This window comes from Flavobacterium columnare (genome assembly GCF_014844295.1).
Taxonomy (GTDB): Bacteria; Bacteroidota; Bacteroidia; order Flavobacteriales; family Flavobacteriaceae; genus Flavobacterium; species Flavobacterium columnare.
In genome coordinates this window covers 3039727-3097397 of record NZ_CP054494.1, presented here as the reverse complement: position 1 = coordinate 3097397, position 57671 = coordinate 3039727, and the positions used below count along the sequence as shown (strand labels likewise).

The following is a 57671-nucleotide window of genomic DNA, read 5'->3' as shown; positions in this document are numbered from 1 at the left end:
AAGAGGTTAGAGGAGTAGAAATAGCCGCCAATCATTTAAAAAGTAAGAGAACAGGAATAGTAACAGCAACAGCCAAATTAGTTCATAAGGGAAGATCTTTGCATTTATGGGAAATAAGAATCGAGGATGAAAATAAAACATTAATTTCATTATGTAAATTAACAAATATGGTATTACCCAAAAGAGAACAATAGTTTGTTTTTAGTTTTCAGTGGTGTTTTAACTAAAATATAATAAAATGAAAAGCATATTTGAAAGGGTAAGAATTCAACAAAAGATGAATTTGCCATTTGTTCTTTATCGTAAACCTAATACAAAGACATTAGTAGGAATTTTTCAAGAAAATGACCATATTTATTTTACAGAAAACTTTACTGAAGAAGCCTTTGTTTTTGCTCCTTTTGATGGAGTACCCATCATTTTTCCATTAGAAAAAGCAGAAATAAAATACAACTCTGTTTATTTTGATCATCTAATGCAAGAATTAGAAACAAATATTTTAGAAGATCAGATAGAAAAACAAAGTTTTATTGAATTAGTTGAAAATGGAATAAAAACAATAAAAACAGGTGTTTTTGATAAGGTAGTACTTTCAAGAACCGAAATGATTCAAATAAATCATTTTGATTTATTTACAAGTTTTGAACAGATGCTTTTTAAGTACCCTTCTGCTTTATGTTATACTTGGTACCATCCAAAAATTGGATTATGGATGGGGGCTACTCCTGAAAAATTGTTTGCTATTAAAGAAAATAAATTTCAAACGATGGCTTTAGCAGGTACTCAGGTTGTTAAAAATGAAGAATGCGTTTTGTGGGGAGATAAGGAAAAAAAAGAGCAACAATTTGTAACAGACTTTATAAAACAAGAATTAGGGAGTGTGGTTACTGACCTTCAAGTTTCGGAAGCCTATACTAGTAAAGCAGGAAATTTATTCCATTTAAAAACAGATATAAAAGGCAGAATAAAAGAAGTTGCCAATTTAAAAAAAATTATTGATGTTTTGCATCCAACTCCAGCTGTATGTGGAGTTCCTAAAAATTTAACCAAAACATTTATAGAAAAATCAGAAGGATACGATCGAGAATTTTATACTGGATTTTTGGGTGAATTAAATATAGATTGTAGTACAAACGAAAAAGCAACTGATTTGTATGTTAATTTAAGATGTATGAAGGTTTCTGAAAATAAGATAAATTTATTTATGGGATGTGGAGTTACAGAAGGAAGTCATCCAGAATTAGAATGGTATGAAACCCTTAACAAAAGTAAAACCATGCGAATGATTATAAATAATTTAAAAGAAGAAGTAGTATAAAGAAGCAATTTTAAATAATGAAATTAGATATATTAGCATTTGGTGCGCATCCTGATGATGTAGAGTTAGGCTGTGCGGGTACTTTAGCAAAAGAAGCAAGTTTAGGTAAAAAAGTAGGAATAGTAGATTTGACAAGGGGGGAGTTAGGAACCCGTGGTACTGCTGAAATTAGAGATTTAGAAGCATTAAAAGCAGCTGAAATTTTGAAGGTTAAAATACGAGAAAATTTAAACTTTAAAGATGGATTTTTTAGCAATGATGAACAACATCAATTACAGGTTATCAAAATGATCCGTAAGTATAAACCCGAAATAGTATTGTGTAATGCCGTTCAAGATAGACACATAGATCATCCGAAAGGTAGTAGTTTAGTTTCTGACGCTTGTTTTTTATCAGGATTACCTAAAATAAAAACAGAACTGGAAGGACAATATCAAGAAGCTTGGCGACCTAAAAAAGTTTACCATTATATACAATGGATGAATATAAAACCTGATTTTGCGGTTGATATTTCAGGATTTATAGAGCTAAAGATGCAGTCTATTTTAGCGTATTCTTCTCAATTCTATGACCCTAACTCATCAGAACCAGAGACACCTATAACTTCAAAAAACTTTTTAGAGAGTGTTCAATACCGAGCACAAGATTTAGGAAGATTAATAGGGACGGATTTTGCTGAAGGATTTACTGTAGAAAGATGTTTGGCAGTCAGTAATTTAGGGGATTTGTTGTGATTTTTTTAAATAATTATTTGCAAGACTAAAATTTTGTAGTATATTTGCACTCGCAATACAGAAGTAATGAGTGTTGCTTAAAAATGGTGATTGTAGCTCAGTTGGTTAGAGCGTCGGATTGTGGTTCCGAAGGTCGTGGGTTCGAGACCCATCATTCACCCGAATTAATACTTTAGGTGTTTTTAAAATACATAATGGTGATTGTAGCTCAGTTGGTTAGAGCGTCGGATTGTGGTTCCGAAGGTCGTGGGTTCGAGACCCATCATTCACCCTAGAAAGAGATCCTGTTTGAAAAAGCAGGATTTTTTGTTTTTGATATTCATTTGTTAGGTGAAGGGTGGTGAATCGCTACAAAGCGATGTTAAACTACTTTGATAATAGAAGTACTAATGCAGCTGCTGAATCTTTTAATGCTAAAATAAAAGCCTTTAGAAGTTACTTTAGAGGGGTAAGAAAGATAGATTTCTTCTTATTCAGATTATCTAATCTTTTTGCATAATCCCCAACTTTTGTTCTTGATCCCTAATTTCAATAAACTTTCGTCAATATCATATTTTATAATGCTTTACAGTGTTTTTGCCGGCTCAAGTCAAAAAGTTGTGGAGAAATTTTAAAATAGTTTACTTTGTATTGATTAAATTATAGAAAAGGACTGTTCTTTTAATACGTTAATAACACTTTTATTACCTGAATATCTAACCCATTATTTTGAACTAACTTCAATTGATAAAGAAGAAGAAGTTTTACATTTATATTTAGAAGAATTAAATGAAATTCCTATAGAATATTCAAAAGATAAATTACAATCAAAAGGTTTTTTTGAATCTATTACCGTTCAAGATTTTCCAATAAGAGGTCACGTAGTTTATTTACATATAAAAAGAAGAAGATGGCTTAATTTGTCTACCGATAAAGTTGTTTTTAGAGATTGGAATATAGTAGCAAAAGGCACTCGCTTAACACAAGAGTTCGCCTCTTTTTTAAAAGAAGTCAATAGATACTAATGCTCATGATACTAAAAGTATTGCCAAATTTTATGGTGTTAAAGGCAAAATACTTCAAAATCAGTATAAAGATTTTTTAAGCGATTATTCTAACTGGAATCAAAAAGCTCATGCTAAAGAATGGTTATTATATCCTCAAAACATAGGGCAGAATTTATCTATTGATGAAACAGCTCTTTCTTATGATGAACTTTACACCATAATCACTAACAAGAAAGCTAAAGGCAAAGCTGGAAGCATTGTAGCTATCATCAAAGGGACTAAAGCAGATAATGTTATTGAAGTATTAAATAAAATACCCTTAAAAATAAGAAATAAAGTTAAAGAGATGACTTTGGATATGGCTCCCAATATGGAACTAATTGTGAAAAAATCTTTCCCTAACGCTACTCTGGTAACTGATAGATTCCACGTGCAAAAATTAGCCATTGAAGCCTTACAGGAAATTAGAATTAAACATCGATGGCAAGCAATAGATGATGAAAACGAAGCCATTGAAAAAGCCAAACGAAATAAGAAAAAATTCAACCCCATAATTCTTGAAAATGGTGAAACTAAAAAACAACTTCTAGCCAGAAGTAGATACTTGTTGTATAAAAGGGAAAATAAATGGACAGAAAATCAAAAAGAAAGAGCTAAAGTTTTATTTAAAAACTATCCGGATTTAAAAACAGCTTACCAACTATCAATGGAATTATCAGATATCTTTAAAGAAACAAAAGATAAAATTTATGGTTATACCAAATTGGCTAAATGGCATGAAAAAGTAAATCAATCTGGATTCAAAACATTTAATACAATATCAAGAACAATAACAAATCATTATAAAACAATACTAAATTACTTTGACAACAGAAGTACCAATGCTTCAGCCGAATCTTTTAATGCAAAAATAAAGGGCTCAGATTAATTTTTTGGGGATTAAGCAAAAAGTTTCTCCATTCTAAAGAGGAAGAATTTAGTATCCACCACACCTCTTTGATTAGCTCTAAAGAGTTTTATTTTTGAGTTAAAGGATTCAGCATTTGCGTTTGTATGTCTTTTTACGAAGAAGTTTGCAATTGTTTCCAAATGATAATTTAAACTATTGGCAACGGTATTAAAGACAGTCATTTTAAATTCTTTGGTTTTGGATATCCAATTCAATATTTTTTGTTTAGCCTCTTCTTTTGAGGTGTATTCATAAATATTTCTAAACTCTTGGGTGTGTTTATAAGCTTGATGTATTAGAGGATAATGTTGGAACAATATTTGGGCTCGTACTTTTTGGGTTTCTGTCCATTGGTTGGGTTTCTTGGCAATGATATAACGACATCGAGCCAATAGTTGTTTGGGAGTGTCTTCATTTTCAAAAGTTATTGGAATGTATTTTATTGCTTGCTCTTTTGCTTTTTTGATAGCCTGATTCTCTTTTTCAATCTCCTCCCAGCGATATTTTATCCTTAAATGCTGGAGAGCTTCCATTACCAACTTTACCACATGGAAACGGTCTGTGACAAGGTAACTTTCAGGAAAACACATTCTTGATGCTGATTGCATATTGTTTGCCATATCAAGTGTTATCGATTTTACTTGTTTTCTATGCGAAAGTGGAATTTTAGTAACCACATCAATAATGTCCTGACTTTTGGTGCCTTTTATAACCGCCACTAAGGATTTCTTTTTGCCTCTTCCTTGTTTATTGGTTACAAAAGTATAAAGTTCACCTTTTGACAAACTTACTTCATCAATACTTAAATTCTCCCCAATATTTTCGGGGTAAATCAGATGATTTTCGGCATGTTCTAACTGTTTCCAACTTGTAAAACCACTGATTCTTTTTTTGTAATGTCTTCGCAGTAAATCAGGGCTCAGATTAATTTTTTGGGGATTAAGCAAAAAGTTTCTCCATTCTAAAGAGGAAGAATTTAGTATCCACCACACCTCTTTGATTAGCTCTAAAGAGTTTTATTTTTGAGTTAAAGGATTCAGCATTTGCGTTTGTATGTCTTTTTACGAAGAAGTTTGCAATTGTTTCCAAATGATAATTTAAACTATTGGCAACGGTATTAAAGACAGTCATTTTTAATTCTTTGGTTTTGGATATCCAATTCAATATTTTTTGTTTAGCCTCTTCTTTTGAGGTGTATTCATAAATATTTCTAAACTCTTGGGTGTGTTTATATGCCTGATGTATTAGAGGATAATGTTGGAACAATATTTGGGCTCGCACTTTTTGGGTTTCTGTCCATTGGTTGGGTTTCTTGGCAATGATATAACGACATCGAGCCAATAGTTGTTTGGGTGTGTCTTGGTTTTCAAAAGTTATTGGAATGTATTTTATTGCTTGCTCCTTTGCTTTTTTGATAGCTTGATTCTCTTTTTCAATCTCCTCCCAGCGATATTTTATCCTTAAATGCTGGAGAGCTTCCATTACCAACTTTACCACATGGAAACGGTCTGTGACAAGGTAACTTTCAGGAAAACACATTCTTGATGCTGATTGCATATTGTTTGCCATATCAAGTGTTATCGATTTTACTTGTTTTCTATGCGAAAGTGGAATTTTAGTAACCACATCAATAATGTCCTGACTTTTGGTGCCTTTTATAACCGCCACTAAGGATTTCTTTTTGCCTCTTCCTTGTTTATTGGTTACAAAAGTATAAAGTTCACCTTTTGACAAACTTACTTCATCAATACTTAAATTCTCCCCAATATTTTCGGGGTAAATCAGATAATTTTCGGCATGTTCTAACTGTTTCCAACTTGTAAAACCACTGATTCTTTTTTTGTAATGTCTTCGCAGTAAATCAGCTTTAATGCCATAATAACTGGCAATGTTACTTATCGTATCTTCTCGGGTCTCTACCTGTACCTTTTAAAAAATCCGAAAGTTCAACAGTTAATTTGGAACCTTCTGCAATAAAAGAATAATCGCTTTTAATTTCTGACTTATCTACTGTATTTCGCCACCTACGTCTTCTGATACCTAAATAAACAGCCTTTCCTCGTATTGGAAAATCTTGTATCAAAGTACGCTCACAAAAGCCTTTTGACTCATATTCCTCTGAAATGAAACCTTCGGGAATAATGTTCTTTTCATCAAGATAGATATAAAAGCAATCCTTTTTTGTTTGAATATCTCCTAATTCTATAAAATCAACAATATCAAAATGACATAATAATTCTTCGGGTAGAAAAGCAGAAAGTATCGAAAAATCCATTTACTTTTTTTGTCGCAATTTACAATTACTCCCCATATTTTTTATGTGAGCCAAATAAAGGCTTTTAGAAGTAAATTTAGAGGCGTAAGAAACATAGAATTCTTCCTTTTTAGACTTACAAATTTATATGCCTAATTTATCAAATCCACAGGTTTTAGACTTGATCCGTTTTTGCCAACCATTTTTGACTATTGAATAAATAAAAAAAAACCGATAATAATTAAATTATCGGTTTTTATGGGTGGGGAGAGCAGGATTCGAACCTGCGAAGGTTTCCCAACGGATTTACAGTCCGTCCTCGTTGGCCGCTTGAGTATCTCCCCCTCGCTTGACCTTGTTTGCTTGATTGCGATGCAAAATTACGATTGTTTTTTATAAAAACAAGCTTTTTTTTACTTTTTTTACTTGTTTTTTCTAAGTTCTTGATTTTTAAATAGATATTTTTTTAAGTGAATTGTTTTTAATATGCTTTCTACTTTATTGTAAATAAATAGATTTTGAAAATCTTATTTATTTATTGACTTGTCTGTAAAAAAGTGATGTGAGTGTCCTGAAAAAAGGTATTTCTTTTCTATAAAAGGGATCTATGAAAATTATATTCAAGAGGGGGTTGTGTGTATTTTGTTAATAAGAGAGCATGTTCTAAAATAGGAATTGACTTTTGTAGAGTTGTGTATATGAAAATAATCTCTTTATAAGTATTTTGTTTTTGTAATAAGAAGGGTGTTCTAAAAGATTGTAATCTTGTTATTTTGGTCAAAGGGAGAAATCACATAGTATTGGTAATGTGACTTCTCCTGTTGTTGAGGTGATAAAGATGTAAAGCTACTTATCTTTAGACACCTTCTTTGATTTGTATGTTAAAATTAGATATGTAATGCTCTTTTACCAGTAGCGTCTAAAGCAGCTTCTTTGATTGCCTCTGCAAAAGTAGGATGAGCATGTGACATTCTTGAAATATCTTCTGCACTAGCTCGGAACTCCATAGCGGTAACAGCTTCTGCGATTAAATCAGCAGCACGAGCACCAATGATATGTATGCCTAATACTTCGTCAGTAGAGGAATCAGCTAATATTTTTATAAAGCCATCGGTATCGGCACTTGCGCGAGCACGTCCTAATGCTTTGAAAGGAAAGTTACCAACTTTATAGTTTTTGCCTTCGGCTTTTAATTGCTCTTCTGTTTTTCCTACAGCTGAAACTTCTGGCCAAGTATATACTACTCCAGGGATTAAGTTGTAATCAATATGAGGTTTTTGTCCAGCTAAATATTCGGCTACCATAACGCCTTCTTCTTCTGCTTTGTGTGCTAACATAGCTCCGCGGATTACATCGCCAATAGCATAAATATTGGGAGTAGACGTTTGTAAATGATTGTTTACTTCTACTTGGCCTCTTTCTGTAAGTTTTACACCTGCTTTATCAATATTTAAGCCATCTGTATAAGGCCTACGGCCTACGGCTACTAAGGCATAATCGCCCTCAAGAACGATTTCTTGTCCTTTTGTATTATCGGCTTTTACAACAACTTCATTTCCATTACGAGACACTTCTTTTACTTTGTGTGAAGTATAAAATTTCATGCCTTGTTTTTTTAATAATTTAGTCAATTCCTTGGATAAAGCGCTGTCCATGCCAGGGATAATTCTATCCATGAATTCAACCACTGATACTTGAGCTCCTAGGCGTAAGTACACTTGCCCTAATTCTAAACCAATTACCCCTCCACCAATGATGATTAAATGTTTAGGAACCTCGGGTAGTTTTAGAGCTTCAGTAGAAGTAATAATTCTTTCTTTGTCAATTTTGATGAAAGGTAAGCTAGATGGTTTTGAACCTGTAGCAATAATCGTATTTTTTGCTTCAATTTTTTCGATAGAGCCATCTTCTTTTGTTATGTTTAAAGTAGTTGCGTTTTCGAATGATCCAACACCTTGAAATACGGTAATATTGTTTTTATCCATTAAAAACTTAACTCCACCGCAAGTCTGATCTACTACAGATTGTTTGCGTTCGATCATTTTTTGAAGATTGATTTTTACATCACCTGAAACTTCAATTCCGTGATCTGCAAAGTGTTGCAATTCTTCATAATGATGAGAAGAAGCTAATAATGCTTTTGAAGGTATACATCCTACATTTAAACAAGTACCTCCAAGAGTGGCATATTTTTCAATAATAGCCGTTTTCATTCCTAGTTGTGCGCAACGAATTGCCGATACGTATCCGCCAGGACCTGAACCTATTACAACTACGTCAAATGTGCTCATAAATATTTATTTTATGTTGTTTTAAAAAATTGATCACAAAATTAACAATTTATAATATAAAAAATTGAGATAATTTGTGATATTTAATCCCAATCAGCGGCAACAAAACGCATTTTCTTTTTTTCATTTATAAAAAGTTCTAATTGATGTGCTTTTGTAGCGTTAAAACTATTAACTTTTGGTATTAATTTTGCAAAAATTTCTTCGATTTTTGCGGTTTCTTCACAAAACATTTTAGTTGAAATAATATTCGTAGCAGAAAAAGTATTAGAGTTTTTAAATTGATAACTAAAATTAAATTTATTACAACCTAAGTAGGCTGATGCTTCTCCATTTTTTATAGTCATATCAATATACGCATTATTTCTTATAAGTATTTCAGAAGGGATTGAATCCATTTCTACAAGCATCCATTTTCTGTTAAGGAGCCTTTCTTTTTCTTTAATTACTTTAGAGTGGCAAGAAAAAAAGAAAACAATAAAAGTTAAAACGATGCTTTTTTTTATTAGTTTTTTAAATATCATAAACGGTTGTGCTTTTTACTTCTCCAATCATAAATGAAGAATGGGTACTTCCAATGTGTTTAATAGATGTTAGTTTGGTAACCATGAACTCTCTATATTCTTCCATATCTGCCACACAAATTTTTAAGATGTAATCATAATCACCGCTTACATGAAAACATTCTAAAACTTCATCTAGTTTTAATATAGCATTTTCAAAATCAGCAATAAATTCATGATTATGTTGTATTAGTTTAATATGACAAAAAACGACATAACTTTTGTTTATTTTTTTTCGGTCTACTAATGCTACATATTTTTTTATGGTCCCGTCTTTTTCTAATTTTTTTATGCGTTCGTAAACTGCGGTAACGGATAAATTGAGTTTTCCTGAAAGTTCTTTTGTGGTTTGTTTACTATCTTCTTGAAGTAATTTCAATAATTTTTTATCTATGATGTCCATTTGTTTAAAAATTTTCGTTAAAAGTATTCTTTTATATTTATATTCAGAAAAAAAAACTAAAACTTTTGAATAATATTTTAACTTATTAAGTATTCTTATTTTTGGAAATAATTTACAAAAAAATTAATTAATGAAAAAATACACTTTTAGTTTGCTTTTGATTGGGGGTATGACATTTGCACAAAAGTTGACTATTGAGGAAACTGTTACAGGAGGAAGAAAGTTTGCTCCCAGTACACAATTAGCGCAGCAATGGCGTAAAAATTCAAAAGCAATTACTTATTTAAGTTCAGATTTTTCAAATTTATTAGAAAAAAGTGTTTCTAATGGTTGGAAAGAAACAATTTTGGCCACAAAGTATGATTTTGAAAAAGAGTTAAAGGATAAAATAAATTCAGATGATTTTTTGTTGAGAAGTTTTCCAATGTCTATCGAATGGAAATCTATTGATACATTTGAAACAGAAATAATAGGTAAAAAGAATAATTATAGGGTTACTTATGATGTTATTACTAAGAAGATTATAAATGTTGTTACTTATAGTAATGAAGTGAGTCAAGTAAAATTTGCATCGAATGGAAATGTAGCATGGCTAAAAGATAATAATATACAAGTTGCCTCTTTTTCTGGAAATGTTATAAATGTAACGAATGATACAGATAAAGGTATTGTAAATGGTTCTGATTACGTACACCGCCAAGAATTTGGTATTGACCGAGGGATGTGGTGGAATGAAGCAGGGACAAAATTAGCTTATTATCGTAAAGACGAAACCATGGTAGCTAATTATCCATTAATAAACTGGAATGAGCCAGAGGCGGTTAATAAAGATATTAAGTATCCAATGGTTGGAATGACTAATGAAAAAGTTACTTTAGTTGTTTTTGATTTGGCTTCTGGTAAAAAAGTAACAATGCAAACAGGGGAACCCAATGACCAATATTTAACAATGGTTTCTTGGGAACCTACTGGAAAGCATATTTTTATAGGAATCTTAAATAGAGAGCAAAATCATTTGAAATTTAATAAATACGATGTGCAAACAGGGGCTTTTGTAAAAACTTTGTTTGAGGAAAAGGCTTCTACTTGGGTTGAACCACAGCACCCATTGATCTTTGTTCCTACTAATCCTTCTCAATTTATTTACCAAACTGATTTTAACGGATTTAATCAAATGTATTTATATAATACGGATGGTAAATTATTAAAGAACTTAGGATATAAGGATGTCGTAGTGAAAGAATTTTTAGGGTTTGATGAAAAAGGACTAAAAGCGAACTATGTAGGAACCGCTAATAATGGGCTAGATCGTCAGTTATACCAAGTGGATTTAGAATCTGGGAAAACAACACAATTAACAATTGTTTCAGGAACTCATACAGCTTCCGTTTCTTCCGATGGAACGATGGTATTAGATCAATATAATAATATTACAACACCAAATGAAATTTCGGTTATTGATATTAAATTAAAAAAAACAACGCAATTGATAAAAGCTGACAATCCTTTTGTAGGAAAGATTGATATGCCCAAAATAGAATTGGTAACCATAACTTCTGCTGATGGAAAAACCCCTTTGAATGGAAGAATTATTTATCCCGCTAATTTTGATGTCACTAAAAAATATCCTGTCATGGTATATGTTTATGGAGGTTCTCATGCTCAATTAGTTAATAACCGTTGGTTAGGAGGAGCTAGTTATTTTGATTTATATATGGCTCAAAATGGGTATGTAGTATTTACTATGGATAATCGTGGTAGTGATTCGCGTGGTAAAAAATTCTGTGATGTAAATCATCGTCAGTTAGGAGTGAATGAGATGGCAGACCAAATGGAAGGTGTAAAATTCTTAAAATCAAAATCATTTGTAGACCAAGATAAAATTGGAGTTTTTGGATGGAGTTTTGGTGGATTTATGACTACTAGCTTAATGACAAGTCAAGTTGATACTTTTAAGGTAGGTGTTGCTGGTGGTCCAGTAATTGATTGGAAATACTATGAAATCATGTATGGAGAGCGTTATATGGATACACCACAGGAAAATCCAGAAGGGTATAGTAAAACCTCTTTATTAGATAAGGCTAAAAATTTAAAAGGACGTTTGTTAATCATTCATGGAGCTCAAGATCCTGTTGTGGTACAGCAAAACAGCATGAATTTTATTGAAGCCTGTATTAAAGCGGGTAAACAGGTAGATTATTTCTTATATCCTAATCACGAACATAATGTAGGAGGAAGGGATAGAATTCATTTATATGCTAAAATTGCTGATTATTTTGATACACATTTGAAGAAATAATAGACACATTTACTTTTGAGCAAAACTTTAGAATCCGTTTTATTTTTAAACGGATTTTTTTATGATGTACGGTTATTATGATATTAGATTGTGTTATGAGCAGTGAATTTTTTCTTAAATTCTCTAATAGTGTGTATCTGAGTTTAAAAATAAAATGATAAGATTGTAAGAATATAAGGGAAGGATAAATGAAAATGGGTCTGTAATTAAAAATCGTTTTTAGAGAATTAGTAGTATAGATAGAAATTCATCTAAGAAAATAAGGATTATAATATTTTAATAAAAGAGGGTGTCCTAAAAGTTTGCAATCTTGTTATTTAAAGGGAGAAATCATTATTTATAATGGGCTTCTCCTGTCCTTTAAATATTAAGTTACTACTTTTTTAGACACCCGCTTGTGTATGATGTGTATTTTATCTATTTATTAGGAGTAGCTTCTGGCATTTTGTCTAATAATTCAAGTTCGAAAACTAAGTTTGTGTTAGGAGGAATTACACCACCTGCTCCTTGTGCTCCATAACCTAAGTTAGCTGGAATGAATAAAATAGCTTTATCTCCGAGGTTCATTTTTTCTAGGCCTTCTAAAAAGCCTGGTATTAAGCCTTCTTTTTTACCAGCTTGAAAAGGGAACGGTTGATAAGCTTTAGCTGCTGCTCTACGTTCGTCTAGTTTACCGAAATCTTTTGCTACTTGTTCGTAACTAGTATCAAATAGAGTTCCGTCTTCAAAATAACCTGCATAATGAACGTATACAGTAGATCCTGTTTCTGGTTTTTTGCCTGTTCCTTTGGAAACTATTTGGTATAATAAGCCTGTATCTGATTTGGTAGCGGTTGTTTTTGTTTGAGTAAAATAAGCGATTTTAGTTGCTTTTACTTTTAGTAATTTAGATTCTATTTCTTTTTGTGCTTTTATTTCTTTGTCAACGCTTTCTTTGAAAATTTTTGCCGCATCAAATTTTTTAGCTTTAGCCCCTTTTCTAATGATAATTATTTTGTTAATTGTATCATCTTGAGCAATTTTATTTACTACTTCTTGTCCAGTTATAACATGACCAAATACCGTATGACGACCATCTAACCAAGGAGTTGCTTTGTGGGTAATAAAAAATTGACTTCCATTAGTACCTGGTCCAGCATTAGCCATAGAAAGGATTCCAGGACCTGTGTGTTTTAACTCTGGTACGATTTCATCTTTAAATTTATACCCAGGACCTCCGCTTCCGTTACCATCAGGGTCACCTCCTTGAATCATGAAGTCGGCAATTACACGATGAAATTTTAGGCCATCATAAAAAGGTTTTCCTGTATATTTTGTATTTACCATAGGATTTTTACCTTCTGCTAAAGAAACAAAGTTAGCTACCGTAATAGGTGTTTTTTCAAATTCTAGTTGTACTACAATTTTACCTTTGCTTGTTTCTATTTCTGCAAATAAACCTTCTCCTGTTTGATTTTCACCTTTTGAATTACAAGATGAAAAAGAAAATAAAAAAGTAAAAAAACTTAAAATTAAACTTATCATTTTTCTCATTTTAGTTAATAATTGATTTTTAGTTATTATTTTTTTCTATATCTGAAGGGACAATAGTTTTATTGTTTTTTTCCTTCTTAATATCGTTGAGTGTAATTGTGCAGATCAAAGGTTGGTTGATGCCAATTTTATTATTGTCTCCGTGGTATCCAAATGCTAAATGGGAGGGTAATAAGAAGGTTACTTTTTCACCTTTTTGCATTAACTTTATCCCATCTTGAAGGCCTTTTATAAAATCCTGTTGATCTACTTTATATATTTGGGGTTTTAGTTCGGCTTGGGTATAAATTATTTTTCCTTTTATATCTTTAATTTCATAATCAAAAAACGCAAGATCGCCTTTAATAGGTTTTGGTTGTTCGGTTGTATTTTTGATATTATAAAAATACCAATAACCTTTTGTAGAAGCAGTATACTGATGAGTAGTATCTTGTTTGATTATATTAATGATAATTTCCTCTTCATTTTTGTTTAATTTTTTATTACGATCAATGGACTGCTTCATGAATTCTCCTGTTTTATGTGATATAGGTTTTCTAGCTTCTTGTTTTTGCGTACAACAAGTAACTAAATTCATAGCAAGAGTTATAAAGGTAATGATTTTTAATGTTTTCATTTTCTTGTGTCTTTAACAATACTAATAAATTGATTTACGGTTTCTTCTAAATTTAAATTTGATTTTCCACCTGCTGCATTTAAATGCCCTCCACCATTGAAATGCTTTCGAGCAAACTGGTTAACGTCAAAATCGCCTTGGGAGCGGAATGAAATTTTGATGATTCCTTCTTCTTTATTTTCGATAAAAATAGCAGTAAAATCAATTCCTTTTATACTAAGGCCGTAATTTACAAATCCTTCGGTATCACCTTTTTGATGTGAAAAAAGGTTTAGTTCTTCTTGACTTAAAGTAATGTAAGAAGTTTTATAATCTTGCATTATTTGCATATTCTGCAGAGCTTTTCCTAATAATTGTAATCGGTTGTAGGAACTGGTATCGAAGAGATTGTTGTGTATTTCAGCATTTTTAATTCCTCTTTTTATTAAATCAGAAGCTACTTCATGTGTGGTATTTGTAGTAGATGAAAATCTAAAAGAACCAGTATCTGTTACTAATCCTGTATAAATGCAGGTGGCAATAGTACTATCTATTAGTTTTTCGTAGCCTATGTAATGTATAAAATGATACACCATTTCACAGGTAGAACTCATAGAAGTATCAGAATATTTATAAAGAGCATAAGAATCGGGTAATTGATGGTGATCAATCATGATAAATGTTTTATCAAGTGTAGATAAAAAACGTTCCATTAGATCACCTGTTCTATGTAAGGCATTAAAATCGAGTGTAAAAACTAAATCAGAAGAATTAAGTTGTTCTTGACAAAGTTGTGTTTCTTTTTCGTATATCAAAACATTTTCAGAGTTAGGCAACCAAGCCAAAAAACTGGGGAAATCATTAGGCGCTATTACTGTAGCTTTGTGTCCTAACTTTTTTAGGAAGTGATATAATCCTAAAGTAGACCCCATAGCATCACCATCTGGGTTGCGATGAGGGATAATTGTTATCTTTTTTGGGGTAGCTAATAATTTTTTTATAGCTATAATTTCATTTGCATTCATCATAATGCCAAAAATAGTATTTTTTTATTCAAATATATACTATGGATTTGTAAAGATTATAGAGTTTTATAATTTTATTTTGAAGTACAATCATAAAATCAATTTTTTTGATCTTATTTTTATTTTAGGTATTTTTTTAGATTGATTCGAGAGTATTTTATATATAGAAAAAGGGTGTCCTAAAGGTTGTAATTTTGCCATTTCTACTCAAGGGAGGCTTGAACGAAGTGAACAGGAGAAGAAAATTACATAGTGTTGATAATGTGACTTCTCCTGTTGTTAAAGCGACAAACTAGATGTTGAGTTATTACTTTTTAGAGACCCGCTTTTAATTAATACTAAAGAGTTTTTGTTTTTGAATTATTTTTGAAAATAATCAGTTTCTATTCCATTAGATTTTATTTTAATGAGGGCTGGATTTTTATTTCCTTCACATTGTATAGTATCGGTTCCATTTGTGTAGTTTGCACCTTTTGACCAAGCTTCAATTTGGTTATATATGGTTGTTTTTCCAGATTTGGTAATACGTAATAAATTTATTTTTTCTGTATTTATATAACTTAATTCAATTTGATCATTTTTGTCTTTTCCGTTAATTGCTACTGTGTTTATAGGACTTATTAAAACAAGTTTTTGATCTTTATTATCTATTTTTAAAATTGCGTTATCTCCATTGCATTCTAAGTTGTATTTGTTATCTTGGTAGATGGCTCCTTTGGCCCAAGCTTCTTTTTGTGGTAGGATAACTAATTCTTTTTCGTCTAATGATATAATAGCTACTCTTTTACCTTCTTTTTCAGTGTGATAGATGGAGTAGTTTTTGCCATCAAGAGCCTTGTAAATATAGGTATTGCTAGCCTTTTCAATTGCTTCATCGTTGAGTGCTGTTTTTTCAGCAGTTGTAGTGTCTACCTTTGAAAGTGTATCATTTTTACTCGTATTATCCGTTTGAGGGGTAACTTCTTTTTTACAGCTTAGAAGACATAATAAAAGACCTAAGCTTAATGTTAGTTTTTTCATATTTTTTTTATGTATAGTTGTTACAAATTTAAGCTTAATTTAAGTATTATGATTTCTAAAAATGAATAATTAAATGTAGAAAAAATTTAATACTGAAAAAGTTGTTTATTTAATTATATTAAATAGTCATAGAAAATAATTGGGTTTGAGGTGTTTTTCTTTTTAATCTTAAATCAAAAGCCATACAAATGTTACGTACAAAAGGTTTTCCTTTTTCTGTTACAGTTATGGCATTGGGCTGAAGAATAACTAGTCCGTCTAATTCCATTTCTTTTAATTGAGTAAGAATTTGAGGCATATCTTCTAGATATAAGTGATTAGTATCCCATGAGGTTGTAAATTGACACATTAGATTAAGTATATGTTTACGGATCACTAAATCTTCTTTTGATAAGATATGCCCTTTAGAGATAGGAAGTATATTATTTGCTAAAGCGGTATAGTAGTCTTCAACTGTTTTTTCGTTTTGAGCAAAACTATACCAACTATCACTAATAGAAGAAACTCCCAAACCTATCATCAATTGAGTTTTAGATGCTGTATATCCCATAAAATTGCGATGTAATTTTCCTTCTTGTGAGGCGATATAGAGTGAATCTTTTTTTCGTGCAAAATGATCCATTCCAATCTCATGGTATCCTTTTTTATATAAGAGTTGCTTACCTATTTCGTATAATTTTCTTTTTTCTTCGTCTTTAGGTACGTCTTGGTCATTAAAGCCTCTTTGTCCATTACCTTTTATCCAAGGAACGTGAGCATAGCTATAAAAGGCTAATCGTTCAGGTAAAAGAGATTTGGTTTTTTCAATAGTGTCTACTATATTTTCTATTCCTTGAAAGGGAAGACCAAAAACCAAATCGTGTGATATAGAGGTATATCCTATTTCTCTTGCCCATAAAGTTACTTTAGCTACATTTTGAAAAGGTTGAATTCTATTAATAGCTTTTTGAACTTTTTCACTATAATCCTGAACGCCAAAGCTTACTCTACGGAATCCTAGATCATAAAGAGTTTGTAAATGAGTTCGAGTTGTATTATTAGGGTGTCCTTCAAAACTAAATTCATGATCAGGAGCTATTTTAGCTTTTGATAAAATTCCGTTAATAAGGAGCGTAAGGTTTTCATTTGAGAAAAAAGTAGGTGTACCGCCCCCTAAGTGAATTTCTTTTATGATTGGGGGTTCATGAAAAAGGGCGCAGTATAAATTCCACTCTTTTAATACGGCATCTATATAGGGTTTTTCTACTTCGTGACGTTTGGTAATACGCTTGTGACAACCACAAAAGGTACAAAGACTTTCACAAAAGGGAAGATGAATATAAAGGCTAATACCTTCTTTCTTATTGCTTTCGTGAAATGATTTTAATACTGTTTTTGTCCATTCTTTAACAGTAAATTCCTGATTTTCCCAATAAGGAACGGTTGGATAGCTGGTGTATCGAGGACCAGGCACATTGTATTTCTGTATTAATGATGTTGACATACCTAATAATTTACACAATCAAAGGTAGTCTACAGTAAAGGTACGTAAAATGATATTTGTCAGTTTTGTTATTCTAATATAACTTCCATAATCCAATATTCATCAAAAAAGCGGTTGTTATAATTAGAAAAATAATCCGCTTTTATTTTTTCTAAATCAGTATAATATTCAAGATAAGTATAATAATAGTTGTTTATTGGGTTAATAAAAAAGGAAGCTGTAAATCCTTGTTTTTTTAAAAAGGTTACGTACTTTGTTGTATTTGTAGGAATCTCAAATACATTAGAAACTAAATAATATCCTTGTTTTAATGTGGTATTGGATTTATTAATTTTTATGGTTGAAATTTCTTTTTCAATTCTAGTTTTATTTTTGTAGGAAGTTTCTAAAGGTGTATTAGGGTGTTGGATTTTAGCAATCCAATATTCTTGAAAATATGTATTATTGATGTTGTTGTAATAGGCTTTTTCTGCTGCTGTTTGTGATTTGTAATGTTTTAAACTTAAGTAGTATAATTGATTGTCAGGGTTTTTAAAAATAAAAGGCTGTATTGTTTTACTACTTATTTTATTTGCAAAATCATGAGCATAATGAATGTTTTGATAAGCGTTAGCAATTATATAATAGCCTTCAGGTGCTACTGTGGAATCAAATAAATAGGTTTTTATTTCTTTGGGTTTTCTACTGTTTTTTGTAGAGGTTGGTTCGACTATAGTTTTGCGTATAGTATTTGTATCTATTGGATTTAGATTTTTTTTTTGTTTAGGTATTTGCACATTTTTTTGTGTAATAGAATACTTGGTTGATAAAGTTGAGTCTATTTTTTTTCTTGCAAAATCTTCATCTATTTCTATGCTAAATCCTATATTAGTCACATAAAATTTATCACCTAAAGAACTTATTTTTAAATTAACTTGGTCAATATCACTAAAAGAAAGTTCTTTTGTTTGAATTTTATCTAAAAAAACATCGTAGCCTAAAGTATTTAGAGAGGCAGGGGTTCTTTTGTTAAAATCAGTATTATAATGGGTAATTTTACTATTAAAGATGTTTTGACCACTTCTTAAAGAATTACTAATATAATACCACTTTTTAGTATTAGGAGTATTGATTCTTAGATTGTCTCCTTCAATGTTTAAATCGCCTTCTAAAGCAGCTACAGTAAGTTTTGGAGTGATTTTGCCTGTTTTTGGGGTAATGAATTCTTTAAAGTTAATTTCAACGGGTTTGTTATAGATATAAGAAAAGCCATCATATAAACTGATTAGGTGGTAAGGTTCTGAGTCAGATTCATAAATAACATAAAGTACCCAACCTGCGGCACTACCTCCTTCAATTTTTTCTTGACTGGCTTGAATATTAGCTACAGTATAAGTACCCCAAGGCTTTGATTTGATTTGATCTGTTATATCTGAAAAGCATACGTACGGTGCATTAGTAGTGTGTTTATTATGCTCTTTTGCATCGTATAGAATACTTCCTTCTATTGTAAAATAGTTTTCAGATTGTGGTGTTTTAATAGATATTTTATTGATAGGTTGTATAGAATTGTTTCTGTCAGGTAGTGTGGCACACCAGTATAATCCAGCAAAAAGAACTTTGTCATTAGGGTGGATAGGTTCTAATACTGCTGAACTAGATGAAAATGTTTCGAGCTCTTGATCTATATCTATATAGGCCATATTGAGCTGATCATTCAGTTTTGCATTGGAACTTATTTTATCGTAAGGTTCGTTTGCATTTTTTCCTGATTTTTTGCCTATAATACTGTTGGCGATAAAATAAATATCGCCTTTTAAATAATTTTGATACCGAATGCTAAAGTTCTTTTCTTCTTGTGCATTTAATAGACAAGATACGAAGAGACATAACCAAAAGGAAGGCTTTTTGAGCATTTTTAGGTTGTTTTTTGTACCACTTCAAAAATAGCGCCTTCTTCACATTTTAATGTTTTAGAAGGGTATTTCATTAACAGGGCATAATCATGTGTAGCCATTAAAATTGTTTTTCCATTTTGATTGATTTTTCGAAGAACTTCCATAACTTCCATACTTGTCTGTGGATCTAAATTACCAGTTGGTTCATCTGCTAAGATTAAATCAGGGTCATTTAATAGAGCACGAGCAATAGCTACGCGTTGTTGTTCTCCTCCAGATAATTGATGAGGCATTTTGTTGGCTAAATTTAAAAGACCTACTTTTTCTAAAACTTCATCAATTTTAGTTTGCATATCTAATTCATTTGTCCAACCTGTAGCTTTTAAAACAAAATGTAAATTAGCATTTATACTTCTGTCGGGGAGTAATTTAAAATCTTGAAAAACAATACCTATTTTTCTTCTTAAAAAGGGAATATCATTATCTACAAGACCATGAAGATCATAGTCTACTATAGTGCCTTCGCCTTGTGTAAGAGGTAAATCAGCATAAAGTGTTTTCATTAAACTACTTTTTCCAGAACCTGTTTTACCTATAATATAAATAAATTCGCCTGGAGTAATACTTAGATTGATATCGGATAAAATTTTATTCCCTTCTTGATAAATGGTTACATTTTGGAGCGATAATATAGTGTGTGACATGATATATATGTTTAGTTTGGTAAAAATAATAAGTTAAGGGGCGTATTCAAAATAATTTTTAGAATAAGTTGTTTTTATGTTTGATTTTTTGAGAGAGCATCAATATCTTGGATAGGAAGAGTATTTCTCTAGTTTTTATTGGGTTTAGATTTTGTATGTTTATACTTTTATTCTACAGGGGAGGTAGGAAAAATAAAAAAGGACTAATTTTTATTTTAGCCCTTATGTATGAATTTAAAAAGAGATATTGTTTTTTTGTTTAAATTGGAGTAGCATATAAAATTGAATTCCAAAAAGGATAGATGCTAATACAAGATGTACAGTTTGTGAACCAAATGGGAAATTCAGGTAGTATATAAAAATACCCGAAAGAATTTCAAGAACTAATAGTAATAAGACCCAATTCATTTCCTTAAAACCAAGATTTAGTTTTTTATTTCGAAAATATAAAAATAGGTTGGTTGCTAATACTAAAATAGAAAAACTTCTGTGGATATAGAATGTTATTTGCGGCTTGGATAACCATAACGTTGGATTTTCTATTCCTGATTTTACTTGTTCATCTATAAATTGTCGAACTTGTGTTCCTAAAACAACTTGTATTAATGTCATAGTAATAGTTACCCATAGTAAATTTCGAAAGGTATTATCTGGTATTTTTGAGCTAGATTTTAGATCTGCTAAAAAGATGATATAAATAATAAAGGCTATAATAACTAAAGCCATTATCATGTGAAGGGTTATTTTTACAGGGTTTAATACAGAATAAACCACAGTCGCTCCAAGCCACGCTTGAAATCCCATCATAAAGACTACAAGCCATGATAAAATGGGTATCAACTTGTTTTTTTTCCAAAAACTAAAAGAATAAAATGACATAGCTAAACAAGCAAAACCAGATAAGGCACCAAAGAGTCTGTTTATATATTCAACCCAAGTATGAGTGGGGTTGAACTCTGCATAATCGTGTTTAGTATATTTATTCCATTGTGTAGTGTCAAATTGTTTGCCAGTTATACAATCTTCTTTGGCTACTAATAGTTGCTCGTTTTTAATGATAACTTGTCCTTTTTTGAACAATCTATTTTCTGTCCAAGTTAATTCCTGTATATTAGTTGGAGGGATATAATAACCAAAACATTTTGGCCAATCTGGACATCCCATACCCGATCCAGTCATTCTAACTAATGCACCAGCTATTACGACTAGATATACTAAAATAAGTGCTGTTTTTGCTATTTTTATAAATTTCATTTTTATTTTTTTAATACAAAATCATTAAAAAAAAATATTAAACCGCATGATTTAAATCATGTATGATCTTGCATAATATTATTTAACTCTTTTTAGTCCCATTTTTTCAGCTTTTTCTAAAATAAAAGTTAAAGCGGGTTCATATTCATTAGGGATTTCTCCTTCTAAAATAGCTTCTTTTACGGCCTCTTTTAAAATACCAATTTCCTTAGAAGGTTTTAGGTCAAAAATTTGCATGATTTCTTCTCCTGTGATGGGAGGTTGAAAAATTCTAACACGGTCACGTTCTTCTACTTCAATGATTTTTTTACGGACAATTTTGAAATTGTTGTGATATTTTTGAAATTTTTTTGAATTTTTAGTAGTAATATCGGCTTCGCATAAGATCATTAAACTTTCAACATCTTCGGCTGCATCAAAAACGAGTCTTCGAACTGCGCTATCAGTGACTATATCTTGTGCTAATATGATTGGACGGGAACTCATTTGAACCATTTTTTGAACAAATTTCATTTTATGATTCAAAGGCATGTGCAATCGGATAAAAATATTTTTCACCATTTTTCCTCCTAAAAATTCATGCCCATGAAAGGTCCAACCTTGTCTTTTATGGAATTTTTTAGTAGGAGCTTTTCCTATATCGTGTAGTAGAGCAGACCATCTTAACCACAAATCATTAGTATTAGGGCAAATATTGTCTACTACTTCTAATGAATGATAAAAATTATTTTTATGAGTATGTCCTTCAACTTCTTCTACATTGTTTAAGGCAGTTAATTCGGGTAAAATAATATCTAATAAACCTGTTTGGTATAATAACAAAAATCCGATTGATGGTTTTGTAGAGAGTAGAATTTTGTTTAATTCATCTACAATTCTTTCTCCAGAAATGATATGAATTCGATCTTTGTTTCTTTTTATTGCATCAAGTGATTCGGATTCAATTTGAAAATTTAACTGTGAAGCGAAACGAATGGCTCGCATCATGCGTAAAGGATCGTCACTATACGTTATGTCTGGATCAAGTGGTGTACGGATGATTTTTTTTTCTAAGTCTATTACGCCATTAAAAGGATCTATTAAATCTCCAAAATTAGAAGTATTTAGTGAAAAAGCTAAAGCGTTGATTGTAAAATCTCTTCGTTCTTGATCATCTTTTAAGCTTCCATTTTCTACAACAGGTTTTCGGCTGTCAAAATTATAACTTTCTTTTCTAGCACCAACAAATTCAATATCCATGTCTTCATATCGAAGCATAGCGGTACCGTAATTTTTAAATACTTGAACTTTAGGGTTATGAGGGATGAGTTCTGATACTTTTAGTGCAAGTTCTATTCCACTTCCAACAGCTACTATATCAATATCTTTTTTATGATTGCGTTCTAAGAGGATATCGCGTACAAAACCGCCAATTACATAACATTCTAAGTTCAGTAATTGAGCAGCTTGTGATACAATTTCAAAAATTTTGTGATCTAAATGTTCTTTATAATTCATTAACACTAATTTAAGGTATGTAGTTTAAAGTTATTTGTAATTCTTTAAACTGTAGATTTGGAATAAAATTACTTGCGAATAATTTTTACCTGGCTATCATTTGTTATTTTTATGATAGTAGAAGGGTTCTTGCAAATTTTTTCGTGATGCAAATTTACTACATAGTCTACACCTTTAATAATTTCGGGGCTAATTTCTTTAAAGGAAATAGGAGTAGGTTGTCCTGAAATATTGGCAGAGGTAGAAACTAATGGTTTTTTCATGCGTTCCATCAGTTTAAAACAAAAAGGTTCGGTAACGATGCGTATACCTAATGTTTTGTCCTCAGCAATGATGTTGGGGGCTACATTCCTTGGATTGTCTAATACCAAAGTAGTAGGTTTTTCAGAAACATCTAAAATTTGCCACGCCACTTCGGGTAAGTTGTTGAAAATATTATAAATCATACGCTCGCCATTAACTAAAACAATCATGCTTTTACTTTCTTCACGTTGTTTTAGAGCATAAATTTTTTTAATAGCATCTGGATTGGTAGCATCGCAGCCTATTCCCCAAACGGTATCGGTAGGGTATAGGATGATGCCTCCATCTTTAATAACTTCAAAGGCGTTGTGTATTTCGGTGTTGATGTTTTCCAATTTTTTAAATTTTACTTTTATATAAGTCGATAATTTTGTTCCAAGTAGTTAAAGTATCATTTAGTTCATTTGAATAGTTATAGTTTTCTAAAACAAATTTTGATGCTTTTTTGCTCATATTTAAATAAAAATATTCATTTTTTTCTATATCTAGAGCAACTTTTTCAATTGTACTGACAAAATCAATTATGTTTCTTTCTTCTATTGGAAAACTAAAATCAGGTTTTAAGTATTCTTTACCTGCTTGTCCTGTGTATCCAATTACGATACAACCACATGCCATAGCTTCAACAGGAGGCAGACCAAAACCTTCTGTATAATTTAAACTAAGAAAAATAAAGCTATCTTTCATGATTTTACTGACTTCTTCTTCTGATTTGTTGTCAATTGGAATAAATTCCCAATTTTTTAATTTGCCTCTTAAATTTAAAATATTTATAATCTGTACAATATCTTCGTTTAATTTTCTAGGCATAAAACAAATTTTTTTCTTTTTTTCTTTTTTAAAGTTAAAATAGTTTTCATTTATGCTTAGCCTAATTCTTTCAATTAATATATCTTTAAAAGTTGTTTCTAGATATTGTTTGGAGTCATTTGAAACTGTAATAGTAGCTAAATTTTTTTTATTTAAATAATGTGAATCATTTCCTATTTCAGTATTGTGAAATGTATAAAAGCAATTTTGATTAAAAATCACTTTAAAATTTTCGGGAAAAACATGATTAATCCAATTACCATATATTTCAGGAAAGACCAGAATATCTTTATTGGTTATGGTATAATTTTTCTTTAATTTATCTAAAAGTCTGTCAAAATATAGTTTTGATTTGATTTTAATTTTTTCTTTTTCGGAACTATATTTTAGTAGAGAGAATATTTCTTTATTGTAAAGTATTTTTGCGTTATTTTCAAACCAAGTGACTTTATATCCTTTCTTTCTATGCAAAACATATGAATTAAAATTGTTTCGATTTAATAATTCGACCATTTTATAGATTTGTTTTATTCCTCCAACTGGTTTTTTATCATCAGTGCATAAGAATAAAATTCTTGGATTTTCCATTTTTATTGTTTTAATGATTTTAATAATTTAGAATATTATCAATCCATTTTTTTTGGCTATATTTTAAATATATTTCTGTGGATAGTTCGTGATATGGTAACTTTAAGAATTTGATTAATTCATCAGTATTAATTTCTTCAAAGACAAAGATATTATTAGGATGATAAAAGTCATAATTAACAATATCGGTGTTATTTGTAATAAGCTTAATTTTTAATCCTAATGCTTCATAGGGTCTAAAAGACAATCCTCTTTGGTTTTTATGTGCTAGATCTAAAATTGCATGACAATTCTTATAAAACTTTGAAGAATTTATAAAAGGGATTATTTTATTAGTGAACTCTATACCTTCTATTTGATGTTTCGGATTGATTTCTTTTTTTTTATCAAATATCTTAGCATATATATCAATTTGAGAGGATTTTACTTTTTTATAAAAATTAATAAAATCATCGATACGTTTATCATAAGTTCCTAAAAATACAATATCATGAGGCTTCTCATTTTTTTCTTTTTTTTCAATATCAAAATAAAAATTTGGAATAAATTTAAAATTGTATTTTAAACAATCTTCCTTATCAAAACTCACATGTTTTTTGAATAGAGGAATTGTTTTTTTTGACCCTGGGATTTTATCAATACTATCCCAGTATAAAGCTACTACATTATTGGATTTTTTGTGTAAAAGGGAAATATGTCTTTTATCTAAAATATCAGGTCTATTTACAAAAATAAAATCATAATTTTCATGCTGATTAATCTGTTTTATAATCCTTTTGTATACAAAATATTTTTTTTTTAGATTTGTTCCAAATAGTGTTTTTGAAAAAAAATTCAATATTTTTTCAAAAAAATTTCTGTAATAATAATTTTTATTTGGAGTTATTTTTATTACTTCAAAATCAGAATATTTTTTAAATCCTTTTAATACTACTTTATCAAAATGATAATAGTCAGGAAATATTAAGAGCATTTTTTTCATTAATATATAAAGTATAATAATTTTCTAATCGTTAGCAAAATACAAATATAGTCTAATAAATTTTTTAAAGAAAAGAATTTTAGTATTGTGGTAAAAAAAGGGAGGCTCTCCTTTTCAGTACAAGTTAAAACTATACAATTTAACATACGTTTTTTAGTTGAAGAGCTGAGTGAATCGGAGACGTAGTCAGAGCAAAACGAAATTCTTTAACTCTTTTTTTATAAATCACTGCACTAATATCTAATCTAAATAATTCAAGTTGCTAGTTGCGATAAAGAAAAAACAAAGCAAAGGTTCAGTAAATTTGTTTTACGAACTATAATACCAAACCAATGCTTTGCAAGGACAAAATTATATCAATTTTTTGTTTAATCGATGATATTTTAAAAGGAATTGATCACAAAGAAGATACAAGAAGACGAGTAAGTGATAGTGAGATTATTCTAACAGCAATAGTTTCGTCGACAAGTTTTTATGGAAATCATTGTTCTGCTATAAAATTTATGAAGCAGTATGGTTTTGTTCCTGGAATGCTCGACAAAAGTAGATTTAATAGGTAATTACATAAAATTGGAAACTTATACCATTTAAACTTTGAATTTTCTTTTTAAAAATAGTACATCTATAAAAGCAACAAAAATTAGCGTTGCTTCTCGATGCGCTTCGCGCTCGAACTAACGATGATTTCAATTATATAACTCAACCGTCTGTTCGAGTTGTTTAAAAAAAGCGTATTGAGAACTTTACTTTTTAACCCAGTATATTTTAAGCTTAAATGGTATTACTTTATGAGTTGTTTGAAATGCATTATATCATAGATTCGTTTCCAGTTGCAGTATGTAATAATACGAGAATTGCAAATTGCAAAATTCTCAAAAGAAGAAAAATATAATAGTGTATATACAGATTATGGATTAGAGGATATTGCCTTAGAAAGAAAATGTATTTTATTGAAAATTCAACGTAATTCAAATGCTAAAAGAATAGATTCACTAGATTAAAAAATGTTCCCAAGAACAATATACGTTGTAACATTAGAAAGTTTTCTTACAAAGCTTACTTTGTTTGTCTTTGGGCTTTAATTAAATAAATGAGTTAACAGCAACTTGAACTAATTAATCGTATTTTTTAACATCCATAAAATTTGAATTTACTGAAATAATTCAAATTTTAAATAGTATTATAAAAACTGATCTCTTTCAATAATTTGATGTCCTGTTTTTTTTACGCCTAAAAATAAAGCGTTGGCTAATTCTTTACCTGTAATAGCGCGGTATTTTTTCATTTTACCTATAAAAAGAAACTGTAATCCGTTGATTAGTATAGTGGCTATGTTTTCTGCAAGACGTTTGTCTTTTCTTTCTCCATAAATTAAAGAAGGTCTATAGATAAGGATATTAGGAATGTTATATTTTAAAACGCTTTGTTCCATTTCACCTTTGGTACGGCTATAAAAAACAGAAGATTTCGGATTTGAGCCAATAGCAGAAATTATGCTCAAAGTAGAAATCTGATTTTGTTCACATAATTTAGCTGTACTAACAGGAATACCATAATCAATAGCGTAGTATTCGTCCTTATTAGGTGTTTGAGCTTTTGTGGTACCAATACAACAGAAAACGTCATCTGCTTTGAAATCGTTAGAAAATTTTTCTAGGTAAAGTATATCGCTTATAAATTCCTCTAGTTTTGGGTGTTTTTTACCTGTAGTTTTTCGAGTGAATATTTTAACCTTCTCATAATCCTCACTCATTAATAACAAATCTAATAAATAGCTTCCTGTAAGTCCTGTTGCTCCGAGTATAATAGCTGTTTTTTTCATTTTACTTACTTTTTATAAATAATTATGAATGATAAATAGTGTTATGAAATTCTAATTCTTATAATAGTTGCACAACTGTAAAAAAATAAGGGATGGCATAATTTTATAGTTGTGCAACAAATGTTTGTACTAAATTTATTTATAAAAAACTATTTTTCTATAATTGATCTTTTTCTTTTTCAAGTTTTAACTCTCTTAAGAATAGATAAAAGGGAAAGGTGAACGCTACAGCAATTAAAATAGTAAGAGGGATTAAAGTCCACCAATATTTAATTTTCAAACGGATGGCATCAGGAATATAGAAAATAAAAAAGGTAATAACAACAACTTTTAGATCGGCCTCTAATGATTGAGCGGGAAGGCTACATTTAGCATCTCTAAAAAAATTTAAAAGAGAAGGATCTATTGCTGTTTGAAAATATTGAATGTTAAAAAACCAAGTATAACAAATACCTAAAATACTTAATAAAAGATAAATATGTTTTCGTTTCATGATATATATAATTAATTGTTTACAGAAATTTCTTTTTGTTTGTTTAAATATTTCCAGATAGCCCATGACCAGGCTAAAAATATAAATTGTATAGGCAAACGGATAATAGCTAGTTTATGGGATCCTATAGAAGGATTTTCTACAAAGACATCCTTTATATGTATAGGTAGAAATACTAACATTAGTAAAAATATTCCTAATCCAGCATACTTTGCTAAATCATTTTTAAAGAATAATAATAGCCCTAAGCCTAATTCTAAAACACCTGATCCGAGTATTATAAAATCTTTAAAGGGTAGAAAGTCAGGTACAAAAGGAACGTAAAAATTAGCTTTAATAAAATGCTGGATACCAGCATTTACCATAAATATTGCTAGTAGATAACGCAATATTATAAAACTGATTGATTTAAATTGGTTCATTGTTTGGATAAAATGGTTATTTAATATTAAAATTGTTCAATGTTGGTTCTATTATTGGTTTGTTATTGCGTTGATGACGAAATTTAGATAAAACATTATAAATTTCTATTCTCGCACGGTTTATTCCACCAATTGGCTTGTGGTCCTCTAATGAATTAGACGGAGAAAAAGATAATTGTTCAGCAAAATCAAAACGTTCTTCTGTATTAAAATTCTGAATAGGGATCTCTATTTCTGCAACTTTTATAAAAGAACTATTCCACTCAATTCCTGCGTTTTCTATTGGTGTATTTTTTTCGTCAGTAAAAGGCTGAATGTAAAAATCAAATTTGGCAATGTCTTTTTGTAAATGATTTACCATATTTTCGGTTAGATAGTTATCGCTAAGTACTTGTGGTAATTTGCTTTTTGTGGTAGAGGTAGGTACGATCTTAAATTTTATTTGTTCATTTCCATACATATAGGGGGTTGTACTCCAGTATGTTAAATCTAAAGGGCTGGTTTGATTTTTTTTAGCACTATTAAGTTCTTTTAAGATCTTTCCGTTACCCGAAAAAATCATTTTCATTGCCAAAATAAAAGGATTCCATTTTACGGCATAATATACGGCATCTCTAAAAAGTTTTATAGTACCAAGAGGCATAGTAGGATGAGATATCATTAAAAAATCTTGCGTATGCCTTTCTGTTGAGTCAAAACGTTTACCTTCCACCTCAATTAGTTTAATAGCAAAACCTCTGAAATCTTTTGCTTTATCTGATTGTACTTTTCCGCTTGCATTTGATATTCGAACAAATGATTTGTAAATTTTTCCAGGTTGAAAAATACCTATTTGTAAATCATTAGGCAAATTTTCCATTACCTTAAAATTAGCTTTTAATAGAGCTAAACATCTAGGATGTGCATCCCTTTTTGTTTTTCCTTCGGTATAATCTTTCTCCATTTTTTCTTGAAGAATAGATTGCATATCTAATATTAATTCTTGTTCCGTCATATTTATTTTACTTAAAATATTTTAAAAGATCTTTTTTTCTTTTAAAGTATAACATCATTAAAAAGACTATCCTATTTTGTCATATAATTGATTTTAGTAGAATTTTAGAATAGGCCGTTTAATTATACTTTTCTTATTTGTTGCTTTTCCATTGAATCCAATCCCAATTTAACAGTGTAAAATTATAAAAAATAAATGAACGTTCATTTATTTTTTGCAAAAAATTAGCATCTTCTTTTTTTGATGTAAGATTAAAACGAATTAAAAAAGAGTTCATGCTTTTTGAATATGTGATGATATGGATATTTATATATGCTTTTGATTTTATAGATAATTTTAGTAGGGCTCTAGTATAAAACGATACTAATAATTTCAAACTTAACCCAGATTATGCGTTAGCCTTTGTGATGAAGAGGAAAAAGGCAAAGAAGCTAAAAAGGCATAAATTTTTTACAGCAGCTGTAGTTTTACATTGAGAACAAAAAAACAAGACTTTTCTAGATTCAAAGTTGTTTGTATTTGTAATAAATTTCTAATGTGTAATCTGGGGGGAATATCGTATTTTTATAAAAGGGCTAAAAACCACAACAAGATTAGTCCTGAAAGCGATTTTACTAGATTGTTTAGACATACAATAGTTTTAGTTTTCTGAATGATTGTTCCAGTAAATTTATGTAAAAGAGTATAAACTAAAAATATTAAGAAAGAATAAAAAGTAAGTAGGCAAAAGACTTTTGTGTTGAAACGGTATTAAAAAATATTCGTTCATTTTGTATTTATTGTTGATTTGTAAATTAAAATTGTATTAAATGTTATTGACAGTTTATCAATAAAGATTAATTTAATCTTTATTGATATTTATGTTTCTTTGACTTTTATAAAATTCAGTATGACAAATTTTTCCACCAGAAGTGCCTACTGGTATCGAAAAAAGGATACCTATACTTCCAATAATTAATACAAATAAAGTAGCCAAATATGCTTTAGGGTGTTTTTTAGCATGAGCAATCAATCCCATAATAGAGGTTAAGCCCGAAAGATATACTATTTTCATAAAAATTTCTGCTTTTTCTTTATGAACTTCAATTAAATTGTGAGAAAAATCAGTTGTTTTTTCTAAAAAATGTTCTGCTTTATCTCCTGTAATCATTGATATTTTGCCCATTATCATAGAAAAGATAAAAAGGATATAAGCTATATTTAATACCAAAGGATTTTTTTTGAAAATGCCATAAATTAAAATAGCTATACCAAAAAATAATCCAATGATTGGAAAGTGATTTACTAATAAATGAAAATATGCAGAATTCATGATATAAAATTTATAGTATGCCAAATTTAATAGTTAATTTTGCCAAAATTTAAAATACAATGAATTTTTTTGAAAAAAAATCGCCCTACAAACAGTTGTTAAATTTATTTTTACTTAGCAACTTTATTTTAAGAATGGTACTCTTATTTCATCCTATTACTTCTACTAGTTTTACTTGGAAAGAAATAGGGAAAATTTTTCTAACAGGATTAATTTCTGATTTTTTTGTTTTTATTATCGCTTCAGGTTTATTATGGTTCTATTTATTGTTTTTATCCAATAGTAAATATGAAAAGCCTTGGGGGTATATTATTTTTGTTTCCTTTTGTACTCTTCTATTATATGTGAGTTTTGGTAATACGATCTTAAATGAATATGGGGGTGTTTTACCCGAAATAGGTATAAGTTTTGTAGCTCTTAAGACTTTGTTTTTTGGATTAATGCTTTTTATTCCTACCTATAGAAAACAAATCCGGATGGTTTTATTTTCAATAACAGTATTTTTAGTCGTACTAATTATAGTACAAAATACGGTGAGCGAATTTTTCTTTTGGAATGAATTTGGAGTACGTTATAACTTTATTGCAGTTGATTATTTAGTTTATACAAACGAAGTAATCAAGAATATAATGGAATCGTATCCTATAATTCCTTTATTTACAGGAGTTGGATTAATTACGGCATTTTTTACTTATAAAATAGTGAAAACCTCAGAGGTGTTTTTAAAAAACCTGCCTTCTTTTCAGGATAAAGTAAAATCAACTATTGTTTATGTTTTTTTAATTCTGATAAGTACCTTTTCAATATCTATTTTAGCTAAGCAAGAGACTTCTTCAAATGTTTTTGCAAATGAATTGCAAGCAAGTGGACTTTATCGCTTTTATCTAGCATTTATGAATAGTGAATTGGATTATCAAAAATTTTATAAAACTATTCCAGAAGAAGAAGCATTTACTTTATTGAAAGAACAATTAGGTAATTTAGATAATAAAACATCTGAAAGATTAATTGTTTCTACATTACCAGAAACTAAGAAGAATGTGGTTTTAATAACTATTGAAAGTTTGAGTGCTGATTTTATGAAATGTTATGGAAATCAGCTTAACGTAACTCCTTTTTTAGATAGTTTGGCTACTCAAAGTACACAGTTTACCAATTTATATGCGGTTGGAAATAGAACAATAAGAGGCTTAGAGGCAGTTACATTATGTCTTCCTCCATCACCAGGTGAAAGTATAGTAAAGAGAAAAGACAACAAGAATAAGTTTTCTACAGGAAGTATCTTTAAACAAAAAGGATATACGGTAAAATATCTTTATGGGGGAGATGCTTATTTTGATAATATGGAAGATTTTTTTGGAGGAAATGGATATGAAATAGTAGATAAAAAAACGTTTAAACCTAATGAAATAACTTTTTCCAATGTTTGGGGAGTTTGTGATGAAGATATGGCTAAAAAAGCCATTCAAGTAATGAATGCAGAAGCTAAAACAGGGAAACCGTTCTTTAATCATTGGATGACTGTAAGTAATCACAGACCTTTTACTTATCCCGCTAATAAAATAGACATTCCGAATGACGCAAAATCACGTGAAGGAGGCGTAAAATATACTGATTATGCCTTGCGTCAATTTTTTAATATGGCAAAAAAACAAACTTGGTATAACAATACCCTTTTTGTAATCATTGCCGATCATTGTGCATCAAGTGCAGGAAAAACAGAATTGCCTATGGATAAATATCGTATACCTGCTATGATATTTGAACCCATGAAAAAAGGAGCAATAAACCCAATATTGATGTCGCAAATAGACATCATGCCTACTTTATTTGGAAGGTTAGGTTTTCGTTATACGAGTAAATTTTATGGACAAGATGTTTATTCAATAGATTATAAACCAAGAGCATTTATAGCAACATATCAAGATCTGGGGTATATTAAAAACAATATACTTACAATCATCTCACCAAAGCAAAAAGTGAAGCAATTTGATTTGGTTTTGCAACCTTCTACTTTACCAAAAGAATTTCAAATTATGTATGATGAAATAGCTAAAAATAATCTAGATAATCAATTGGTAAAAGAAACGATTAGTAATTATCAAACCGTTTCTCAAATACTTAAATCAAAGCAGTATGAAAAGAACTAAATTTAATAATTAAAAAAGTATAAAAAGAAAGGCTATCTAGTAAAAAATAGATAGCCTTTTGTATATGTAAAGATTCATTTTATTAGAGTCTATCTTGTAAATACTAATTTAGTATCAGTAGAGAGTGACGCATCAAGAGAGTATCCTTCATAATTAAAACTTTTTAAATCTTCTACTGTTTCAATGTTGTTGTCAATAATATAACGAACCATAAGTCCTCTAGCTCTTTTAGCAAAAAAAGAAATTATTTTTAATTGACCATTTTTATAATCTTTGAATTCAGGTGCAATAACAGGAACTTTTAATTTTTTAAAATTAATGACAGAAAAATACTCGTGACTAGCAAGGTTAATAAACACATCGTTGCTTTCTAATTCCTGATTTAAACTATCTGTTAAGGTTTCTTTCCAATATTCATACAGATTTTTTTTATTACCTATAGCTAACTTTGTTCCCATTTCCAAACGATAAGGTTGAATGAGATCTAATGGTTTTAATAAGCCGTATTGCCCCGAAAGTATACGGAGTTTATTTTGTAATTGATCTATTTTTTGTTCGGATATACTATAGGCATCTAATCCTTGGTAGACATCTCCGTTAAAAGCATACACTGCGGGACGAGCATTTTTAGGTGTAAAGGGGATTTTAAACTCTTGATTTCTTTGCCAATTTAATTCGCCTAGTGCAGGTGATATTTTCATTAGATTAGATAAGTCATTTGGTGTTAATTGTTTTAATAATTTAATTATTTCTTCTGACTTATTTAAAAAAGAGGGTTGCGTAAATTGATCAGTAGGTAATTTTTTTTCAAAATCTAAAGATTTTGCAGGAGATATAATAATTTTCATTATGTTTCTATTTAATGCCTTGATTACAAAAATACTTCGAAATATATTTAACAAGCAATTCTTATAATCGTTTTTTTCTATTTTTTTATAGTAGATTAAATCAGGTATTTTTATTTTCAAAATTTAAAAAAATGTAAATGCAAGAATATGCTATTTATCTTTTTTTAATGTTAAGAATTTCTTATAAAATAAGAGTTCTAAATAGTTTGAAAATAAATATTATGTACATTTGTTCTGCAAAAATTAAACATACACAAGATAATGAAAATAGCTGTTGTAGGTGCTACCGGTATGGTAGGAGAGGTAATGCTACAAGTTTTAGCAGAACGTAATTTTCCAATCACAGAATTAATTCCTGTGGCTTCTGAAAAATCAATTGGAAAAGAAATAGAATTTAAAGGGAAATCGTATAATGTGGTAGGTATACAAACAGCGGTTGAAATGAAGCCTGAAATAGCTATTTTTTCTGCTGGTGGAGAAACTTCTAAAGAATGGGCGCCTCAGTTTGCAGCGGTTGGAACAACGGTTATTGATAATTCATCTGCTTGGCGTATGGATCCTACTAAAAAGTTAGTAGTCCCTGAAATTAATGCGGCTGTTCTTACCAAGGAAGACAAGATTATTGCTAATCCTAATTGTTCGACTATTCAAATGGTAATGGTACTGTCTCCTTTACATAAAAAATATGATATAAAACGTGTTATTGTTTCTACTTATCAGTCTATTACAGGGACGGGGGTTAAAGCGGTAAGACAATTAGAAAATGAATATGCTGGAATAAAAGAAGAAATGGCTTACAAATATCCAATTCATCGTAATCTAATCCCGCAATGTGATGTTTTCGAGGAAAATGGTTATACGAAAGAAGAAATGAAATTAGTTCGTGAAACTCAAAAGATACTAGAAGACAAAACAATGGCTGTTACAGCTACTGCTGTAAGAGTTCCCGTAGTAGGAGGACATAGTGAGGCTGTAAATGTTGAGTTTAAAAAAGATTTTGAAGTTTCAGAGGTTCGCGCCATCCTACATGAAATGCCAGGGGTAACCGTACAAGATAATATTGATACTTTTACGTTTCCCATGCCGTTATATGCAGAAGGTAAAAATGATGTTTTTGTAGGAAGAATTCGTCGTGATGAAAGTCAGCCCAATACACTTAATTTATGGATTGTAGCTGATAATTTAAGAAAAGGTGCAGCTACTAATGCAGTACAAATAGCGGAATATTTAGTAGCTAATAAGTTCGTATGAAATTTGTTGCTATCTTTAAATAAAAAAGAGGCTTTAAAAAGGACTAACTTAACGTCTAATTTGTTACTTCCGCAAAAGGAGAAGGCACATGGTCTGTACTATGTGGCTTCTCCTTTTGTAAAAATAAAAAGATTGAGTCTTTTTAGAATACACACTTAATATACGTATCTTAAGATGATGTTTTCAGAAAGGTTTATAAAATCTTACCGTTTATCGTTTAACTTTATTGGGTTGATTTGATTCAGTTAACAAAGCAAAAATGAAAAGAAGTGAGCAGGTTAAATAAATTGCATAATCTTCATTATTAGGAGTCTCTTTCTTCTGTTGTGTTGAAGTGTGACGACCGACTAAATATTTTGGGTAGATTCCTTTATTCTTATTAAAAACGTTTCGTAGGGTTAGCTTATCTTTTCTAATTCATGGTAATTTCTTTTTAGTTTGCGTAACAGCCTACCATATAAAAAATTATAGATTAATAAAAAGACTCCAATCATTAGTGCTGTTAATAAAATAGATATAAGGATAGAAAGTAATAAGATGGTAAATTCACTTATTTGAGTTTCTGAATTTTTAAATTCATCTGTGATTCCTATATATACACCATAGCCAAATAAATAGGAATGTATTACAGCAAAAAGACTTAGGTTAAAAAGGATATACCTTGTAACGATTTTTCTAACAATAAAGATGTTTTTCATTAATTGTTTAGTCGAGTTAAGTACTTCTATTTTTTTATATGATATATAAAAATTATAAATGAAATACAAAATAATTATGTAAGATAGGCCAGTTATAATATTTAAATAAACTTCAGGAAAATGTATTTTTTCTAAAAAAATATCTTCTTTACTGTTTTTATTTAAAGAAAATGAAAAACTTAATATAATACCTAATAAAAACTCAATAACACTGATAATAAAAATCCATTTGACTGCTGATGATGAATTTTTATGTAACATAGCATAAATATTTTCTTCGGTCATTTTTGGAAAATTATTAGTATTATTCCAATTTTTCTTTAATAAATCCAATTCTTCCATTTTTTCCTTCTATCGTTACGGATTAATTATTTGTTTTAATTTCGTTTTGATACGATTCATTTTTACTCTTGCATTTACCTCACTTATACCTAACGTTTCAGAAATTTCGGTGTAATCTTTATCTTCTAAATACATGAATACAAGAGCCTTCTCTATATCACTAAGTTGGTATACAGCTTTGTAAAGCAATTTTAAATTTTCCTCTTCTTGATAATTATATTCCTCTTGTAATACAAAATGTCTGCCAGTTTCAAACTCAACAGTATGAATTGATTTAGAAGATTTTCTATATAAAGTAATAGCGGTATTAAGAGCTACTCGATAAGCCCAAGTTGAAAATTTAGAATCGCCTCTAAACTGGGGATACGCTTTCCATAATTGAATTGTAATTTCTTGAAATAAATCATTGTGTTCTTCTTCATTTTGGGTATAAAGCCTACAAATTTTGTGAACCAAATTTTGGTTATTTTTTAGTTGATTCACAAATGATTTTTCTAATTCAGTATTCATACTGCCTATTAGTTGGTAGTTTTTATGAATTGTTACAGTTTTAGAGTATGTTTTTTTGATTATTTTATAACTGATTGTATTTGATGAATTTATATTTTTTTGGATTTAATGATTACCATTGTAAAGTCATTTTTTTATTAATATATAAAATTGGAATTAATAGTGAGTTTGTTTTAACTCAGATTATACATTGGATTTTGTGGTGAGGAAGAAAAGAAGAAAAAATAATAATAGACGGAAATTTTTTATTATAGAATTTTAGGATATACGATTTATAAAAGTGTACCTAAATATTGTGATATAAAATAAAACCCTCACAAATAAAATATTATGAGGGTTAGAAGACTATTTTAATAGTGTTTATCTTTTAATAGAAAAGTGCCCTTTACTAGTTCTACCATCTTTTAATTGAGTTGTAAACCAATAATCATCAGCAGGAAGAGGTTTGCCTAAATAGGTTCCATCCCATCCAGATTCTGAAGGAGATATTTCCCTTAATAATTTTCCAAAACGGTCAAAGATTAGAATTTTGGCATCAGAATTAAATATGGAATCAGCTCCTATTACATTCCAGTAATCATTGTATCCATCGCCATTTGGAGTAAAAAAGGCAGGAAAACCTAAAATAGAAAAAGAAACTTCTAATGTTTTGCAACCATTTAAATCAATAACATATATTTTGTGTACGCCAGGTATTAAATTGTCAAAATAACCTGTTTTTTGAGTCGGAGCATTTATGTTATCTAATGCAAAAACGTATTCTCCATGACCAGATACACTTATGGTAATAGAACTATTATCGACCAAATCTTGTATAATAGGGCTGTCATTAAGTATTGCTGTATTAGATTCTGTTACATTGATAGTTCTTTCTCTAAAACAAGCAGATGGTGTTTTATTAATGACTTTTACTTTATAAGTACCTATTTGATTTACAGAAATAGATTCTGTATAAAAAGGAATTGTAACACCATCTTTTGACCATTCATAATTAAAATCGTTTTGATTACTTCCTATTGGAAGTCCAGATTGTAAAGTAATATTAAAATCAGGGTCGTCAGTACATATATAGGTGTTTGATAAGCCTGAAATGTTGGTGTCAATATTTGGTTTAGCTTCTACTTTTAATTCGAATTGTAGAGGCACTCCTAAACAAGCTTTTGTTATTTTATTTTCTACTCGAACCCATATTTTATCGGCTCCTTTATTTGTATTTCTAAAGTTCGTAAAATTATTTTTATCAATAGCCAATGATTTACCATTTGAAAATTGTTGATAATAATCATTCTCATTTTTGTAAAAATACACTTCTATATCAGGATTATTAAATTGTGATATTATACCATTGTAATTTTTAGATAAATCAAATGTTGTTATTCCGTCATAATCATCATGATTTGCATCTACATAATCATCACAAGCTGTAATGATACCTTCTGGTATAATAAAAGCGGCTTGTGCTGTTGATACATAAATTTCAAAAGGGATTACACTAAAACAATTGTTGGAATTGAGTACTCTAGCCCAAATGACTTCTGTTGATTGTGTTTGATTTATGTAAGTTTCGTGATTTTTTATTTGCTCATTTACATTGTTTGTAGTTGCGCCTGCTTGTGTATGGAAGTAACTAAAAGTTTCATTAGCATAGTTATCAGAAATTAAACTTTGAACTTTATCTAAATTAAATAGAGCAAGACCATTTGTTGAGTTAGTACATTGAATTAATCTTTGATTGCTTTTTAATATTGGAAGAGGATATATGATTAATCCTATATTATTAGAAAAAGAATCACACGCATTGCCTAAACGATTTAATTGAACTCTAAACAAATGATTTGTCATTGCGTTAGATAAATTTTTTATTTCTAGTTCAGGAGTATTGACACCAGAATAATTACCCGTGTTTGATAAATTATTCCAATTAGCACCATTATCGGTAGAAATTTGCCATTGAAAAGTATCAGCGTTTGATGTTAAAGAAATCTTAGTTTTTTCTAAAAGACATCCTTTACCTGGTTTTGGCTGATCTGTTATACTTATAGGAGCAGATTGTAAGTAAATCGTATTGGGTTTTGTATATCCTATAAAGCCTATAACTTTTCCTTTGTTATCTACTTGTGGAGGAGTGATATTACCTAATATGCCATCTGTATTAGCATCAATAAATCCAGCCTCTTTTACATCAAAACATAAATCATTATCAGCGTCTAAGTCACGATAGTTACTGATCCCATCGTTATCAAAATCTATTTCTTTTTCTTCGGAATCTAAGATTCCATCGTTATCCGAATCTAAATCAAGATAATCAGGAATACCCTCTTTATCGTTATCAACTGGTATTAATCCAGGTTCAAAAGCATTGTCTAATCCATTATGGTTAGTATCCGTATTAGATATAGCTATTGGGGTATTATTTTGCGCTTCTATACGATCATTTATACCATCATTATCACTATCTATATCTTCTTTATCAGGAATTGTGTCACCATCAGAATCTTTGGGGACACAGGAGGCTTCTAAATTTAAACTGGATTTGGCTGAAACTAAATCAGATAAATTTTTATGCTTGATTTTTAATATATTAATATTTTTTCCTGCTATTTTAAAAGTCCCTGAACCTGATTGTAAAGGAGTAGTACTATTGCGTCTAAAACGAATTTCAAAAGAAGAAAATTGTTTTACGCCATTTTCAAAAATTCCATCAAAGTTGGTGTCAATTAAAATTTGATTATCTGGATTCAAAATAGTTAAAGTTCTATTAATATCACTATTGATTATATATTCCGTATCCCCATTTAGAGATTCGCTCACTTGAATATTGTTAGGGTATTTTAATTCAATGCTCGTGGGTTGGTCAAATTGTACTTGATATGTTACACTATTTTGTTTGCCTTTTTGAACTTCAGTTATGATAGTGCCATTTGCATTACCTATTAATGGTGTAGTGGTTTTATTGCCATCAATAATGGTTTGAGTAATGTAATTTGTTGAACTAAAAGGAATAACACCAGTGTTAAGGCTTGTGTTGATAGCTTGATTTCCGTAAGATTCTGTACAATTTAAAATACCATCATTATCTAAATCAATATCAATGTTGTCGTTAATTAAACCATTATTGTTATCAGGACAATTACTAACAGGAATATTATCAGATTCTAATGGAGAAAAAATACCACAAGTAGAGATACTTGCTTTTACTTTATAATATCCAGGTTTAGTTGGTATATAAGTATTTGTGTTAGCCCCTAAAATAGGTCCGTCTTGATCATACCATTGGAACGTATCAAAAGAAGAGGCTGTGCTTATTGTTAGTTTAATATTTGGAATACAATTATCAGCGTCTAAGGATATTTTTTCTAAAGCAATTTCGGGTTTGAAGGTAAAACCAGAATAATATCCTCCAAATGTAGCGGCTCCATTATTACCATAAGCAGCTATATATAACTCGTCTGTTGAAAAAACACCTAGATTGCCTGTTAAGTTTTTTATTGTGTAAGTAACATAATTTGTATTACCATTAACAGGATTAGGACCTGATATTTCCTTACTAGGGAGATTTTTTAGATCATAATCAATACCATTTATATTAAAGGTTAGAATTGCACCTGTTTTGGTTACTATTGTAATCCGACCATTAAACTGATAATTGCCAAGGGTATCAATAAATGGAATATTATTTATATTATCTGGGGTTTGACAACTTAATGGGGGAACAAAGAACATTTCTTGATTAGCAAAATCTTTACTACTATTATCATTATATTCTTTTAGAGAGCCTACAGATTGATAAGCGAAAAGGTTTTTGGTGGATTTTACATATAGATTATTATTTAATGAAAATTGAGAACCATCTATTGTTACATATTCTCCTGAATTTAAAATATAATCAGCAGTATTGCTACCATTTAAATAAATTTGGGTATCATCTTTATGTGCAATTAATAATATCCTTTCGGCAAGATCCCATCCGTCACTTTTTATAAATATGTATTCTGTAGGATTGGCTGTTGAACCATTAATAACTTCAGGAGCAATTTTATTAATTGTTTCAGCTGATACAATTTGATCAAAGCCCATATCTAAGTTTTGAGAATCTCCGTTAGAACCGGCAAATGAGCCACTATTAACGGCAATGGGTTTATCGGCTGATATTAATGCGCCTATAAGAGCATTACGAGGTTGGGAATTAGATCCTTTTAGAGCAATAACAAAACTTTCACCATTATTTAAAATTATGTCACTGGGAGTGTTTCCTTCGTTATTATTAATTAATCTTGTATTAGGTTTTATGTTGCTAAATTTAATTCGAGTATTATTTTCAGTAGCAAGAATAGAAGCAAATGTATAATGAGAGTTATCATAAGTAGGTACATGATCGTTTAAAAATGCACCTAATCTAAATTCCTTACCCAATGCGGCAATCCCTTTTGAAACGATAGAACTAGCATGGTAGCTGTTTTCTGATCGTATTCTTATAGAAACAGCCACTAAGTCTTGTGCTTCAATTATATAACCTTTATTCTTAAGAATGGTATGCGCAAAAGAAGAACTTACATGAGCTTGGGTATTATTACCATAACCTATTCTATAGATATAAGGTGAATTTCTTGTAACAGTTCCATTTATAACGTTACCTCCTAACGCTGTAATATTAAAACTAACAGGAGAGGTACTCGGTGTTGAAATATACATATATTGTTCACCAGCAATTATCTCACCAGAAGAAACAGGCGGTAAATAATGCGTTTTGCTAAATTGAGCGACTACTGTAAACGTAATTAATTGAAATAATATTAAAAATTTTGCCTTCATTGGGGGTTGAATAAAAAACTCACAAAGCTAATTATTTATCGCTTAAGGCTAAAATAATTTTTAATCGTTTTATTATTGTAGAGTTTAATAGCAAACCAATAATCATCAGCTGGTAAATTATTTCCTAAAAATGTTCCATCCCATGATTGGTTTGGATTTAATTGTTTTAGGAGTTTGCCATAACGATCAAAAATTTCTATTTGTTCAATACTCCTTTTAAAATTAGAATCTTTGATGTACCATGTATCGTTGTATCCGTCATTATTAGGCGTAAAAGTTCGAGGATAATCTAACAAATAAACTGTTTGATAAGGCGTTGGCTCACATCCATTTTTATCTCTAACCGAAATATGATATTCTCCTTGCTCAAGATTAGTAAATAAATTAGAGTTTTGATATACAACTCCGTCTATAGAAAACTCATAATCGCCACCATTAGAGGTATAAAAAATTTCTAATGAATTGGTGTTAGAAAATTCAGTAATTACTGTATTTATATTAGTAGCAGGTGCTGACTCTTGAACAAAGTATTTTTTTAAGGCTTTGCATCCTTGTGAATCAGTAATTTCAACGGTATATACTCCTTTTTGATGTATTATAATGTTATTGGTATTTTCTAGCGTATTCCAAAGGTAATGTGTGAAATTTTTAGGGGCTTCAATTGTTAGTGTTTCTCCCTTACAAATTATAAGATGACTATCTTTTACAATATCGGGATTGATATAATTTACTTTTAAAGTTATTTCAATAATGTTGTGACACGAATTGTTTTGATCTATTCGAGCATAAATTTTTTGTTCGTCTTTTATTGTATTGTTAAAAGTATTCGTTAGAGGTAAAAGTTTTTTTTCAGCATCACTTGCGCTTTTGTAAAAACTTATTTCTGTATAGTTCGTAGGGGGTAAAATAATGTTATGAATTAGCTCTTGATCTAAAATAAAATTAGTAAAGCCATCTATTTTTTCGTCATGATCACATTTAGTATAACTTTTATTAATAGGGCCAATGCTGGAAAGTTGAAGATTTACAGTTGTTTCATTTGAACAATAGCTATTACTTACTTTAGCAAAAATAGTTTTAGGAGAAGACAGATAACGTGTTGGATCATTGATAGGTATTCCATTTGAATTTTCAGAAAAAACAACTTTATAATTAGGGTTGTTAAGAGTTAATGCTTGATGTAATTTTGTTAAATCATAATGTCCTTTACCATCTTTATCAAAATCGCATTCTATTAAATTTTGAGGCGTTAAAGGAGGAATATTTATAAATTGCACAGTAACATTTCCTTTAGAAACACAAGTTCCATTAATAAGTACTTCAACTCGATATTCAACTTCATTGGTATTTGTATTATCTGTAATTAGGTATTTAGGAGTATGGATTCCAGTATTTACATTATTTTTATACCAAGTATAAGTATTGTTAGTTCCATATTGCAATGCGTTTAATTCTACTATTTCTCCTGCGCAATAAGGATTTTGAGAGGTTATAGTATGATTGTTTCCTAAAAAAGTTTCGCTTTGAAAAGTGCCACCTCCCAAAAAAATAGCCGAATCATATTTTTCGTTGCCTTGATCAGCAATCACTAGTTTTATATGATAAGAATTGCCGGCTATTACGTTAGATTGAGCTTTTAAAACTTTAGTTTGACCATTAAACGCAATAGGAGAATCAAATCCATTAAACCTGTCGAAATATTCTTCATTACTTTTAGGGCAAATTGTTCCAGAACCTCTAATATTTTGCACAGTTACAGGGGTATTTGTCCCAGGTACTAAAGCAATATTTTGATAACTTTGATTACTATTATTAGGTTTTATTAAAAAGGCAAATCCATCCGTATAACCACATTGATTAGGAGATGGGTTTGCAAGATATTGTTCTGAAGCAAAAATATAATCAAAAGAAATTTTGTTGGTAAAAGGAATATAGTCAAACTCTAATACAGAAGCATTGTATGTGTTACTTATACCCAGTGCTTGCATTAAATCATCATCTCCTTGCCAAGGTATGGATCCATCGGATAGGTTACCTGTATTAGGTCCTACAGTATTTAGAACTTTGCCTGTACTTAAAATAATGCCATTTTTTAAAGGAAAAGAACTGTTATTATTATCAAAATAACCAATACTCGGATTTCCATAATTTTCGCCACCATGTATGGAAACATTGGATACATTGCCACAGGTTACACCCCCTAAAAAAATAGTCACTAAATCATTAGCAGTATACTGATCATTCACATTTATATATTGTGAGTGAGAATTTAATATTACAAAAAATAGAAGAATTTTTAAAAGATATTTTTTCATGAAGCGAATATACTTTAAACATTGTAAAAATCTATAAACAGAATTTTTTATAAATAAAAAGAATTTCATAACGATCAATACCTTTTAATGATTTTGAAGAACAATAGGCTCACATAAAAAATATGGGGAGTAATTGTAAATTGCGACAAAAAAAGTAAATGGATTTTTCGATACTTTCTGCTTTTCTACCCGAAGAATTATTATGTCATTTTGATATTGTTGATTTTATAGAATTAGGAGATATTCAAACAAAAAAGGATTGCTTTTATATCTATCTTGATGAAAAGAACATTATTCCCGAAGGTTTCATTTCAGAGGAATATGAGTCAAAAGGCTTTTGTGAGCGTACTTTGATACAAGATTTTCCAATACGAGGAAAGGCTGTTTATTTAGGTATCAGAAGACGTAGGTGGCGAAATACAGTAGATAAGTCAGAAATTAAAAGCGATTATTCTTTTATTGCAGAAGGTTCCAAATTAACTGTTGAACTTTCGGATTTTTTAAAAGGTACAGGTAGAGACCCGAGAAGATACGATAAGTAACATTGCCAGTTATTATGGCATTAAAGCTGATTTACTGCGAAGACATTACAAAAAAAGAATCAGTGGTTTTACAAGTTGGAAACAGTTAGAACATGCCGAAAATTATCTGATTTACCCCGAAAATATTGGGGAGAATTTAAGTATTGATGAAGTAAGTTTGTCAAAAGGTGAACTTTATACTTTTGTAACCAATAAACAAGGAAGAGGCAAAAAGAAATCCTTAGTGGCGGTTATAAAAGGCACCAAAAGTCAGGACATTATTGATGTGGTTACTAAAATTCCACTTTCGCATAGAAAACAAGTAAAATCGATAACACTTGATATGGCAAACAATATGCAATCAGCATCAAGAATGTGTTTTCCTGAAAGTTACCTTGTCACAGACCGTTTCCATGTGGTAAAGTTGGTAATGGAAGCTCTCCAGCATTTAAGGATAAAATATCGCTGGGAGGAGATTGAAAAAGAGAATCAAGCTATCAAAAAAGCAAAGGAGCAAGCAATAAAATACATTCCAATAACTTTTGAAAACCAAGACACACCCAAACAACTATTGGCTCGATGTCGTTATATCATTGCCAAGAAACCCAACCAATGGACAGAAACCCAAAAAGTGCGAGCCCAAATATTGTTCCAACATTATCCTCTAATACATCAGGCATATAAACACACCCAAGAGTTTAGAAATATTTATGAATACACCTCAAAAGAAGAGGCTAAACAAAAAATATTGAATTGGATATCCAAAACCAAAGAATTAAAAATGACTGTCTTTAATACCGTTGCCAATAGTTTAAATTATCATTTGGAAACAATTGCAAACTTCTTCGTAAAAAGACATACAAACGCAAATGCTGAATCCTTTAACTCAAAAATAAAACTCTTTAGAGCTAATCAAAGAGGTGTGGTGGATACTAAATTCTTCCTCTTTAGAATGGAGAAACTTTTTGCTTAATCCCCAAAAAATTAATCTGAGCCGAACAATATCAATTTGTAAAAATTTTGTCGAATATTATATAAGAACTTTAGATGAAATATTTTGAGGAAAAGTAAAAAAATAAAACTTAAATTAACTATTTGATAATAAAAGGTTTGAATAGATGTGTTGTTTAGGTTTAGAAAGGGAAAATTAATTTTTAATTTATTTTTTCCCAAAAATGCATTATTTTTAACCCTTTTAATGCAGATTAATATGATTTCAGAAAAACAGTTTCAAGAGGAACTTATAGATATAATAGCTAAAGGAGTAAGAGAGGATATAGGTCCAGGAGATTATAGTTCCTTAGCTTGTATTCCTGCAACAGAAGTAGGTAAGGCAAAACTTTTGGTTAAAGACCAAGGAATCATTGCAGGAGTAGAGTTTGCTCAAATGATTTTTAATTATGTAGATCCAGATTTAGAGGTAGAAGTTTTAATTCAAGACGGAACCCCAGTTCAATTCGGGGATGTTGTTTTGTATGTTTCAGGGAGTTCTCAATCTATCTTAAAAGCAGAACGATTAGTACTTAACTCTATGCAGCGTATGAGTGCAATAGCTACAAAAACAAATCATTATGTACAATTATTAGAAGGTACTCAAACAAAAGTTTTAGACACCAGAAAAACTACTCCAGGTTTTAGAGCTTGTGAAAAATGGGCCGTAAAAATAGGAGGTGGTGAAAACCATCGTTTTGCTCTTTATGATATGATTATGCTAAAAGATAACCATATTGATTTTGCGGGAGGTATTACTTCAGCAATAACTAAAACCAAAAAATACTTATCAGATCATAATTTAGATTTAAAGATTATTGTAGAGGCTCGCAATCTGACCGAAATCGAAGAAATTTTACAAACAGAAGGAGTGTACCGCATCTTAATTGATAATTTTAATTTTGAAGACACTCGTACTGCTGTTCAAATGATTGGAAACAAATGTTTAACAGAATCTTCAGGTAATATTAATGAAAAAACCATACGAGAATATGCTCAATGTGGGGTAAATTATATTTCTTCAGGTGCTTTAACACACTCTGTATATAATATGGACTTGTCCTTAAAAGCTATCTAATTATTGCTTGATAATCCAAAATAAAATACATCTTCTAAAAACAGATAATTTATTCTGTAACTAAAAAAATGGAAAATACAAAAGAAATACTTTTAAAAATACCACTGCTAAAACAATTGGTGATTCTTTTAGATAATATCAAACTACCTTGGCTAAACGGATTATCATTTTATGAATTAATAGAGTTTTATTTGGTAGGAATTCTTCAAGGAGGAATTAGTTATAGAGCAGCTGCTATTGCTTTTAGTTTTTTTATGGCATTGTTTCCTTTTGCCTTATTCATTTTAAATTTAATCCCATACATCCCTATTAAAGGTTTTCAAAGTGATTTTTTACTATTTGTAAGAGATAATGTACCACCTACAACGTTTGATGCCATTGAAAATATTATAAAAGACATTCTTAATAATAGTCAAACAGGATTATTATCATGGGGGGTGTTTTTATCTGTTTTATTAATGACTAATGGAGTAAATGCTGTTATGAGTGGTTTTGAAACTTCTTTACACGTTACCGTAAAGAGACCTTATTTTAGGCAATATTTTGTTGCTCTGATTATTTCGCTAATACTTACCACTATTTTAATAATAACAATATCAGCGATTATTTTTTTAGAAATAATCATCCAAAAGACTATTATACAAGATGTTTTAAGTTCCAGAGTATCTGACAAAATATCATTAATAGAATTGGGAAGGTATTCTTTCGTAATTATTATGATTTTGTTAGCAACGGCTGTTTTGTTTAAATATGGTATTAAACAGTCTAAAAAAAAGCGACTTATTACAATTGGTACCGTTTTTACTACAGGATTAATAGTAGTATCTTCCTACTTTTTTGGTATTTGGGTTGTTAAATTTTCAAAATATAATGAACTTTATGGTTCAATAGGTACACTTTTAGTATTCCTTTTTTATCTTTGGATCAATTGTATGGTATTATTACTCGGTTTTGAATTAGATGCCTCGATACGAAAACTTAAAAAAATTAAATAAAATGAAAAAAATTGCACTTTTAACCTTATTTTTTGGTTGTTTACAAATGAACGCTCAATCTGTTTTTGGAAAATGGAAAACTATTGATGATAAAACAGGGAAAGCAAAATCAGTAGTTGAAATTTTTGAATCAAATGGTAAAGTATTTGGTAAGGTAATTGAAATTTTAGATCCAGCAAAACGCGATAGAAAATGCGAAAAATGCGAGGGGTCTGATAAAAACAAACCTGTTTTAGGTTTATTAGTTATTAAAGGACTTGGAAAAGACGGGGAGGAGTATAATGGAGGAAGTATTACGGATCCTGAAACAGGAAATGTGTACAAATGTTTTATAAAATTAAATGGGAAAGATCGTTTAACCGTAAGAGGTTATATGGGAATTTCTCTTATCGGACGTTCACAAACTTGGGTAAGAAGCTAATTCATGCGCTATTTTATAGAAGTTGTTATCCCTATTTCGCTTCCACAAACTTTTACCTATGAAGTTTCGGAAGCGGAATTTTCTTTTATACAAATAGGGATGCGTGTTGCAGTGCCCTTTGGTAAAACAAAATTCTACACGGGACTCACCATTAGTAAGCATCATCTAGCTCCTACTTTATATGAAGCTAAAGAAATTCATCAAATTATAGATGAATTGCCTATCGTAACAACTATTCAAATAGAGTTTTGGAAATGGATAGCTAGTTATTATATGTGTTCTTTGGGTGAAGTATATAAAACAGCATTACCATCCTCACTTATATTAGAAAGTGAAACCATAATTTCAACAAAAAAAGAAGTTTTAAATACGTCTGATTTATCAGATGACGAATTTTTAATAGTAGAAGCACTTTCTAATCAAACTGCCTTAAAACTATCAGAAGTAACAGCTATTCTTAATAAAAAGAAAGTGTTTCCAGTGATTCAATCGTTATTAGATAAAGATATTTTAATTCTTCAAGAAGAAATGATTGAAGAATATAAACCTAAATTAGTTAAGTATATTCGTTTGGTAGAACGATTTGATAAACCTAATCAACTAGAAGAATTATTGCAAATTCTTAAAAATGCACAAAAACAAAAACAACTAGTATTAAGTTATTTTCAACTCATAGCTACTCAAAAAAAACCAATTGCGACTAAGGATTTATTATTGTTTTCAGGAATAGCAGCGAGTACTCTAAAAACTTTAGTTGATAAACAGATTTTTGAAGAATATTTGTTACAACAAGACCGCGTGTCTTTTGATGAAGTAGAAGAATGCCAAATAATCTTAAGTCATGCGCAGCAAAAAGCATATCAGGAAATATTAGAAGCTTTAGAAACTAAAGATGTTTGTTTATTGCATGGGGTAACTGCATCTGGAAAAACAGAAGTCTATATTAAAATTATAGAACACTATTTAAAACAAGAAAAACAAGTTCTGTATCTGCTGCCAGAAATAGCTTTAACGACTCAATTAGTTCAAAGATTAACAAAGCATTTTGGAAATAAAATAGCTGTTTACCATTCTAGGTACTCAAATAATGAAAGAGTAGAAGTTTGGAATCATATATTAATAGATTCTGAAAAAGCACAGGTAATAATAGGGGCTAGATCAGCGTTATTTTTACCTTTTCAACAATTAGGATTGATTATTGTAGATGAAGAACATGAACAAACGTTTAAACAAGTAGATCCAGCACCACGTTATCATGCCCGAGATGCCTCTATAGTATTCGCTCATCAGTTAAAAGCAAAAGTAGTTCTAGGATCAGCTACCCCTAGTTTAGAAAGTTATTATAATAGTCAAAAAGGAAAGTATGGTTTGGTGGAGCTTTTTGAACGATTTGGAAATGCTGTTTTACCTGAAATTATTTTAGTTGATCTAAAAGATAGTTATTTTAGAAAAAGAATGACTGGACATTTTAGTCAAATATTGATTGATAAAATGCAAGAAGCTTTGTATAATGAAGAGCAAATTATCCTTTTTCAGAATAGAAGAGGTTATTCTCCCGTTCTAGAATGTATGACCTGTGGACATATTCCAGAATGCCCACATTGTGATGTAAGTCTAACATATCATAAATTTAAAAATCAATTGCGTTGCCATTATTGTGGTTATAACATAGCAAAACCCACGAATTGTCATGTTTGTTCAAGCATTGATCTTACCTCTAAAGGTTTTGGAACAGAGCAAATAGAAATGGAGTTAGCCAGTTTATTTCCCTCTAAAAATATCAAACGAATGGATCAGGATACAACTCGAGGCAAACACTCATTTGAACGTTTGATCCATAGTTTTAAAAACAGAGAGATAGATATTCTAGTAGGAACCCAAATGTTAGCAAAAGGATTAGATTTTGATAACGTTTCACTGGTTGGTGTCTTAAACGCTGATAATATGCTCTACTTTCCTGATTTTAGAGCCTTTGAAAGAAGTTATCAAATGATGACACAAGTAGCAGGTAGGGCAGGAAGAAGTGAGAAAAAAGGAAAAGTAGTTATACAAAGTTATAACCCTATGCACAATACAATACAGCAAGTTACAGATCATAACTATTTAGGTATGTATAAAGAGCAGTTGTATGAACGACATATATACAAATATCCTCCTTTTTATAAATTAATAAGGTTAACTTTAAAACATAAAGAATTTGAAAAGTTAAAAGAAGGTTCTATGTGGTTGTATCAGGTGTTAAAACAAAGTTTGCAAATGCCAGTACTAGGTCCAGAAGAACCACCAATTAGTAAAATTAGAAATGAATATATTCGAACTATTTTAATAAAAATACCAAAAGATAAGCATTTAGGTAATACAAAAAAAACTATCCAGAAGATACTGAATAGTTTTGAAGCGGTACCTATTTATAGGTCTATAAGAGTAGGAGTTAATGTAGATGTAAGCTAAGCTTCTAATACACGCATTAGCTCCTCTTTTTTGTTGCGGCTCAAAGGTATTTTTGTAACACCAATTTCGGCAAATTTGCTATTAAATTTTTCTATTTTGTCAATATTAATAATAAAAGATTTATGCACACGAACAAATTTTTCTTTTGAAAGATCTTTTTCAAAAGACTTCATGGTAGATAGAACAAGGTGACTATCTTCTTCTGTAACTATTTTTACATAATCCCCAAAAGCTTCAATCCACTTTATTTTAGAAGTATATACTTTTAGTTTTTTTAAATTACTTTTGATATAAATGTGTTCGCCCTCTTCCTCGGTGTTATGATCTTTTCTGAGCATGTGTAAATCCATGGCTCTTTTGACCGCAATGTTAAAACGCTCTTTAGTAAGGGGTTTTTGTAAATAATCAGTAGCCTCATAATCAAAAGCTTTTAGTGCATATTCAGCTTTAGCAGTGATGAAAATAATTTGAGGTTTTTCTTTTAAACCATCTAATAGATTAAAACCATTAATAATAGGCATTTCTATGTCTAAAAATAATAAGTCTACCTCGTTTACAGCTAAACAACCTTTAGTTTCAACAGCATTTGAAAATTCACCTACTAGGTTCAAATAGGGGTGTGCTTCTACTAGTTTAGTTACTAAAATTCTTTGGATAGAGCTGTCGTCTACCACAATACAATTCAACTTCATGGGAAACAGTTTAAAATAGATTGGACGGTTAAAAATAGTTTATTTTTTTTTACTGTCCAATTATTTTCGTGAAAATCAGTTGTTTCGTCGAAAAATAGGGAAAAATATTTGCTGTTTAAAATAAAGTTATTACTTTTGCACCCAATTTTATAACAAATAAATTTTATTACTATGAATCATTATGAAACTGTTTTCATCTTGAATCCCGTTTTATCTGAAACTCAGGTAAAGGAAACAGTAAGCAAATTTGAAGATTTTTTAACTTCAAAAGGTGCTAAAATTGTTGCTAAAGAGGATTGGGGATTGAAAAAATTAGCGTACGAAATCCAAAACAAAAAATCTGGATTTTACCAATTAATCCAATTTGAAGCTTCTAGCGAAGTTTTAGCTGGTTTAGAAATCGAGTACAGACGTGATGAGCGTATCATGCGTTTCCTAACAGTAAGTTTAGATAAACATGCTGTAGCTTGGGCTGAGAGAAGAAGAGAGAAGTTAAAAACTAAAAAAGCTTAATTGATATGTCTACAATTGAACAATCTGCAAAAGGAAAAAAAGACGGAGATATCAGATATTTAACGCCTTTAAACATTGATACGAACAAACAAAAAAAATATTGTCGTTTCAAAAAATCAGGAATCAAGTATGTAGATTACAAAGATGCTGATTTCTTATTAAAATTTGTAAATGAGCAAGGTAAAATCCTTCCTCGTCGTTTAACAGGAACTTCTTTAAAATACCAAAGAAAAGTATCTGTAGCGGTAAAAAGAGCTCGCCACTTGGCTTTAATGCCATACGTAGCGGATTTATTAAAATAATAACTAACAAATAGGTTGTTGGTTTCCTCCATAAGGAACCTAACTTCTAAAATTAAAAGGACAACAACATGGAACTTATCTTAAGACAAGACGTTCAAAATTTAGGATTTAAAGATGATATCGTAACGGTTAAACCAGGTTATGGTCGTAACTTTTTGATCCCTCAAGGATTTGCAGTATTAGCTACTCCATCAGCAAAGAAGGTTTTAGCTGAAAATTTAAAGCAAAAAGCACATAAAGAAGCTAAAATTGTAGCAGATGCGAAAGCGAAAGCAGAAGCTATTAAGGCTTTAGAAATTAAAATTACTGCTAAAGCAGGTGGCGAAAAATTATTCGGATCTGTAACAAGTGCTGATTTAGCTCAAGTTTTAGATAAAAATGGCCACGCTATCGAGAAAAAATTCATCACTTCAGGGGTAATTAAAAGAATTGGTAAATACAGTGCTACTATTCGTTTACACCGCGAAGTTATCGTTGACTTACCATTTGAAATTGTAGCGGAACAAGCTTAATTTTAAAAACGATATTTTTTAAAAGTCCCTTTTTGGGACTTTTTTTTTATTTTTACCATAAATAATTAAAATTTATTGACTTGAAATATAAGAGACTTACCAAAGAACAATTGGATTCCTTACATCAGGAATTTGCCAATTTTTTGGCTACTCAGCAAATAGATAAAGCCGAGTGGGATCAGTTAAAAATATACAATCCCGAAGTAGCCGAACAAGAATTAGATGTTTTTTCTGATCTAATATGGGAGGGTGTATTGAAAAGCGCAAAATTTATAGAGCATTTTTCAAAAAGACATATTTTTTTGTTCCATTGTCAGGAGTATTTCATGCAAACTATTGTTATCAAGGCTCTAAGTACAGAAGTAGACTTTTTGACTAATGATGGGTTAAAATGGTTAGGGGACCATTTATTTACAGAAAAAGTAGAACTTTTACGAGGAAAAAAAGAATATAAGCAAGAGCGTAATAATGAGCTATTTGGACTCATAGAACAAGGAGCTATACTAAGTGATGGACAACTTTATATGCAAATAAATGGGATCATTGAGTGATTTTTTTGCTTTACTATAATTAAATGGCTATTTTAGTATTTTATTACTTTAATAGCCTTTTTTATGGATGTTTTTTCGAAAATTCAAGCCCTTAGAAACGAATTAAATCAGCATAATTACAATTACTATGTTTTAGATAACCCCACTATATCAGACTATGAATTTGATATAAAATTAAAGGAACTTCAAGAGCTAGAAAAAAAACATCCAGAATATGATGATCTTAGTTCTCCTACTCAACGCGTGGGAGGGTTTGTAACTAAAAATTTCACAACTATTCAGCATGAGTATCGTATGTACTCTTTGGATAATTCTTATTCAAAAGAAGATTTGTTAGATTGGGAGATTCGAGTTCAAAAAATACTAGGAAACAGACCCGTTCAATACACTTGTGAACTTAAATACGATGGTGCTTCTATAAGTATTACTTATGAAAATGGAAAATTATTGCGTGCAGTAACTCGTGGTGATGGTTTTCAAGGTGATGATGTAACGAATAATGTAAAAACTATTAAAGCAGTTCCCTTAACACTTCAGGGCGATTTTCCTGATAGGTTTGAAATTAGAGGTGAAATTATTTTACCATTTGCAGGATTCGAAAAGATGAATCAGGACTTAGTAGAAATTGGAGAAACACCTTATTCAAACCCGCGAAATACTGCTTCTGGTAGTTTAAAATTACAAGATAGTTCAGAAGTAGCAAAAAGGCCATTAGATTGTTTGTTGTATTCCTTAATAGGGACTAATTTACCTATTCTAACTCAATTTGAAAGTTTAGAAAAAGCAAGAAGTTGGGGATTTAAAGTCCCTATACAATCTAAGTTAGCTTACTCTATGCAAGAAGTTTTTGATTTTATAGAATATTGGGATACTCATCGTCATGAAATGCCTTATGAAACAGATGGAGTAGTTATAAAAGTAAACAATTTAGATCAACAAGAGGAATTAGGTTATACCGCTAAATCACCACGCTGGGCAATAGCTTATAAATTTAAAGCGGAACAAGTAATAACCAAACTCAATTCTATTTCTTACCAAGTAGGTAGAACAGGAGCTATAACACCAGTAGCCAATTTAGAACCTGTTCAATTAGCAGGAACAATTGTAAAAAGAGCCTCTTTGCATAATGCAGATCAAATAGAAAAATTAGATATAAGAATTGATGACGAAGTTTTTGTAGAAAAAGGAGGTGAAATTATTCCTAAAATTGTAGGAATAGACGAATCCAAACGTTCTATTCATTCAATCAAAACAAGCTATATTACTCATTGTCCTGAGTGCCAAACTGAGTTGATTCGAAAGGAAGGAGAAGCACAACATTATTGTCCAAATTATTACGGATGTCCTCCTCAAATAATTGGTAGAATACAACATTATATATCCCGAAAAGCCATGGATATAGAAGGGTTAGGAGGAGAAACTGTTGCTTTACTATTTAAAAATGAACTAGTTTCTAATTATGCGGATTTGTATGAACTAAAAAAAGAACAAATTGTTGTTTTGGATAGGATGGCAGACAAATCAACAGATAATTTATTAGCAGGAATAGAAAAATCGAAGGAAATTACTTTTGAACGCGTATTGTATGCGTTAGGTATTCGTTATGTAGGCGAAACTGTTGCTAAAAAATTAGCAAGACATTATAAATCTATCGAAAATATACAAAAATCTACATTAGAAGAGTTAATTACTGTAGATGAAATAGGGGGGAAAATAGCTCAAAGTGTAATAGAATTTTTTGAAAACAAAGAGAATTTGACGATTTTAAATCGCCTAAAGAACTATGGAGTACAATTAGAATTAGAAGAAACAGTCTCGACTATAACTTCTGATTTATTAAAAGGTAAAATTTTTGTAGTATCAGGAGTATTTGAAAAATTTTCAAGAGATGAATTAAAACAATTAATAGAAAATAATGGAGGAAAAGTAGGAAGTAGTATCTCATCCAAAACTCATTATGTAATAGCAGGAAAAAACATGGGGCCAGCCAAATTAGAAAAGGCAACCCAATTAGGAGTTACTATTTTATCAGAAGAAGAGTTTAATATAATGTTATGTTAAGAAACGCCCCTTTGTACGTATATCTAGTAGCTTGTGTTTTGTCAGTTGTAGCCATGTTATTAGGTAATCATCTTTTGTTAATTATTTGTAAACCAATTGTTATCCCTGCCTTAATAGCTCGTTATTTAGCTATAGAAGAAAAACAAAATATAGTATACGTATCACTTATATTTGTGATTTATTTCAGTACTGATGCACTCACTTTATTTAATTTTGAGTTTATCCGATTTTTTAATATGGGATTGGATTTATTCCCCTATTTATTACTTCTATTTTTAGTTGTTAAAGAAACAAAAAGAATAGGTTTTTATCAAAAGGCTTTTAGCTTTTCATTGTTAGGAACCATTTCTTTGATGTTTTTAACCTATTTGTTGTTAAATGGATTGGCATTTGAAGATATGAAATATTCTATTGCTATTGTTGTATATGGAGTTGTACTGACTTCATTGATTTCAATTTGCACCTATAATTATTTAGTTATAAATAATCTTTGTTTTAACAATATACTAATTGCTATTGTTTTTTCTGCTATGGCCGATATAGTATATGTAGTTATGGTAAAAATGGATTGTGAAGTAGTTTTTAAATGTATAAAATTTATATTTAGAGTTATTTCCTATTTTTTTATTATTGAATATTTTATAAATGTAAGACCTTACTTTTTTAGAGAAATAGGAAGGAAATAATACCATTTTAATTTTGAATTTACTAGAATAATTTGTAATTTTAGGCATGCCAAAAAAAATTCAAATAGTAATAAATGAAGATCTTGATTTTTTAGAAAAATTACTAGTCAAGACAACAGCTTCTTTGAAGAAAGACCGAGTAAAGACTTTGATTCTAATTAAGAAAGGGAAATATGTTTATTATAGTGATATCGCTAAGAAGCTCGGGAGAACGGAAAAGACAGTAAGAGTTTGGGTTCAAGACTATTTAAAAAAAGGTATTTCTGAAATGTTATGTGTTAGAAGTGGAGGAAACAATACTAAGCAAATATCAGATAAAATGGCTAAGTCTATTGAGCAGAAATTGACTGATCCAAAAACAACAATTACATCTTATATAGAATTATTAAAATTACTTGAAGCAGAACTGAACGAAACGGTTAACTATGGAGCTTTATACGCTCATTGTAGACGAAAACATCAATCAAAGTTAAAAATAGCAAGAAAATCGCATTACAAAAAGGATGAAAACGCGGAAGCGTTTTTTAAAAAACCTTGTAAATAAGCTCGAAGAGTGTAGAATTATTCTTAATAAAAATAATTTCAAATCTGTAAACTTATATTTTCAAGATGAAAGTCGCTTCGGGTTGATCACAAAACAAAAAAGAGTTATTACGGCAAAAGGAATAAAAGCCATTGGTACCTATAAGCACAGTTATCTTTATAATTGGCTTTGGGGAAGTTTTCCCCCCATAACAGGTGAGAGTTTTTGTATGACAACACAGAGTGTTTGTAAAGAATTATTTATAAAATATTTGGAAGATTTTAGTAATCACAAACCAACAGAATTAAAGATTATAATAATTGATAATGCAGCATTTCATTCCACAAAAGATGTAATAATTCCTCAGAACATATTTCTGTTACCAATTCCTCCATATTATCCAGAACTCAACCCTGCTGAAAAAATATGGCAATGGATGAAAGATAAAATTGCAATGAAAATTTATAATACTCTAGCCGAATTAAATCAAAAAATGGAAGAATTGATAAAAACAGCTGAGAATGAATTAATTAAATCAATAACAGGCTATGAGTTTTATATAAAAGCTTTTTACAGTATTTTTAAAGTTTAAATGGTATAAATTATAATAAATCGTCGTTTAAAACTATTTTATTTAACGGAATATGGTCAAAAATAGTTGGTAGATTTTTAATCTAAATAGATGATATTTGAATATCTAATCAAAGAGGAAGTTGGCTCTGTTGAGGAGTAGCCAACAGCAATTGCTTTGAAGAGTACAGGGAAATAAACCATTAATTTAGTCTGTCCTTTTTTTTCTTTTTTGGGTTTAGAGCTGCTTCTAAGCCGAAATACTTGTTTTAATCGAGTTTTCAGACGTACAACGAGTAAAACCAAACCCCAGCAACAGAGGTGCGTTGGTGGAGTATAAAAGGAGGGGCTTGTGAATTATATTTTACTTTTAGCTTTATTGGTCGTTTTTATAGCCATTTAATCTAGTACTTCTTTAATTTTTTGAGATAAATCGTTTAAATTTTTATAATGAGATAGTTTTAACTCTTTTTTTATAATCTTTAAATATTCAATAATTTCTAGTATTAACTCTAGAGGATCTGCCTCATATCCATATAAGTTTTGATCAAATTCTACACCAGCCATCATAGCATCTGAATCAAGTCCAATACACCAATTTTCTATAAAATCAACTAAATCTATTTCCTCAATTTGGTAGCTTGCCCATTCGTCATCTTGGCAAGTTTGGGCATATTTTTTTTGACTCCAAACACAAAGTAATTGGACAGGATTTCCTTCTTCGTCTTGATAATTATTAGTATAAGATAAAGAATAGTATTCTTCTTTTGCTAAGGTATATATTTTTTCGGTTTGACAAATCGTTTTAATAAACTCTTGATGGCGTTGTATAATCTGAATATCGTCTTTCATAAAATAGAGAGGTTTTTATATTTAGTGTATGTTTTGTAATTGTTTTACAAGAATTAATAAAGTTTATCTGTAAATGGATAAAAGAATTAAGTAATAAAAAAATAAAAACCATGTGTTTTAGTGATTTTTGTTTTTATATTGTTTCATGATTAAAAATGATAGTGTCATTTAATTTTTTTAATAATAAATCGTAATTAAAGAAATAAGTTTGATTGTTTGTTGCTATTTTGTAAAATAAGTACATTTTATACCTAACTGATAACTTTACTATTTGTTTTTGGATTACAATATATAATTCTTGTTAAAATTTTGTTGTTTAGGTAAATCTTTGTTGAAACTAAAAAAATTATTTAGATTTTCCAGCTATGCAAATTACGATTTCTCCTTTTGGAGGTTTTGCTTCAAAATGTTTTAGTACTTCTTCTGCTGTACCTCGTACTGTTTCTTCATGGAGTTTAGAGAGTTCACGAGATACACTTACTAAGCGATCGGAACCAAAGTATTGAACAAATTCGG

Annotated in this window: 55 protein-coding genes, 3 tRNA genes and 2 pseudogenes (2 of these 60 only partly in view); 27 read left to right on the top strand and 33 right to left on the bottom strand. The window is 29.9% G+C overall.

Features of this window, described 5'->3' with window-relative positions:
* From HUE53_RS13685 to HUE53_RS13655, 8 genes are all read left to right on the top strand, one after another.
* Positions 1-194: the end of a PaaI family thioesterase gene (locus HUE53_RS13685; protein WP_014164355.1), read on the top strand. The gene continues 235 nt to the left of window position 1, outside the view; the window shows 194 of its 429 coding nt (coding positions 236-429); its start codon lies off the left edge, out of view; its stop codon occupies positions 192-194.
* A gap of 44 nt (positions 195-238) precedes the next feature.
* Positions 239-1318, top strand: a complete 1080-nt coding sequence (locus HUE53_RS13680) for an isochorismate synthase (RefSeq protein WP_065213681.1) — start codon at positions 239-241, stop codon at positions 1316-1318.
* 17 nt (positions 1319-1335) lie between these two features.
* A complete protein-coding gene (gene bshB1 / locus HUE53_RS13675; RefSeq protein WP_107317836.1) occupies positions 1336-2052 on the top strand; it encodes a bacillithiol biosynthesis deacetylase BshB1 in 717 nt (238 codons plus the stop codon).
* Between the two features lie 85 nt (positions 2053-2137).
* Positions 2138-2213: transfer RNA gene (locus tag HUE53_RS13670), tRNA-His, on the top strand.
* A 35-nt stretch (positions 2214-2248) separates the two neighbouring features.
* Positions 2249-2324 (top strand) — tRNA-His (locus tag HUE53_RS13665).
* Positions 2325-2389: 65 nt separating this feature from the next.
* Positions 2390-2551 carry a transposase gene (locus HUE53_RS13660; protein ID WP_075348576.1) on the top strand — a complete coding sequence of 54 codons (162 nt, stop codon included), beginning with the start codon at positions 2390-2392 and terminating at the stop codon, positions 2549-2551.
* A gap of 139 nt (positions 2552-2690) precedes the next feature.
* Positions 2691-3056 carry an ISAon1 family transposase N-terminal region protein gene (locus tag HUE53_RS14615; RefSeq protein ID WP_421498116.1) on the top strand — a complete coding sequence of 122 codons (366 nt, stop codon included), beginning with the start codon at positions 2691-2693 and terminating at the stop codon, positions 3054-3056.
* Entirely contained in the window at positions 3046-3966 is a 921-nt protein-coding gene (locus tag HUE53_RS13655; RefSeq protein WP_192188847.1) for an ISAon1 family transposase, read from the top strand. The genes HUE53_RS14615 and HUE53_RS13655 overlap by 11 nt, the downstream gene beginning before the upstream one ends.
* Before the next feature lie 11 nt (positions 3967-3977).
* Here the strand turns inward: HUE53_RS13655 and HUE53_RS13650 are convergent, their stop codons facing one another.
* The 7 genes from HUE53_RS13650 to HUE53_RS13620 form a co-directional block, all read right to left on the bottom strand.
* A complete protein-coding gene (locus HUE53_RS13650) occupies positions 3978-4979 on the bottom strand; it encodes an ISAon1 family transposase (protein WP_454951265.1) in 1002 nt (333 codons plus the stop codon).
* On the bottom strand, positions 4927-5844 hold the full coding sequence (locus tag HUE53_RS13645; protein ID WP_225556192.1) for an ISAon1 family transposase: 918 nt from the start codon (positions 5842-5844) through the stop codon (positions 4927-4929). The genes HUE53_RS13650 and HUE53_RS13645 overlap by 53 nt, the downstream gene beginning before the upstream one ends.
* Positions 5845-5878: 34 nt before the next feature.
* The gene (locus tag HUE53_RS13640) at positions 5879-6262 is read right to left on the bottom strand and encodes an ISAon1 family transposase N-terminal region protein (RefSeq protein ID WP_014165862.1); all 384 of its coding nucleotides are present in this window, start codon (positions 6260-6262) and stop codon (positions 5879-5881) included.
* Between the two features lie 242 nt (positions 6263-6504).
* Positions 6505-6585: transfer RNA gene (locus HUE53_RS13635), tRNA-Tyr, on the bottom strand.
* Positions 6586-7128: 543 nt separating this feature from the next.
* The gene (gene lpdA / locus HUE53_RS13630) at positions 7129-8532 is read right to left on the bottom strand and encodes a dihydrolipoyl dehydrogenase (RefSeq protein WP_192188576.1); all 1404 of its coding nucleotides are present in this window, start codon (positions 8530-8532) and stop codon (positions 7129-7131) included.
* Between the two features lie 83 nt (positions 8533-8615).
* Positions 8616-9056, bottom strand: a complete 441-nt coding sequence (locus HUE53_RS13625) for an META domain-containing protein (RefSeq protein ID WP_014164359.1) — start codon at positions 9054-9056, stop codon at positions 8616-8618.
* Positions 9046-9498: an Lrp/AsnC family transcriptional regulator gene (locus HUE53_RS13620; protein ID WP_014164360.1), complete on the bottom strand. Its 453-nt coding sequence runs from the start codon at positions 9496-9498 to the stop codon at positions 9046-9048. Before HUE53_RS13620 ends, HUE53_RS13625 begins: the two co-directional genes overlap by 11 nt.
* Before the next feature lie 130 nt (positions 9499-9628).
* Here HUE53_RS13620 and HUE53_RS13615 point away from each other — a divergent pair, with 130 nt between their 5' ends.
* Complete coding sequence (locus HUE53_RS13615; protein WP_014164361.1) at positions 9629-11797, top strand: S9 family peptidase; 2169 nt, start codon at positions 9629-9631, stop codon at positions 11795-11797.
* Positions 11798-12214: 417 nt separating this feature from the next.
* Here HUE53_RS13615 and HUE53_RS13610 read toward each other — a convergent pair whose 3' ends face one another.
* From HUE53_RS13610 to HUE53_RS13555, 12 genes are all read right to left on the bottom strand, one after another.
* Positions 12215-13330, bottom strand: coding sequence for a peptidylprolyl isomerase (locus HUE53_RS13610; RefSeq protein ID WP_014164362.1), 1116 nt, complete (start codon positions 13328-13330; stop codon positions 12215-12217).
* A 19-nt stretch (positions 13331-13349) separates the two neighbouring features.
* Positions 13350-13946: a gliding motility-associated peptidyl-prolyl isomerase GldI gene (gene gldI, locus HUE53_RS13605; protein WP_014164363.1), complete on the bottom strand. Its 597-nt coding sequence runs from the start codon at positions 13944-13946 to the stop codon at positions 13350-13352.
* Positions 13943-14953, bottom strand: a complete 1011-nt coding sequence (locus tag HUE53_RS13600) for a DHH family phosphoesterase (protein ID WP_107317834.1) — start codon at positions 14951-14953, stop codon at positions 13943-13945. The genes gldI and HUE53_RS13600 overlap by 4 nt, the downstream gene beginning before the upstream one ends.
* 357 nt (positions 14954-15310) lie before the next feature.
* On the bottom strand, positions 15311-15970 hold the full coding sequence (locus HUE53_RS13595; RefSeq protein WP_014164365.1) for a hypothetical protein: 660 nt from the start codon (positions 15968-15970) through the stop codon (positions 15311-15313).
* 118 nt (positions 15971-16088) lie between these two features.
* Positions 16089-17453, bottom strand: coding sequence for an oxygen-independent coproporphyrinogen III oxidase (gene hemN / locus HUE53_RS13590; protein ID WP_065213677.1), 1365 nt, complete (start codon positions 17451-17453; stop codon positions 16089-16091).
* 68 nt (positions 17454-17521) lie between these two features.
* A complete protein-coding gene (locus HUE53_RS13585; RefSeq protein WP_014164367.1) occupies positions 17522-19348 on the bottom strand; it encodes an SPOR domain-containing protein in 1827 nt (608 codons plus the stop codon).
* A gap of 2 nt (positions 19349-19350) precedes the next feature.
* On the bottom strand, positions 19351-20034 hold the full coding sequence (locus HUE53_RS13580) for a cell division ATP-binding protein FtsE (protein WP_192188575.1): 684 nt from the start codon (positions 20032-20034) through the stop codon (positions 19351-19353).
* Positions 20035-20268: 234 nt separating this feature from the next.
* On the bottom strand, positions 20269-21294 hold the full coding sequence (locus HUE53_RS13575) for a COX15/CtaA family protein (RefSeq protein ID WP_041253149.1): 1026 nt from the start codon (positions 21292-21294) through the stop codon (positions 20269-20271).
* 72 nt (positions 21295-21366) lie between these two features.
* On the bottom strand, positions 21367-22785 hold the full coding sequence (locus tag HUE53_RS13570; protein WP_065213675.1) for a CCA tRNA nucleotidyltransferase: 1419 nt from the start codon (positions 22783-22785) through the stop codon (positions 21367-21369).
* Between the two features lie 68 nt (positions 22786-22853).
* The gene (locus tag HUE53_RS13565) at positions 22854-23423 is read right to left on the bottom strand and encodes an L-threonylcarbamoyladenylate synthase (protein ID WP_065213674.1); all 570 of its coding nucleotides are present in this window, start codon (positions 23421-23423) and stop codon (positions 22854-22856) included.
* A 4-nt stretch (positions 23424-23427) separates the two neighbouring features.
* Positions 23428-24486 carry a glycosyltransferase gene (locus tag HUE53_RS13560; protein ID WP_063743839.1) on the bottom strand — a complete coding sequence of 353 codons (1059 nt, stop codon included), beginning with the start codon at positions 24484-24486 and terminating at the stop codon, positions 23428-23430.
* Between the two features lie 19 nt (positions 24487-24505).
* Positions 24506-25459, bottom strand: coding sequence for a CgeB family protein (locus HUE53_RS13555; protein WP_123906695.1), 954 nt, complete (start codon positions 25457-25459; stop codon positions 24506-24508).
* A gap of 341 nt (positions 25460-25800) precedes the next feature.
* Between HUE53_RS13555 and HUE53_RS14610 the strand changes: the two are divergent.
* Positions 25801-26025: pseudogene (locus HUE53_RS14610) on the top strand (IS982 family transposase); the annotation flags it as partial.
* A pseudogene (locus HUE53_RS14605) lies at positions 25999-26550 on the top strand (hypothetical protein). The pseudogenes HUE53_RS14610 and HUE53_RS14605, both read left to right, overlap by 27 nt.
* Positions 26551-26648: 98 nt before the next feature.
* Here HUE53_RS14605 and HUE53_RS13545 read toward each other — a convergent pair.
* From HUE53_RS13545 to HUE53_RS13520, 6 genes are all read right to left on the bottom strand, one after another.
* Positions 26649-27290: an NAD-dependent epimerase/dehydratase family protein gene (locus tag HUE53_RS13545; RefSeq protein WP_192188573.1), complete on the bottom strand. Its 642-nt coding sequence runs from the start codon at positions 27288-27290 to the stop codon at positions 26649-26651.
* A 157-nt stretch (positions 27291-27447) separates the two neighbouring features.
* Positions 27448-27783, bottom strand: a complete 336-nt coding sequence (locus HUE53_RS13540) for a DUF2834 domain-containing protein (protein ID WP_014164378.1) — start codon at positions 27781-27783, stop codon at positions 27448-27450.
* 11 nt (positions 27784-27794) lie between these two features.
* The gene (locus tag HUE53_RS13535; protein ID WP_041253150.1) at positions 27795-28205 is read right to left on the bottom strand and encodes a DoxX family protein; all 411 of its coding nucleotides are present in this window, start codon (positions 28203-28205) and stop codon (positions 27795-27797) included.
* Between the two features lie 16 nt (positions 28206-28221).
* Positions 28222-29199 (bottom strand): catalase family protein, encoded by a 978-nt coding sequence (locus HUE53_RS13530; protein ID WP_014164380.1) that lies wholly within the window; start codon positions 29197-29199, stop codon positions 28222-28224.
* Between the two features lie 133 nt (positions 29200-29332).
* Positions 29333-29476 (bottom strand): hypothetical protein, encoded by a 144-nt coding sequence (locus tag HUE53_RS13525; protein WP_155761351.1) that lies wholly within the window; start codon positions 29474-29476, stop codon positions 29333-29335.
* Between the two features lie 564 nt (positions 29477-30040).
* A complete protein-coding gene (locus HUE53_RS13520; RefSeq protein WP_107317831.1) occupies positions 30041-30511 on the bottom strand; it encodes a hypothetical protein in 471 nt (156 codons plus the stop codon).
* Positions 30512-30570: 59 nt separating this feature from the next.
* Here HUE53_RS13520 and HUE53_RS13515 point away from each other — a divergent pair, with 59 nt between their 5' ends.
* Entirely contained in the window at positions 30571-32661 is a 2091-nt protein-coding gene (locus HUE53_RS13515; protein ID WP_014164382.1) for an LTA synthase family protein, read from the top strand.
* Between the two features lie 89 nt (positions 32662-32750).
* Here HUE53_RS13515 and yaaA read toward each other — a convergent pair whose 3' ends face one another.
* Positions 32751-33509 carry a peroxide stress protein YaaA gene (gene yaaA, locus HUE53_RS13510; protein WP_065213670.1) on the bottom strand — a complete coding sequence of 253 codons (759 nt, stop codon included), beginning with the start codon at positions 33507-33509 and terminating at the stop codon, positions 32751-32753.
* 261 nt (positions 33510-33770) lie between these two features.
* Between yaaA and HUE53_RS13505 the strand changes: the two genes are divergently transcribed.
* Positions 33771-34760, top strand: a complete 990-nt coding sequence (locus HUE53_RS13505) for an aspartate-semialdehyde dehydrogenase (protein WP_065213669.1) — start codon at positions 33771-33773, stop codon at positions 34758-34760.
* A 398-nt stretch (positions 34761-35158) separates the two neighbouring features.
* Here the strand turns inward: HUE53_RS13505 and HUE53_RS13500 are convergent, their stop codons facing one another.
* The 4 genes from HUE53_RS13500 to HUE53_RS13485 form a co-directional block, all read right to left on the bottom strand.
* Positions 35159-35800 carry a hypothetical protein gene (locus HUE53_RS13500; RefSeq protein WP_065213668.1) on the bottom strand — a complete coding sequence of 214 codons (642 nt, stop codon included), beginning with the start codon at positions 35798-35800 and terminating at the stop codon, positions 35159-35161.
* A gap of 15 nt (positions 35801-35815) precedes the next feature.
* Complete coding sequence (locus HUE53_RS13495; protein WP_065213667.1) at positions 35816-36310, bottom strand: RNA polymerase sigma factor; 495 nt, start codon at positions 36308-36310, stop codon at positions 35816-35818.
* 360 nt (positions 36311-36670) lie between these two features.
* Entirely contained in the window at positions 36671-41122 is a 4452-nt protein-coding gene (locus HUE53_RS13490; protein ID WP_192188572.1) for a T9SS type B sorting domain-containing protein, read from the bottom strand.
* Between the two features lie 35 nt (positions 41123-41157).
* Complete coding sequence (locus HUE53_RS13485; RefSeq protein WP_158649151.1) at positions 41158-43368, bottom strand: T9SS type B sorting domain-containing protein; 2211 nt, start codon at positions 43366-43368, stop codon at positions 41158-41160.
* A gap of 227 nt (positions 43369-43595) precedes the next feature.
* On the opposite strand from HUE53_RS13485, the gene HUE53_RS13480 reads away from it, so the two are divergent.
* The 6 genes from HUE53_RS13480 (at position 43596) to priA (ending at position 49893) form a co-directional block, all read left to right on the top strand.
* Positions 43596-43979 (top strand): ISAon1 family transposase N-terminal region protein, encoded by a 384-nt coding sequence (locus tag HUE53_RS13480; RefSeq protein ID WP_014165862.1) that lies wholly within the window; start codon positions 43596-43598, stop codon positions 43977-43979.
* The gene (locus HUE53_RS13475) at positions 43972-44931 is read left to right on the top strand and encodes an ISAon1 family transposase (RefSeq protein ID WP_454951481.1); all 960 of its coding nucleotides are present in this window, start codon (positions 43972-43974) and stop codon (positions 44929-44931) included. Before HUE53_RS13480 ends, HUE53_RS13475 begins: the two co-directional genes overlap by 8 nt.
* A gap of 237 nt (positions 44932-45168) precedes the next feature.
* The gene (nadC, locus tag HUE53_RS13470; protein ID WP_014164389.1) at positions 45169-46026 is read left to right on the top strand and encodes a carboxylating nicotinate-nucleotide diphosphorylase; all 858 of its coding nucleotides are present in this window, start codon (positions 45169-45171) and stop codon (positions 46024-46026) included.
* A 68-nt stretch (positions 46027-46094) separates the two neighbouring features.
* Positions 46095-47021, top strand: coding sequence for a YihY/virulence factor BrkB family protein (locus HUE53_RS13465; protein WP_014164390.1), 927 nt, complete (start codon positions 46095-46097; stop codon positions 47019-47021).
* A gap of 1 nt (position 47022) precedes the next feature.
* The gene (locus HUE53_RS13460; protein WP_041253319.1) at positions 47023-47442 is read left to right on the top strand and encodes a DUF2147 domain-containing protein; all 420 of its coding nucleotides are present in this window, start codon (positions 47023-47025) and stop codon (positions 47440-47442) included.
* A gap of 3 nt (positions 47443-47445) precedes the next feature.
* Positions 47446-49893, top strand: a complete 2448-nt coding sequence (gene priA / locus HUE53_RS13455) for a replication restart helicase PriA (protein ID WP_077225333.1) — start codon at positions 47446-47448, stop codon at positions 49891-49893.
* Here priA and HUE53_RS13450 read toward each other — a convergent pair.
* Entirely contained in the window at positions 49890-50585 is a 696-nt protein-coding gene (locus HUE53_RS13450; RefSeq protein ID WP_014164393.1) for a LytR/AlgR family response regulator transcription factor, read from the bottom strand. The two genes, priA and HUE53_RS13450, sit on opposite strands and share 4 nt — an antisense overlap.
* Before the next feature lie 171 nt (positions 50586-50756).
* On the opposite strand from HUE53_RS13450, the gene rpsF reads away from it, so the two are divergent.
* The 8 genes from rpsF to HUE53_RS13410 all read left to right on the top strand — a co-directional run bounded on the left by rpsF (position 50757) and on the right by HUE53_RS13410 (position 56325).
* A complete protein-coding gene (rpsF, locus tag HUE53_RS13445; RefSeq protein WP_014164394.1) occupies positions 50757-51098 on the top strand; it encodes a 30S ribosomal protein S6 in 342 nt (113 codons plus the stop codon).
* A gap of 5 nt (positions 51099-51103) precedes the next feature.
* Entirely contained in the window at positions 51104-51400 is a 297-nt protein-coding gene (rpsR, locus tag HUE53_RS13440; RefSeq protein WP_014164395.1) for a 30S ribosomal protein S18, read from the top strand.
* 68 nt (positions 51401-51468) lie between these two features.
* Positions 51469-51912 (top strand): 50S ribosomal protein L9, encoded by a 444-nt coding sequence (gene rplI / locus HUE53_RS13435; protein WP_065213663.1) that lies wholly within the window; start codon positions 51469-51471, stop codon positions 51910-51912.
* Positions 51913-51992: 80 nt separating this feature from the next.
* Positions 51993-52463: a DUF6495 family protein gene (locus tag HUE53_RS13430; protein WP_014164397.1), complete on the top strand. Its 471-nt coding sequence runs from the start codon at positions 51993-51995 to the stop codon at positions 52461-52463.
* A gap of 63 nt (positions 52464-52526) precedes the next feature.
* Positions 52527-54524 carry an NAD-dependent DNA ligase LigA gene (gene ligA / locus HUE53_RS13425; protein ID WP_065213662.1) on the top strand — a complete coding sequence of 666 codons (1998 nt, stop codon included), beginning with the start codon at positions 52527-52529 and terminating at the stop codon, positions 54522-54524.
* Entirely contained in the window at positions 54518-55210 is a 693-nt protein-coding gene (locus tag HUE53_RS13420) for a hypothetical protein (protein WP_014164399.1), read from the top strand. Before ligA ends, HUE53_RS13420 begins: the two co-directional genes overlap by 7 nt.
* A gap of 46 nt (positions 55211-55256) precedes the next feature.
* Positions 55257-55754 (top strand): helix-turn-helix domain-containing protein, encoded by a 498-nt coding sequence (locus HUE53_RS13415; protein ID WP_014164400.1) that lies wholly within the window; start codon positions 55257-55259, stop codon positions 55752-55754.
* Entirely contained in the window at positions 55714-56325 is a 612-nt protein-coding gene (locus HUE53_RS13410; RefSeq protein WP_107317827.1) for an IS630 family transposase, read from the top strand. The genes HUE53_RS13415 and HUE53_RS13410 overlap by 41 nt, the downstream gene beginning before the upstream one ends.
* Positions 56326-56702: 377 nt before the next feature.
* On the opposite strand, the gene HUE53_RS13405 is transcribed toward HUE53_RS13410, so the two are convergent.
* A complete protein-coding gene (locus HUE53_RS13405) occupies positions 56703-57155 on the bottom strand; it encodes a DUF2750 domain-containing protein (RefSeq protein WP_107317826.1) in 453 nt (150 codons plus the stop codon).
* 346 nt (positions 57156-57501) lie between these two features.
* Positions 57502-57671: the end of a 16S rRNA (cytidine(1402)-2'-O)-methyltransferase gene (rsmI, locus tag HUE53_RS13400; protein ID WP_014164403.1), read on the bottom strand. 505 nt of this gene lie beyond the right edge of the window; only the last 170 of its 675 coding nucleotides appear in the window; its start codon lies off the right edge, out of view; it ends in the stop codon at positions 57502-57504.

Bases quoted from the DNA above. Each gene is read 5' to 3' on its own strand.
- rpsR (WP_014164395.1), top strand. From the start codon at position 51,104: ATGTCTACAATTGAACAATCTGCAAAAGGAAAAAAAGACGGAGATATC.
- HUE53_RS13450 (WP_014164393.1), bottom strand. From the start codon at position 50,585: ATGAAGTTGAATTGTATTGTGGTAGACGACAGCTCTATCCAAAGAATT.
- hemN (WP_065213677.1), bottom strand. From the start codon at position 17,453: ATGTCAACATCATTAATACAGAAATACAATGTGCCTGGTCCTCGATAC.
- rplI (WP_065213663.1), top strand. From the start codon at position 51,469: ATGGAACTTATCTTAAGACAAGACGTTCAAAATTTAGGATTTAAAGAT.
- HUE53_RS13410 (WP_107317827.1), top strand. From the start codon at position 55,714: ATGAAAACGCGGAAGCGTTTTTTAAAAAACCTTGTAAATAAGCTCGAA.
- HUE53_RS13555 (WP_123906695.1), bottom strand. From the start codon at position 25,459: ATGCTCTTAATATTTCCTGACTATTATCATTTTGATAAAGTAGTATTA.
- lpdA (WP_192188576.1), bottom strand. From the start codon at position 8,532: ATGAGCACATTTGACGTAGTTGTAATAGGTTCAGGTCCTGGCGGATAC.
- HUE53_RS13515 (WP_014164382.1), top strand. From the start codon at position 30,571: ATGAATTTTTTTGAAAAAAAATCGCCCTACAAACAGTTGTTAAATTTA.
- HUE53_RS13615 (WP_014164361.1), top strand. From the start codon at position 9,629: ATGAAAAAATACACTTTTAGTTTGCTTTTGATTGGGGGTATGACATTT.
- HUE53_RS13525 (WP_155761351.1), bottom strand. From the start codon at position 29,476: ATGAACTCTTTTTTAATTCGTTTTAATCTTACATCAAAAAAAGAAGAT.
- HUE53_RS13570 (WP_065213675.1), bottom strand. From the start codon at position 22,785: ATGAATTATAAAGAACATTTAGATCACAAAATTTTTGAAATTGTATCA.
- HUE53_RS13540 (WP_014164378.1), bottom strand. From the start codon at position 27,783: ATGAAACGAAAACATATTTATCTTTTATTAAGTATTTTAGGTATTTGT.
- HUE53_RS13420 (WP_014164399.1), top strand. From the start codon at position 54,518: ATGTTAAGAAACGCCCCTTTGTACGTATATCTAGTAGCTTGTGTTTTG.
- ligA (WP_065213662.1), top strand. From the start codon at position 52,527: ATGGATGTTTTTTCGAAAATTCAAGCCCTTAGAAACGAATTAAATCAG.
- HUE53_RS13415 (WP_014164400.1), top strand. From the start codon at position 55,257: ATGCCAAAAAAAATTCAAATAGTAATAAATGAAGATCTTGATTTTTTA.
- HUE53_RS13505 (WP_065213669.1), top strand. From the start codon at position 33,771: ATGAAAATAGCTGTTGTAGGTGCTACCGGTATGGTAGGAGAGGTAATG.
- HUE53_RS13640 (WP_014165862.1), bottom strand. From the start codon at position 6,262: ATGGATTTTTCGATACTTTCTGCTTTTCTACCCGAAGAATTATTATGT.
- HUE53_RS13600 (WP_107317834.1), bottom strand. From the start codon at position 14,953: ATGATGAATGCAAATGAAATTATAGCTATAAAAAAATTATTAGCTACC.
- HUE53_RS13460 (WP_041253319.1), top strand. From the start codon at position 47,023: ATGAAAAAAATTGCACTTTTAACCTTATTTTTTGGTTGTTTACAAATG.
- nadC (WP_014164389.1), top strand. From the start codon at position 45,169: ATGATTTCAGAAAAACAGTTTCAAGAGGAACTTATAGATATAATAGCT.
- HUE53_RS13580 (WP_192188575.1), bottom strand. From the start codon at position 20,034: ATGTCACACACTATATTATCGCTCCAAAATGTAACCATTTATCAAGAA.
- yaaA (WP_065213670.1), bottom strand. From the start codon at position 33,509: ATGAAAATTATTATATCTCCTGCAAAATCTTTAGATTTTGAAAAAAAA.
- priA (WP_077225333.1), top strand. From the start codon at position 47,446: ATGCGCTATTTTATAGAAGTTGTTATCCCTATTTCGCTTCCACAAACT.
- HUE53_RS13545 (WP_192188573.1), bottom strand. From the start codon at position 27,290: ATGAAAAAAACAGCTATTATACTCGGAGCAACAGGACTTACAGGAAGC.
- HUE53_RS13610 (WP_014164362.1), bottom strand. From the start codon at position 13,330: ATGAGAAAAATGATAAGTTTAATTTTAAGTTTTTTTACTTTTTTATTT.
- HUE53_RS13480 (WP_014165862.1), top strand. From the start codon at position 43,596: ATGGATTTTTCGATACTTTCTGCTTTTCTACCCGAAGAATTATTATGT.
- HUE53_RS13625 (WP_014164359.1), bottom strand. From the start codon at position 9,056: ATGATATTTAAAAAACTAATAAAAAAAAGCATCGTTTTAACTTTTATT.
- HUE53_RS13495 (WP_065213667.1), bottom strand. From the start codon at position 36,310: ATGAATACTGAATTAGAAAAATCATTTGTGAATCAACTAAAAAATAAC.
- HUE53_RS13585 (WP_014164367.1), bottom strand. From the start codon at position 19,348: ATGCTCAAAAAGCCTTCCTTTTGGTTATGTCTCTTCGTATCTTGTCTA.
- HUE53_RS13405 (WP_107317826.1), bottom strand. From the start codon at position 57,155: ATGAAAGACGATATTCAGATTATACAACGCCATCAAGAGTTTATTAAA.
- HUE53_RS13500 (WP_065213668.1), bottom strand. From the start codon at position 35,800: ATGGAAGAATTGGATTTATTAAAGAAAAATTGGAATAATACTAATAAT.
- HUE53_RS13680 (WP_065213681.1), top strand. From the start codon at position 239: ATGAAAAGCATATTTGAAAGGGTAAGAATTCAACAAAAGATGAATTTG.
- HUE53_RS13535 (WP_041253150.1), bottom strand. From the start codon at position 28,205: ATGAACCAATTTAAATCAATCAGTTTTATAATATTGCGTTATCTACTA.
- HUE53_RS13530 (WP_014164380.1), bottom strand. From the start codon at position 29,199: ATGACGGAACAAGAATTAATATTAGATATGCAATCTATTCTTCAAGAA.
- bshB1 (WP_107317836.1), top strand. From the start codon at position 1,336: ATGAAATTAGATATATTAGCATTTGGTGCGCATCCTGATGATGTAGAG.
- gldI (WP_014164363.1), bottom strand. From the start codon at position 13,946: ATGAAAACATTAAAAATCATTACCTTTATAACTCTTGCTATGAATTTA.
- HUE53_RS13595 (WP_014164365.1), bottom strand. From the start codon at position 15,970: ATGAAAAAACTAACATTAAGCTTAGGTCTTTTATTATGTCTTCTAAGC.
- HUE53_RS13560 (WP_063743839.1), bottom strand. From the start codon at position 24,486: ATGGAAAATCCAAGAATTTTATTCTTATGCACTGATGATAAAAAACCA.
- HUE53_RS13465 (WP_014164390.1), top strand. From the start codon at position 46,095: ATGGAAAATACAAAAGAAATACTTTTAAAAATACCACTGCTAAAACAA.
- rpsF (WP_014164394.1), top strand. From the start codon at position 50,757: ATGAATCATTATGAAACTGTTTTCATCTTGAATCCCGTTTTATCTGAA.
- HUE53_RS13520 (WP_107317831.1), bottom strand. From the start codon at position 30,511: ATGAATTCTGCATATTTTCATTTATTAGTAAATCACTTTCCAATCATT.
- HUE53_RS13490 (WP_192188572.1), bottom strand. From the start codon at position 41,122: ATGAAGGCAAAATTTTTAATATTATTTCAATTAATTACGTTTACAGTA.
- HUE53_RS13620 (WP_014164360.1), bottom strand. From the start codon at position 9,498: ATGGACATCATAGATAAAAAATTATTGAAATTACTTCAAGAAGATAGT.